Consider the following 57,671-nt stretch of genomic DNA (forward strand, 5'->3'; position numbering starts at 1 on the left):
AAGAAGGAATGGTAGATTCAGACCTGTATAAGTTTCAGACCAAAAAATCAACAAAAGGAGTAAGTTAAACCATTGTCGCTTAAGGTTACTATTCGTAAAAAATCCTACGAAAATCTGCCTAATTTAATTCCGCGCTTGACAGTACCAACACTACTTTTCATAGTCTTTGAAGATTTGCCATTTTTACGATTATTAATCTCTGTAGATAAATGAGATTCAATTTCAGCTTCGAGAACTGCTTCAGTAAGTTGTTTAATCAGTGGAGCAAGTACTCCATCTTTGCCATCAATTCTGGCACCTTGTTTGACGAGTTCAAGTGCCTCGTCCATATTGAACTGTTGTTTCATAAGTCAATCCTTTAGAATTTAATATTCTATCGGTCTGACACAAAGTTTTGAACACTTCCTTCTATTTAGCTCCACTATTGATGTTAAATTTTTGTTTTACCTCTATCTACATTTGGTAATGGTTTATTCAAGGTATCGATTGTAATGCCTTTGGAATAAGCATTATACGCCCATCTAGCAAATTGTTCTAAGAGGTCTTGATTCTCTTTATATAACCTTTGATTTTCTGCTTCTGTTCGCTTTAGGGTTTGTATCATTATAGAAGTTTCTATTGATATAGGTTTAAAATCTTTTCTATCCCCGGATACCCTTTCTTTTGTTAAATTATACGCAGATTTAATTCTGTTGTGTTTAGCAAGTGCTTGTCGTGTATACTCATTATTTAACCTAATTTCAATTTCTTCTATCAATAAATTCCAGGTTAATTTTTCGGACCACCCATCAAGAATTTCAACAATTTTTTCAATCATGTCATCGCTTAGGTTGTCTGCTCTTTTATGTTGAGTGTTATTACTCATTTTCATCTTCCTTTTCAAGTAGTAGTTCTTTCAAATAATTAAATTCGCTAGAATCAGTATTAGATTCCCTTCTAAGTTTGGCTTGTGAAATTGGTGATACAACTGGAATATTAGAGAGCTGAATAAAAGAGCCCTCAGGTACAGATGGGTCATCCAGTAAGTCACATAGTTGACTAAACCTTTGAAAAGCAAGGTCATGATGTTCTACCCATCTATTCGCACCTGCTTTACTATCGCTTTGTGCTTTAATAGCTCTTTGTAAAAGCTCTCCTATTTTTATTTTTATTTTTTTAATGTTATCAGTTCTTTCTGTATCACCTTTCATGCATACTTGCTCTGTACAATTCATGCAGTCTCTATGAAGTTGACATGGTGACATCGTATAGTCATGTATACATATACCGAACTCTGTAAGATGAGCAGTAGGTACTTTTAGTTGAGCAAATTCATCTCGAGATATAATAACCTTTGCTTTAACATCATTGATTTTAGCTAGTGGTCCGATCATCTTATCTTCATCGCCTATTGAGTCTCTTATCATTAATAACATATCATCAGGACTTAGATGGTCATAGTCTTTATTTTGTTGTATATCAGCTCTCCCCGACCATTTGGCAATATCTAATTGACTTGCTCCACCTTTTTGAGCCAAAGTGTTTAAGAAGTGTCTAAATTGATGGGATGTGGCTTGTACTAAACTACCATTTTTCTCTTTGTAGTCAAATATTGTGAAAAGTGAAGATTTTGCTTCTCTTGCACCTAGTGCATCGGCAATAAAGGCATGAGTAAAAGACTGTATCGTTGGTATTATGACATCCCTCTGGTCATTATATTCATATTTTCTTTGTATGATTAATGTTTCAGAATATTTTAATCCTATTTCAGTGTTAACATAAGGAAATTCTTTTGGTAAAAGGCTTAAAATTGATTTTTCTACATCTTTGTAAGTAGCATATATTTTACCTTTAAGCTTCGTTGTTAATATAGAATGTTTTTTTAGCCAAACATGTATGGAGGATCTTTTTTTATCTAAGCTTTTATTTGTATTATCTACACCATACAATATAAAAGATATCTCTTTTATATTTAACAAATGAGTATTTCTAAGATATTCTAAATCTTGTAGAAGAAAAAGTTTACTGGGATTATTTTCATACCATAAAGCAACTTCTCTAGCAGATGCTGTTAATTTTTTAAGTTTACGAATCACTTCTTTAGCTGTATCTGCCATGGATGGGATGACCCACTTAATTGTTGGTTCAGCACCTTTTGCTGGAAACCATCTTAGTCCATAAGCTTCTTTATACTCATTGCTATTTGTATCTGTAGAATCATCAAAATCTTTATTCTTAATTTTTTCAAATACTTCTATATCAAAAGGTGCTAAAAATACTTCATTAATCCGATTTGGTGCGCAAAAAAGTAAAGCGATTATTGAACTTGATATAATTTCATAAGGAGTTTTTGCTATATTGAAAATTTCTGGTATTGCATCTAAAGCTGCTTGAGAAGGCATTCTTTCATTTCTATTTTTATCAGCCTCTTTACCAACTCCAGATTTGTCATTAGGTCTTTTTATTGAGTTGAGCCAATCAATTGAAATATTTACTAAATTTTTTTTAGTTAAAAAATTAGCTATCTCTTCTAATTTTTGTCCAATTCCATAGCCAGTAGATTGCGCATAATTTTCTTTTGTTATTTCTACTGCTTTATTTAAAATATCATTATCTATATTTATTGGGTTAATATTATTACCCATCTCATGTAATGCTTTTTCTATAACTCTTAGTGCAACTATTATATTAGTAATGGACTTTGTAGGATTATTTGAAAATCTATTAACAAAATAGGCCTTAGCAAAATCTAAATACGGATTTTGCATAAATACGATTTCTCTGCCACCTTCTTTTGTCTCATCTTCAGTCATTTTTACCTGAGATATTTTTGCATAGTCAAATGTTGAGAATATAGCACGTGTAATAGTTTTAGAAGCTTTTTTTTCAATCTCTAGGTCCCAGGTATTATCATTAAATTTAATATCTGAATTTAAGAAGATTGATTCAGATTTGCTGGATTCAATAAAACTATCGAGGTTAACTTGAGCATGGGTGGACTTTATTAAGCTCATGTAATTAACTCCTGTTGATTTGTATTAGTGTATTTTTTACATTCAATAACAACTTGAGCTACTGCGAGTATAGTTCTATCGTTGATACTTGCAATTCTATAATCAGTGGTTTTTAGCAGTTTTTTACGTTCTTGAAGTAAGCTCTCTAGAACCTTTTCATGTGGTCCATCTGACCATGCTTGGAAGCTATTACATGTATAGCATGCTATTGGAGATAGAAGGCCACAGAAACTATATGTACCACATTTACCCATAGCCTTGCATGAGCTGTCAACTTTTGGATCTATAATATCGGCAGATGGATCATGAGAACGTTTTGCAGTTGATTTGTCTTTAACTAGTTTTCCTGCAAATGCTTGAGCTATTGGAGCAAAATATAGAGCTATAGCCTTATCTATTCTTTCCATCATTTCTGGTCTAGATTGAACGTATACGCCTACGTTTTGAGTATCAGTGTGATCAAGTAGTTCAGCTATAATTAATTCACCGTGCCCTTCTGAAGCCGCTCTTGTTCCAATAGTACGTCTAAAGCGAGTAGGAAATATATTTAATTTTTTATTTGTGCGTTCTGAGATTAAATCAAATTTTGAAATTATACTTTTAATTTTACTTCTAATATCAGGAGAATTTTTGTGATAAGTTAGTACTCCGGAAAGTTTGTTTGATTGAGATGGAAAAAGTGGTGTTTGTTCCGTATCTTTTAATATGTCGTGAAAGTGGTTCTTTAATTTGTTTGTATACTCCAATAGGATTTCTCCTAATTGTGGGGGTATTGAACGAACTTTAAATTCTGAACGAATTTGCTTTCTATTTTTTGCTCTAGGCATACGAATCATATATTCATGAGAGGCATCTTCTTTTGTTAATTTTAATATATCACATACTTTAAGTTGCGCGATTTGGATAGGACGTGAGCCATAAATCATAACTAACTTTATTAGTAAGTATTCTTCCTCTAGAATTTCATTATTTGCGTATTTATTATTTAAAGAGTCTTCTATAGATTTATATTCTAAATCTGTAAAAGGACCTTTATATGGACACATTGTTAATACTGCAGTACCTTTCTTATTGCCTTTTAATTTTTTTTCATTTAAATAGTCATAAGCCTTCTCAGAGAATCCTATATAGCCCATTTCATACCATTTTTTTAAAAAATTCGATAAAGAAGAAAGGTGCCATATATGTAAATTATCTAAAGAATTTTCAAAGTTTTTTATATCTATTAGTTTAATTTTAGAAATATTTTTTTTATCTAATCTATATATATAATTTAGGAGTTTTTCAAATAAATTAAACATATTTGCTGCATGCGAAATTGAACGATTCTCTAAATACCATATAAATGTACGTTTCAAGCCGTATAATAGATTTTCTTCAAGATGAAGTTTAGTAAAATTAAAAGAATGATTTTTAGATATATCATTTAATTTCCATATATTAGCATTTGGGTTAAATAAAATACCTACTGAAGTTTTAACTTTATCTGGAAGTTGATTTATAGGTTGATGGATATTCTCATGTAAAGGTATAGTTTCCATTATTATTCTCCTAATTTGTTTTACCTGCCATTTCTAGTATAACTTTATTAGCTTCTTCTTCCCTATGTCTTCTAGTATATGAAGATGCAGCGTTTGATGTATCAGACCAGCCCATTGCATATGAACGTATTTTCTTTTCTTTATCTTCAGGAATATTTTTTTTGTCCATAATAGCGGAAAAGTTATCATTCCAGGAGTGTCTAAGTGTGTGTGGTGAAAAATTATTTGGTAAGTTGTCATTTGAATCTTTTAATTTAATAAACATTTTATTAAGAGCGCTAAGGCTCATTGGAGCACCACTCTTATCTGCAACAAATAAATATTCATGATATTGTGCTTCTGGTAGAAGCCCACGAACTCCGATTATGTATTCCCTAGTTAGGTTGAGTGTATTTGTAGGGATTGCTAGTTTTCTTTCTTTAGTTTTTACAAGTGGTTGGTTGCTTCTTGGGTCATTTTCATCATCTGGTCTTCGTAAAACTAAAAAAGTTTCTGATTGAAAGTCTATATCAGATATTTTAAGATTTAAGAGTTCACCTCTTCTTAAACCAAACTCATACAACCATAGGATAATTAGTTCATTTCTGATTTTAGTAAAGTTACTTATCCATGGATTAGTAACTGAATTACTATCTACTAAGGAGAATAGTATATTTAACTCATTTGTACTTAAACCTTTTTTAGCATTGATTGGAGAGATACCAGTAGTCTTTGGAATTCTAGATGTAAAGGCAGATTCAACTAATTTAATAGCATCATTAAGTGAAAGGGTATTTAATCCAAGGTCAGGATTTCTGGATAGAAAGTTTTTAGAAAGCCAAATAATATAGTCGCGTATCGCTCTTATACGATGTGAAGTAGTTTTCGAATCAGTAGTGAGAATAGTATCAGAACTATTAGCAGCCCTGAATTTTTCTAAAGATCTTAAGTTTAGATTGCTTTCTGATAAACCTAGATTGTTCTCTTTAAAAATATCTTTGTAGTGAAGTTTACAAATATCACATAGAGTTTCTATTTCATGTAGCTCTAAAATCTTTCCTACTGCTAAACGGCTATCAAGGTTGACTTCTTCATTGTAGTTGTTCTTCAAAAAGAACATTAATAACATTAAATGTCTCAGTGTTTGTTCAATGGTATTTACCGCTAACCCTCTTGATCTTAATTGAGTCATTGAATAAATTGTAATCCAATAATGAGGAATATTAGTTTTAGATTCCACTAACATTGGAAATCTTTCACCATTTGAAAAAAGAACTTTTTGGATGTTATATCTAGTCATATTTGTTTCCATTTTTTATGTTACACATTATAACATAGTTTGGAAGAAGTTGGAGAATTTATGTATACAGGCTTTAAAGACCATATATAAGGACTTTAAAGTAGTTTATTTGAAGAGTTATTTACAGATTATATTTGGTATAAATTAAAATGGAATTTCATCTTCATCGATGTCGATCACAGGAACAGAATCGCTACTTGGCATCTGACGACTTTGAGTAGAAGCCTGTTGCTGATAACTTTGTGCTTGTTGTTGCTGCTGAGGCTCGTTATTACCATAGCTTGGCTGTTGATAACTTTGAGTTGACTGACCTTGAGGTTGGTTGTAGCTTTGTGCACCGTTATTTTGTGCAGGAGCTTGATAACCGCCGCTTTGGTTGTCGCCCTTAGAGTCTAGCATCTGCATAGTTTCAACTGTTACAGAGTGTTTTGAGCGTTTTTGTCCGTTTTGATCTGCCCATTGTTCAAAAGTAAGTCTTCCCTCAACTAGGATTTTACTCCCTTTACGAAGGTATTGGTTAGCAACTTCTGCACTTCTAGCAAAGAAAGTAATATCTACAAAACATACTTCTTCTTTTTTCTCACCGTTAACAGTGAATTTACGGCTAGTAGCAATAGCAGTTTTAGCAATCGCCATCCCACCTTGAGTGTATCTAAGTTCGATATCTCTAGTTAAGTTTCCAACTAATATGACTTTGTTAAACATGAGCTTTCCTTAATTTATTAGGCTTTGCTGATTATTCAGCTGCCGCTTCCTCTGCTGCTGGTGCTTCAGTAACTGGAGCTTCTTCAACTGCCGGTGTTTCAGCTACAGGAGCTTCTTCTTTAGCTGGTGCTGCTGCTTTTTTCTGAGCTTTTTCAACTAATTGATTCCATGCAGCTACTTCACGGTTTGTATCATATTTGATTGTTACAAAACGAAGAAGGTCTTCATTGATACGGAAACGTCTTTCAATCTCACTAATTGCAGATGGAGCAATAGAGTAATAGATAACATGGTAGTAACCACGTTCGTTTTTGTTGATTGGGTATGCTAGTTTTCTCATTCCCATAGAGTCTGTAGTAGCGATTTCGCCACCGTTAGAAGTAATTGTTTCTTCAATAGCATTGATGCTACTTTGAATTTCTTCGGCTGTAAATGTTGGTTTAACGATAACTAAGTTTTCGTAGTTTCTCATAGAGTATAATCTCCTTTTGGTATTTGCCGTGTAGGCATTGTTTCCCTTTCGGATGTGTACATATCGCCAATTTCTAGTGATACAAAGAGAAAGGAACGCGGGATTATACATAAAGTATGCTTAAAAAGAACTCTGTGTATTAGAAGTATGTCTATTTGCAATATGAATGCCTTTTTTTTACTTTTTTTGATATAGTTATAAAAATTTTTGAAAGAACTGTATAAATGGCAAAAAGAAAAAGAAAAAAATCAAGTAGTAATTTTTTAACATATATAGCATGGGGTCTTGCAGTAATAGCAATCAGTTTAGGCTCTTTGGTTGGAGGCTATTATATCGGCTATGAAGCTGCAAAAAATGATATATCTAAAAAAGTTAAAGCTGATAAGAAAAAAAGACTTACAATGCTTCAAAAGCTTGAAGATGCGAGTGCTAAAAAAGCTAAAACAAGCGTAAATACAAGATTAAAAGACGTCCTTAAAAAAGAGAGTAAGATAAATGCAGGTGCAGCAGCACACGAGTATGGAGATGCAACTCTTCCCGAGCCGCCGGCACCGCCAAGAAGGGATTTTAAAAAAATTGTTTCAAAGCCCATGTTGGCAATTATTATTGATGATGTGAGTGTCAGATCACATATAAATGCCATTAAAAGTTTGGGTATTCCTTTGACAATGTCTTTTTTACCTCCTAGTAAATTTCGTCCAAATTCTGCAAGACTTGCAGCTAAAGAAAAGTTCTATATGGTTCACCTGCCAATGGAGGCACAAAATTTTAGTGCAGAAGAACCTATGACCTTGAGAATCAGTGATTCAGATGATAAAATAGCCTCTAGAATTCAAGAAATTAAGAAAGATTTTCCCAGAGTTTCTTATATAAATAATCATACCGGTAGTAAGTTTACTGCAGATGAACTTTCAATGAATAGGCTTATATACGCACTTAAAGCGCAAAATATTAACTTTATAGACAGTAGAACAACCGTAGATACCAAAGCACCAAAGGTTATGAAAAATTTTGGTTTAAACTATGTTGCAAGAGATGTGTTTTTAGATCATGCAATGGATAAAGGGTCGATAAAAGCTCAGATAAAAAGAGCTGTCAAAATAGCAAAGTTGCATGGAACAGCTATAGCTATAGGACATCCACACGCGAATACTCTTATGGCTCTTCATGAATCAAAAAAACTATTTAAAGATGTTGAACTGGTCTATATAAACAGGCTCTATTGATGAATTTGGTTCAGGAAAATATCAGTGAATTACAACTGATGAAAAACTATCCTAAAGAACTTTTTTATAGTGGCAACCTTGAGCTACTGCAAAAAACTAAAATATCCATTGTTGGAAGCAGAAAACCGTCAAAATACTCCCGCTCACTTACGCATCAACTCTCTTCACAACTCTCAAAAAATGCTGTTTGTGTTGTCAGTGGAGGAGCGATGGGAATAGATGCCATTGCTCATAAAGGGGCAGGAGAATCAAACACTATATCTGTACTACCCTGCGGTATAAACGTTAAATATCCGGCTATTAATAAAAATCTACTGAGTGATATAGAGAAAAAAGGACTTTTACTCAGTCAGTTTAGTTCTGATTTTATAGCAACTCCATGGAGTTTTGTTGTAAGAAATGAACTTGTAGTAGCACTTGGAGAAGTTTTAGTGGTCGCAGAAGCAGAGTTAGAGAGCGGAAGCATGAGAAGTATAGAATTTGCTCTAAAGATGAATAAAGAGATATATGTTTTCGCTCATAGAATAGGGGAGAGCACAGCGACAAATGAGCTTTTAAAATCGGGCAAAGCAAAAGCTATATATGATATAGATGAGTTTGTTAAAAAGTTTTCAAAAACCCTGGTAGAAGTGCCCAAAACAGTTGATGATTTTATAGACTTTTGTAAAAGTAATCCAACGTATGATGAGGCTCTAAAGAAATATCCAGGTAGAGTATTTGAAGCAGAACTAAGCGGAGAGATAACTATAGAAAACGGAAAAGTGTTCTCTAATCTATAGGATTAGCATCGCATCTCCGTATGAGTAAAACCTATAGTTGTTTTTTATAGCCTCTGCATAAAGTTCTTGAGTTTTTTCCAGACCGACAAAAGAAGCTACCAGCATCAAAAGAGTTGATTTTGGCAGGTGAAAATTTGTAAGCAGGTAGTTTACTCTTATTGGTTTGTTGTTTGGATGTAAAAACAGATTTGCCTCGCCCCTTTGCATTTTTTTATGTCTTGCATAAAACTCAATAGTCCTTGTCGATGTAGTTCCAACGCTTAGTATTGGTTTGTCTGAATCAAGCAGTTTTTTTGCTTTATCTGAGATATCATAATACTCCGAGTGCATTGGATGATCGGTAATAGTATCCGTTTCAACAGGTTTAAACGTTCCACTTCCGACATGTAGAGTTACAAAGGCATGTTCATGATTTTTACAAATTCTTTTGTGTTGTTCCCCAGTGAAGTGAAGCGAAGCAGTAGGAGCTGCTACTGCCCCTTCTTCTTTGGCAAAAACACTTTGGTACTCTGTAGCATCTTGGGCATTATCTTCTCTTTGTATGTATGGAGGAAGAGGAATATGACCTATTTTGTCTATGATAGGAAGAAGTTCTTCAAATCTTAGTAGTTCGTTTTTTTGAAAAAAGTTTACAATTCTACTTCCGTCATCTTTTAACTCTTTTACAACTACTTCAAGCCCTTCATCAAAAATGATTTTCGTTTGTGCTTTTACTTTACCTCTGATATAAACGTTGATGTTATTGGCATCCAGCGGTCTGTTGATTAAAAGCTCAATCTTTCCTCCACTTGGTTTATGCCCGTAAAGCCTTGCTTTGATGACTTTAGTATCATTAAAAATAAGTGCACACTCTTTGGGAATATATTTTTCAAAATCATAAAAGTGGCAGTGGGTTACTTCATCAGTTTGGCGGTTGTAAACTAAAAGTTTTGCTCTGTCTCTTGGGTGTGCAGGGTGGGTTGCTATGAGGTTATCAGGAAGGATAAAATCATAGCTGGAAGTAAGTAACTCTGGGTTATTCACTCTTTTTCTCTAGCGCAAGTGCTACTTCTTCTTCGTCCTCGTCCTCATCTTCATCCTCTTCTAACGGGGGAGCAGGATTTACAAGTCTAACGATTAGGATTGATAATCCATAAAGAACTACCAGCGGACCGGCCATTAGTAATTGAGTAAGTACATCAGGCGGAGTCAAGAGTGCTGCTACAACGAAGATAATAATAATTGCATATTTAAAGAAATCTCTCATCATTCTGTCATCGATCATGCCAAGGAGTGCCAGAAAATACGCAAAGATAGGCAGCTCAAACGCTATACCAAATCCGAACATTATTTTTGTAAAAAATCCTACATAATCTTCTATATTTATCAGAGGAGTGAACTTGAAACTACCAAAGGTTATAAGGAAATCAAATCCAAAAGGAGTAACGATATAGTAGGCAAAAAGTACACCGACTAAGAACATCGTTGTTCCACCGATTATAAAAGGGATAATCATTTTTTTCTCATTAGCATATAAACCGGGAGCAACAAATAACCAGATTTGAGCAAGGATTATAGGTAGTGCACCTACTATTGCTGCAAAAAATGAAACTTTCAATGCAACAAAAAATGCACCTCCGACTTGAGAAGTTGTTATCATACCATCAGCTGCATGAACTGATTTTTTACCTACTTCTAAAAGAGCAACATTCAAGGGCTCTACCATCCAGTTTAAGATTGGTTCATGGAAGTAAAACATAATAAAAAACATAACTATTAAGCTGCCGGCTGATATACCTAGCCTTTTTCTTAGTTCAACTAAATGTGGTCTTAAATCATCAAACATCTGCACTGTCTTCTTTTTCTATTTTTCTATTTTTATTTTTTTTCTCAAAAGTTACTTTTTCAGGTTTAACCGGTTCTTTTTTCTCTGTTGGTTCTGAATAATCATCCAAGAAATCATCATTTAAGTTTGTTAGAGAAGCTTGTACATCATTTATACCAGTCGACTTTTTAAGCTCATCACCTGCACTTAAAAGTTCCTTTTTATATGCCAGTGCCTCTTCCTTTATGTCCGCAACATTCATTTCTTCTTCTAAAGAATCCTTAACTGTGCCTATAGTCTTTTTAACGCTTCTAAAAAATTTAGCTACTTCTACCATTGTACTAGGAAGTTTATCGGGACCTAGAAACAAAATGGCGATAACAGCAATGATGAGTATCTCTGTAAAGCCCATTCCAAACATATTTAACCTTCAAAATTATTATTAAGTCCAAGAGTTTAGCTAAAGAATGATTAAATTTTCTTCAACTGCTCAAGAAAAGTGTAATCTCATCAGCTAAAAGATACTCATGGTTATATAATGTATCATTTTTAAGTGTGAGTTTTTTTTCATCAACTAAAATATCAGCTCTTTTTTGTTCATCATTGTTAAGAATTGCGTACTTTACTCCTACACAAGAACGAAGACCTAAAAATATTTGTTCAATTTTTTTATCTTCAAGACTTAACTCTTCAACTCTGATATTTACAGGATTGATTATGTAATCTTCAACAATTGTAGTTGGATAAAATCTTTTAAGCCCAAGTTTTCCAACTGCACCGCTTCCTAGACCAATATAATCTTTATATTCCCAGTATCCCAGATTATGAGTGCTTTGGTATGATCCGAAGTTACTTATTTCATACTGCTTAAATCCAGAGTTTTGTACTGTTTTAAAGAGCCAGTTTGTTAGATTTAGAGTCTCTTTTGACATATGAGGCTTTGACTCAAAAGGTGTACCCTCTTCTATGGTTAAGGCATAAGCACTTAGGTGATTTATAGGTAAACTAAATGCCGTTTTTAAATCATGATTTAACAATTCTTTTGTATCACCCAAAGTGGCATATATCAAATCAAGTGAAATGTTTTTAAAGCCTATTTCCTTTGCATCTAGGATGGCTTTTTTTGCATCTGTTGCATCATGAGCACGATTTAGAAGTTTTAATTTCTCTTTGTTAAAACTCTGCACGCCAAAACTTATACGGTTGACCCCCAAGTCAAACATTCCCTGCAACCAAGCTTTTGTGGCGCTGTTTGGGTTTGCTTCGCTTGTTATTTCAATGTTGTTTTTTAGGTACGGTCTTATTGATTCAAATATCGGTTTATATAATTCAGGAGCAACGGTAGATGGTGTTCCTCCACCTATAAAAACCGACTCTATAGTCTGTTTTTTCGCTTCAAACCTTTTAAGCTCAAAATCCAGCTGAATTAAAAGGGCTTGCATATATTTTTCTTTTAGATGAAACTTGTCAACATAAGAGTTAAATGAACAATATGAACATTTTGAATCGCAAAACGGGATATGGATGTAGAGTAGCATGCTTAATAGTCCTTGTTAAGGATGAAAGTATAGCAAAAGTTTATTTTTTTAAAAGAAAAGAAGAATATAATATAGTCATTGTATATTGTGATAAAACAACTAAGAGCGTGGTCTATGAGCAAAGATATAAAGTTCACGAAAAATATAAAACTTTTATACGTTGAAGACAACGATGAGCTTAGAGAAGCAGTGCTTGAGATTTTAAAATATTATTTTAATAATATTACAACAGCCGAAAATGGAAAAGAGGGTCTTGAGTTTTACGAAAATCATCACAGCTCAAAAAAAACATATTTTGACATAGTCATCAGTGACATCAAAATGCCACATATGGATGGCGTTGAGATGTGTAAAAAAATCAAAGATATAAATTCAAATCAAATAATTGTACTCCTCACTGCGCATGATTCTAATGAATATCTAATGGATGCAATAAATATCGGCGTTGACAAATTTATTATAAAACCCATTGTTGACGCAAATGAGTTTATATCTTCACTTATAAAATTATCAAAAAAAATATTATATGAACTTGAGTTCAAAAAGAAAGAATTTTTATTAAAACAAAAAAATAAGATTATTGATGAAAATATTTTTATGACAGTTTCTGATTTAAGTGGAAAAATTGTTGAAATATCACAGGCATATCTTAATTTTACTGGTTATACGAGAGATGAAGTAATCGGTCAAAATCACAGCATATTTAGAGATGAAGGCGCTAACCCTGAGATTATAAAAAATCTTTGGGAAACGATTTTAGCGGACAAAGAGTGGTTTGGTGAACTCAAAAATAACAAATACAGCGGTGAAGAGTATTGGATAAGTTCAACTATCAGCCCTTTGTATAACATTAAAAATAAAAAGATAGGCTATACCGCAATAGTAGAAGATATAACAAATACTAAAAGATTGGAAGCTCTGTCTATTACCGATTCCCTGACAAATATTCATAACAGGCGCTATTTTGACTACTCTTTAAAAAGAGAGTTTAAAAGTGCGACATGGAGAAAAGAAAATTTTGGACTTTTAATAATCGATGTTGATTTTTTCAAAGAGTATAATGATATCTACGGTCATGTAAAGGGTGATAAAATCTTAAAGACAATAGCATCTGAGATAAAAAAATATGTAAATAACTCTATAGAAGACGTTTTTAGAATCGGCGGGGAAGAATTTGCCGTATTTATCTCGAACAAATCTGAACGCACTGTACAAAGAATAGCCCTAGAATTAGTCACAAATATAGAGTTGTTGGAGATAAAACACGAAAAAAGTGCAGTCTCAGACTTTGTGACTATATCGATTGGTGCCGTTAATATAGACGGTTCAAAAAACCCTGTCTCAAATGAGGACCTTTATAATCTTGCAGATAACAATCTCTATAAAGCAAAACAAAGCGGCAGAAACAGAGTCGTATTTGATATAGACATATCTTCTATGGAAACACTGAAAAATTTAGACGTAATAACAAAGCTGCCAAATAGACAATCTCTGATTCAGGATTTATCCATTTTACAAGAAGAAGCGATGCTTATACTGCTTCATATAAATCAAATCAATTCTATAAAAGATTTGTACGGCATTGAAGCAGTTGAAGATATCGTCTCACAAAAAGCAAAACAATTAAGTCAGATAATAATAGACAACGGTGCTACTCTCTATAGTCTAAATATGCAAGAGTTCGCGATTTTAGTTACTTCAAGACCTATGTTTGAAAAATATATGGCGCTGTTAAAATATTCTATATTAACAAACAGTGATGAAAATGTTTATTATGCCGATGATGATAATTATTTTATATCCGAGTTCACTGCGGGTGTGTCCTATGGAATGTTAAATATATTTAACCAAGCGGATATCGTTCTTCAAGAAGCCATAATATCTAAAAAGAATATGCTGATATATAAAAACAACCAAACCACTCTTGAACTTCAAAAAGCTACATTAAACAGGTTGAGAGTTTATAAAAAAGCACTTCATAGCGGAAATATAATCCCATATTTTCAACCTATCATAGATGCAAAAGATAACTCTGTGATGAAATATGAAGCCTTGGCGAGGCTCATGACTGATACAGGGGAAATTGTAACTCCTTATTATTTTCTCGATTCTGCAAAACAGGATAATACATTTGAATTTTTTACAAGACAGATGATGCAAAAAGTCTTTAACATCTATGCAAAAAGAAAAGCAGATATATCCATAAATATAACCTATGAAAACATAAACTCTCCGAGTATGCAGGATTATATAAAAAACAGACTGGATAAGTATGGTGGGGATGGTATAACATTTGAAATTGTCGAATCTGAAGATATTGAAAACTATGCGTTGATTGAAGATTTTATATTGATGCTTAAAAAGTACAACTGTAAAGTTTCCATAGATGATTTTGGTTCAGGTTATTCTAATTTCACAAATATAATTAAATTAAATATTGATTATATAAAACTTGACGGTTCTTTAATAGAAAAACTCAATATTGATAAAAATGTAGAGCATATGATTAAAGCACTTTTAGACTTTGCAAAAAATGCGAATATAAAGACAATAGCCGAGTTTGTAAGTACAAAAGAGTTAGACGATAAAGTCAGAGAACTTGGAGTAGACTATATTCAAGGTTATTTATACGGCGAACCAAACACAGCAGAAAGTTACGGACTGATATAGAACAGGTTTTCTTTTTTTGAAATTATCTTGTTTTAATAGCAGATTTAGTATAATCGCGATTATTATAATACAGAGTAAATAAATGAAAAAAGATTTATATCGTCCTAATGTGGCAATGATTATTGTATCAAATAATTATCCGCTGAAAAAAGAGATCTTTATAGCACAGCGAAATGACCTTACTGACGTATGGCAGTTTCCTCAGGGTGGCATTGATGAGGGTGAAGAGGTGCATGAAGCACTTTTTCGTGAGCTAGAAGAAGAGATAGGTACTGATGAGGTTAAAATCGTGGCTGAATATCCTGAGTGGATAACATATGATTTTCCTTCTAAAATAGCTGTGAAAATGAAACCTTACAAGGGACAAAAGCAGAAATATTTTTTAGTAAAATTAAAAAAAAGTGCAAAGATAGATATAAACACTGCTCATCCTGAATTTAGTGATTATAAATTTGTTGGAGTAGATGAGGCTTTAGGTTTAAGCGCCTCTTTTAAACAGGTAGTCTATAAGACTGTGATTGGACATTTTAAAAATGAAGGTTATCTTTAGATGTTAATAGTACAAAAATTTGGTGGAACGAGCGTTGGTGATTTGGAGCGTATTCAAAATGTGGCAAATCGTGTGGCTGAAACTAAAAAGGCCGGTAACGACGTAGTTGTAGTTGTTTCGGCAATGAGCGGAGAGACTAACAAACTAGTGGAATATGCAGAGCACTTTTCTGCTACTCCTGCAAGAGCTGAAATGGATATGTTGCTTAGTTCAGGGGAAAGGGTAACCGCATCTCTTTTATCTATTGCCTTAAATGAGATGGGATATGAAGCAGTTTCTATGACTGGTAGAAAAGCAGGGATAGTTACGGATTCGCTTCACACAAAAGCACGCATAGAAGAGATAGACCCTACAACTATGAACACTGCTCTTAAAAATGGCAGAATTGTTGTTGTAGCTGGTTTTCAAGGTGTCTCTTTAGAAGGAAATGTGACAACTCTCGGTCGTGGTGGAAGTGATTTGAGTGCTGTTGCCATTGCCGGGGCCGTAAAAGCTGATCTTTGTGAGATTTACACGGATGTCAGCGGTATTTACACAACTGATCCTCGTATTGAGCCAAAAGCAAAAAAACTTAATCAAATATCTTATGATGAGATGCTGGAGTTGGCATCTCTTGGTGCAAAAGTACTCCAAAACCGCTCTGTAGAGTTGGCAAAAAAATTAAATGTAAATCTAGTAACCAGAACAAGTTTCTCAAATGAAGAAGGAACATTAATAACAAAGGAAGAAAATATCATGGAAAAACCATTAGTAAGCGGAATAGCATTAGATAAGAATCAAGCTCGCATCTCTTTAATGGGAGTGATTGACAGACCTGGAATAGCATCTGATATCTTCGGTAAACTAGCTGCCAGTGATGTAAATATTGACATGATTATTCAAAATAAAGCGCATGATGGAACAACAAACATAGATTTTACCGTAGCAAAAGGTGATTTGTATGATGCAAAAAGTGTTGTGGACGATTTCGTAAAAAGCGGTGATATAAAAGATGATTCATATAATGAGAAAATTTGTAAGGTTTCCATTGTCGGTGTAGGTATGAAATCTCATACCGGTGTCGCTGCAAAGGCTTTTGCTACTATGGCTGATAATAACATAAATATAAATATGATATCAACATCGGAGATAAAAGTCTCTATGGTTATAGATGAAAAATATGCAGAGCTGGCTGTCAGAAGCCTGCATGATGCGTATGAGTTAGATAAGTAACAGTATATGCAGGATTTTGCACAATGGAGTTTGGATATTATTAGAGAAGAGGGGGCAAGTCTTAGTTGGCTCGAAGAGCAGCGCTTTGACTGGACAAATCCTCTTTCTCTGGCATTAGAGCAGATATTAAACGGTAAAACAATCATTCTCATCACTGATGAGAAACGAAAATGGTTAGAGACCTATATTTTGTGCTCAATAAACTCTATGAATTTAGATAGACCTCTTTTGCCTATTGTCAGTATGGACAGTCTCTATCAACATTATAGAAATGTAAGCGGCGGAGAGATGATAGACGTAGTCGAAGATATGATATCTCTTTCATACAAAGATGACTACTTTTTTTGGTATATAGGTAAAGGTGACGATAAACGCGCTGATATAGCAAAAAGAAAAGATACCAGTTATTTTTGGATTTTTGATGAAGAGTTCCATAATGGTTTTACGCTAAAGTCATATGACCCTATTATAGATATAAAACTTTTACAATTATATAAACTATTTGACGCTTCACTCAATGCTACAATATTTGGAGAAGTGGATGTTAACTCGTGAAGAAGTAAAAAGTCATATTTTAATATCTAGCGATATTGAAGCAGAAGTAGAAAAATTAAAATCTTTATTGCAACCAAACAGAGTTGTTACTTTTATTGAAGAAAAATTTCTTATTGAACACGCAAAAGCAGTCGTTGCGGAAGCTTATATAAGCGAATCCCAAACAAAATACATTATTCTTGGAGCATTGGAGTTTAATGCTGTCTCTCAAAACTCTTTGTTAAAAGTTTTGGAAGAACCGCCAAGAAATATAGAATTTATAATTATTTCTCCTACAAAATCAAATCTTCTTCCGACTGTACGCTCAAGACTCCCAATCCTAAAAGGTGAAACTTTTCATACTGCGCATGAGTGTGAACTTAATCTTGCAAAACTGGATTACTCAGACGTGTTTACGTTCTTAAAGACAAATGCAAGAATAAAGAAAAATGAAGCAAAAGCTATAGTCGAAGCTCTTTACTACAGAGCAACGGTCGTAGATATGCTAATACTGTCTCAAAATCAATTAGACAATTTTGACAAAGCATACAGACTCTTGGAGTTAAACTCAAGACCACAAAGTGTTTTAGCACTTATTTTAATGGGGTTCATAGATGCAAATTGAAAAACTCTCAAACAACATAGATGTTTCGCATTATTTAAAAGAGCTGGGAGTAGATAGCGGCGGTATTGGCATCTTGGCTTCAAAAATGACTCATCATATTATCTACATAAGAGACCTGCATGTCGGTGCTGCAAATATTTTAAAGCAAGATGCACTTTCTATAGGAGCTGATTTGGCTGTACCTCGTGGAACGGTTGTCGCAGCAACTTCTCAAGTAGACTGCATTTTGTGTGCTACAACCAAACAGTTGAATCTTCTTAGTAAAAAAGAGCTTGCACAGCCGTTTGGACTTAAAGAGTTGGCAAAAAAGTTAGCACAGATAGCAAAAACCAAAAAACCAAAATCCACACAAATTATGGGTGTTTTAAATGCGAATGAAGATAGTTTTTTTTCCGGAAGCAGGTTTGTAGACAGAGATGCTATCTTTGCAATAGAGAAGATGATAGAAGATGGTGCTGACATAATAGACATAGGCGGAGTCTCTTCTGCTCCAAATGCAAAGTCTGTAGATGCCAAAGAAGAACTTGAACGAGTTAAGCCGATATTGGATGTTATCAAAGAACAAAAGCTTAATGAAAACGTAAACTTCAGCATAGACAGCTATGAACCTACGGTTGTAGATTATGCTCTTAAGAGCGGTTTTAAGATAGTTAACGATATAACGGGATTAGGCAATGATGAAATCTGTAAACTATGTGCGAGTTACGATGCAAAAGCGGTAATTATGCATATGCAGGGAACACCATCAACCATGCAAACAGCACCTAAATACAATAATCTTTTAAGTGATATATATTCGTTTTTTCAAGAGAGAATTGAAAAAGCTGAGAGTTTTGGTGTAAAAGACATAGTTTTAGATGTAGGTATAGGATTTGGAAAAACACTTGAGCATAATCTGAAACTGATTAAGCACTTAGAACATTTTTTGACTTTAAACAAAGAATTATTAGTAGGTGCTTCAAGAAAGTCAATGATAGATAAAATATACCCTTCTCTGCCGCAAGACAGATTGGCAGGAACACTTGCCTTGCACCTAGAAGCTATGAAAAACGGTGCATCTATTATCCGTGCACATGATGTTATGGAACATCTGCAGGCCATAAAAATTCAAAAAGTCTTGAACGAAATATAAAGGAGTTTTATGAAGTTTCCAAATATATATGAAATCGCAACCACATCAGTAGTCTCAATAGATATAAACAGCACCTTTGCTCAGGCAATGGAAAAAATGCTTGCTAATAATCACAGAAATATTGTTATTGTGGATATAAATGACTTTTATATTTTAAGCATTATAGATATTTTAAATATTCAAGCCAACTCAATTGATTTTAATACACCGCTTCGTGATTTGCAACTTTTAAAAATACCCATAATAAAAAAAGATAAAAACATTTTAGAAACCTTAGAATATTTAAACAACTCGATAGAGTATATTTGCGTAGTAAATGATGACCACTCACTATATGGACTTGTCACTCATACAGATATAACTACAAATATAGACCCTGATACATTAATGGAAAACTACCGCCTACAAGACTTTTTGAAACTTGGACGTAGAATGAAATGGGTAAGAAGAGATGAAAAAATATCTACCTTGATTAAAGATATGATTGATAACTCTTACGACAATGTAGTAGTCGTAGAGGATTTAAAGCCTATCGGTATTTTTACAACAAAAGATATTATGAGATTAATGAAAAATAAAACCAATTTGGATGTAGAGATACAAGAACATATGACGACACCTGTTGAGTCAGTGCATAAAAATGCTTCAATAAAAGAAGCATTAGAGTTTATAAAAGAGAGACACTACAAAAGAGTTATAGTCGTGGATGATAATGGTTCGTTATCTGGAATTATTTCACAAAAAGAGTTGATATCTCTGACTTATTCTAAATGGTCGACTTTGATGAAAGAGTATCAAGCAGAGTTACATGAAATAAACTTAATGCTTCAAAATAAAAATATTGAGTATGAAAATATTGCATCAACAGATTCTTTAACAGGACTATACAACAGACACAAATTTTCTCAACTCTATCTATCGGCATATACATCAATGGTTCAAAGACATAATGATATGTCACTTATACTTTTAGACATAGATCACTTTAAAAAGGTAAATGATGATTTTGGACATAATGTAGGTGATAAAGCTCTTGTTCAAGTCTCACATGCTCTTTTAAAAAACCTTAGAAATATTGATATAGTGTGTAGATGGGGCGGAGAAGAATTTTTGATATTATTACCGACAGTAGATTTGGAGCATGCTATGCATATTGCTCAAAAAATAAGACAAGCAATAGAAATATTAGACATAGACATTATTGGTAACGCTACTGCAAGTTTTGGAATAGCTCAGGTTATTGAAGGTGAAGAGATGAAAGAGGTTATAAATAGAGCCGATAAGGCTCTATATCTGGCAAAAGATTGTGGAAGAAATTGTGTAAAGAGTGAGATAGATATTTAAAGCATAATACCTTTGATCATAAAAAACAAAACAGCGGCAAGCACTGCAGCGGCCGGTACAGTTACAATCCATGCCGTGATAATTTTTTTGATTGCATCTCTTTTTACAAATTCAACTTTTTTAGATCTTTTAATACTTTTTTTAGCTGATTTAATCTGTTTTTCTTCATATGCAATCTGCTTATAGAGCTCAACAACTCTTTCATAATCAGCCTGTGTCTTTTCATCTTTTGCTTCTAAAGTTTTTAGTTCTTCAGTATAGGCATGAAGATTCTCTTTCTCATCAATAATAGTCTGTTTGTCATCTTCTATTGTTCTGCCCATGTCATTCAGGTGTAACCATTCTCTTAAGAAACCAACACCAAATACACCACCGATAGCGATGTGAGTCGAACTTACAGGAAGACCAAGTTGAGAAGCTATAATTACTGTAATAGCAGCAGCCATGGCAATAGAGAATGCTCTTATTTGGTCAAGTTCTGTAATTTCACTACCTACAGTTTTGATTAGATTCGGTCCATATAGAGCAAGACCAAGAGCTATACCAAGAGCACCGATTGCCATTACCCAGAATGGAATAGAAGCTTTGGAAGAGATACCGCCGTTTACTACCGCATCGTTGATGGCAGCTAATGGTCCGATAGCATTTGCAACATCGTTTGCACCGTGAGCAAAACTTAAAAGTGCTGCAGCAAAAATAAGAGGGATAGTAAAGAGAGTATTTACGGAGGCTTTATTGTTTTCAAGCATTGTTGTGTTTGAACTTACTTTACTTTTAACAAAAAAGTAAACTATTACGGCAGTAATCAGGCCAAAAGTAATAGCAGTCATAAGGCTTGGTTTTTTAGTCATTTCTATAGCTACAAACGGTAGCATGTTTAATAGCTCAACAACTTGTGGCCAAATCTTTTTAAGACCTTTTAGTGTTAGATATGTAATAAATGCCCATGACATTATTGCAACAAAAATAGGAACATATTTTTTGGCAGCTTCAACTTTATCATCTTTAAAAACAATTGATTTTTTAATCGCAAAAAGAAAAGCAGCAGCAATAACCCCACCTAATACAGGAGAAATAACCCACGAAGCGGCAATTTTACCCATTGTGCTCCAAGAGACTATGCTAAACCCTGCAGCGGCAATACCTGCACCCATGACACCACCGACTATTGAGTGAGTTGTTGAAACGGGAGCACGCATCATCGTAGCAAAATTAAGCCACAATGCGGCTGCAAGAAGTGCTGCCATCATAGCCCAGATAAAAGGATCTGCATTTCCGCCAAAAGCAGAGATGTCAATAATACCTTTTTTAATGGTTTTAACAACTTCTCCACCCGCAATAAGAGCACCTGCAGCTTCAAATATAGCGGCTATGATGATAGCAGTGGTAAGAGTAAGTGCTTTTGAACCAACGGCAGGACCAACGTTATTGGCAACGTCATTAGCACCAATATTCATAGCCATATATGCACCAATTAGCGCAGCAACTGCTAGGAACATATTGTTTGAAATTCCACCATTGCTTAAAAAGCTAAAAGTCAAAACACCTATCATAAAAAATAGTGCGAAACCTAATCTAGTAAAATCTGTTCCGCTCTTTTTAAGCGCCTCTTTTTCAAGCTTTTTTATAGTCTGAATTTCCATACTTCCCTCTTGTAATCGTATTGTAATAATTTTGCGAATTATATCTTCATTAAGGTTACAAGAATATTACAGACATCTAAAGTACCATTTAACAGCAGTTTGGTTTGTATGGTTGATATCCTAGTTTTTAATATATGCTTTTATTATTTCTTGTCTCTCTTGAGGTCTGTCCGCACCGCTTCTGCCAAATGTAGCTACATTGTTAAGCTTCATAATCGTTATCATCGAATCTTTTGTAGCTTCACCAAAAATAGTATGTCTGCCGTTAAGCCAGGGAGTTTTATTGGTAGTAATGAAAAATTGGCTTCCATTCGTGTGAGGTCCTCTGTTAGCCATTGCCAAAATGCCTGCTTTATCAAAAGTTTTGCCTTTAAACTCATCTTTAAAATCTTTGTTCCAGATGCTATTGCCGCCTCTGCCGCTCTCAGTCGGATCACCGCCTTGAATCATAAAGTCTTTTATGATTCTGTGAAAAGCAACACCGTTATAGTAACCTTTTTTTACATGTGTAGTGAAGTTCTCCACTGCAAGCGGGGCTACTTCTGAAAAGAGTACAAGTTCTATATTTCCCTGCGTAGTCTCTAGTAGCACATGGGGATTTTTATCGTTAGCCTCTAAATTAACAGAGATAAATAATAAAAGTGTGAGTAGTGTTTTAATCATATTTTTCCTTTAATGTTTTTATATTTTTGGATTCTTCTTCATAAAGAACATAAGCTTTTTCTTCAGCCAGATTTATTGCATGTTCTATTTCGTTTAGTGAAGTGTCTGCAATGTCCATTAATATGACAAATTTTGAGTTCATCGAACTGATTTGTGAGTATGAACATAGCAGTAAATTGTCTAAATCTTGAGATAGTAAATTATTGGAACTATCTAATAAAACGGTCTTATCCTTAATAAAAAATTCTAAGTCATCATGTAATTGTCTTTTACTTATATTGTCACTTACGACTAAAATATCTTGAGAAGAGTTTTCTTTGAGCAAATTAGAAATAATCTGCAGTGCTTTTGCATGCTGATTTGCTTGTTTGAAAATAATTTTTAATTTTTTTGGTTTAAAACTTTTTTCAAATCTGTAGGTCGCATCTTCATCGCCATACTCATTAACTAAAATGAGAGAAGATTTTTTTTGTATATGCTTTAAATAATCTATAAACTCAATAGGGAGTAGGTTGGCATTATCACAAATAATTAGGTCAGCGATATCAAAACTTTTGCGCATAAGCTTTTCATCAATATTTAGAACAACTTCTAATGGTGGTTTTTTTAACTTGTTCAGGTGCCTGTTCACCAGCTCAATAGGGGTTATTATCTCAATAGAACTGAAATCAACTTCAATAATAGCGTATTCTATGATATCAAGTAATTTCTGTTTTAAAATATCGCAAGACAGAGTTGTAGGCTCAATAATAACAATATCTATTTCAGGATTTCGCAGAGTCTCTAAAATGGCTTTTAAAATAATTGAGTTGGTCTTACCCGAATGTGCACTACCGCTTAAAGTCTCAACTCCATCAGTAGTAGATTCAATAAACTCAATCTGTTCGTCAGTGGCTAGATTCATGCTCCCATCTTTTGAAAAGATAAGATACTGAACAAGTAAGTTCCCCATTATATGAACTTCATCAGGCATTCTTGATGTAGGCAGCGGCAAATTTTTTAGTTTTTGTAATATTTCTGATTCTAAAGAGTCATTAAACATAATTTTTTGATAAGGGAGTAACTCTTTTATAGAATCATTTAAATGTTGGTATTCATCACTATTTAAATTTTCCATCAAAAGGTAGTTATATATTGGTACTCCGTCATTGTGCGTAAGCTCATTAAACTTTTGTTTTATAAATTCATGTGTTTTTTCAAAAGCAAGACTTTTTTCACTGGAGTCCTGATTTGTTGCTTTTGATATTGTTGAATTTTTTAAATCATCATATGACCACTCTTTATATTCAAATAAGCAGATTCCTCTGTTGGGATTTAAGATTAAAAGAGGAATAAAAAAGTTTTGAGTATGATGATATATAGTTATATTTTCGTAGATGCTAAAGGAGTTTTTTTTACAAACTTCTTTTAATTTTTTGATTAATAATGAATCTGGAAGACTTAGAGTTTTTGGTTTTTTTCTGAAAATTGAGAAGAATGAAAATATATTCATAAAAAGAAAAAATCCATTGCCTTAAAATGCAATGGATTTTTGAGATTATTTGCCAGCAGCAACGCGGTCTTTAAGACCTTTACCAGCTTTAAATTTAGGAACCATCTTGTCCTGAGTAGTATAAGTTTTACTTGTACCTGGAACTTTACCACTTTTGCCTTTTTGAAGGTTTGCAGAAAAACTACCAAAACCAACTAAAGAAACATCTTCTTTTTTTACTAGAGCTGCCGTTACAGCTTCTGTAAATGCTTTAATTGCAGCTTCTGCTTCAACTTTAGTTTTGTACTCACCACTTGCTTGTACTAATTCAACGAATTGAGCTTTGTTCATATATTTACCCTTAGATTCATAAAGATTTCCGAGATTATTCAGCATAAGCACCAGACAGCCTTGTGCTAAAATAATTCAGCTACGGATACTTTATAATTTATTTGCTTAAATTTTTCTTCTTTTTGATGAAAAGTGTGATAAATTGCGATAATTTTGACTCTTTAAGTCCTATTTTAGCCATTTTCAAGAACTTAGAAGTGTTTAAACTAATATTCTTAGACATTAGTAAAGATGAAAATTCTTTCATTTTTTCATATTTAGTATTGTCTGTGCTAATAGATAAAAATATATCTTCTAAACCATCTCTTTCTTGTTTAGTCAGTGCGCTCATTTACTATACCTCTTCAAGTCTGTTGATTTTTCTTACAGCTCTAATAATCTCATCATCATCTAATTTACCCAACATTTTCATTACCACAGAAGCAGCTTGAGGTTTAGCTCTAGCTAGTTTCCAGTCCTGATATGTACGCATAGAGATCCCAAGAGAATTAGCCATATCTTTAAGGGATATTTTTTTTCCATTGTTTTGAGACTCTAACGAGTTATGAAGAATATTAAACAGATCATCAATTTGCATAAGGAGAAGTATACGGATTTAATACTTAAATATACATTTAATATTAGAAATTAAGATATTTATATACTTAATAGCACCAATTAGTTTGTTTTATATATTTAAAATATACTTTTTAGATATAATTATTTTATATTAAATACGGAATACCGTGTATTAAATATATAAAAATATCACTAAAAATAAGAAGTTGAAAAAAAATTATTTAATATTTAATTTTTACGATTAGAGAGAGATTGATTTATTTACAGGTAGCAGAGTTATTTTATCTTCAGATATTTTTAGGTGGAATGGCTCATAGCTTTGTGCATCTGTCTTGTAAATGATTTCATTATCATTATCAAGTGTGAATACTATGTTGTTTAAACCTTTGAGCGGTTTTTCTATGCTTATTGTTGCTCTAAAAACAGAACTCTTGATGTCATCTACTAGATTTTTTAATTTTTTTAGCTCATTTTTTATATTTTCTACTTCGGATTTATTGTGTCTCTGTGCTTCTTCAAGAGAAAATTTTAAATCTTCCATATCTTCTTTTATAAAATCTATTTTAGAGTTCAAAACAGGGATATCTTTATAGTTGATTTTAAAGAGATTATCTTCACCGCTTACAAGCCTTATGCTAATAGATTCACTGGCGTAAACTTTCAGGTTGCTCTTTACATGTCCGATTTTTGCATTTTGAGCATATACAACTCCGCCAAGACAAGCTTCAATTTCTACATTTGTAGCGTGAACGGTACCACCTTCAAGAAGTGCTATTTTTGCATTGTGGCATCTGAGTGTACCTTTGTGTCTGTTTATTTTTGCTATTCTTGCAAATTGTGCAGAATCTTGATGTGTCGCTCCATCTATTTGCATGTTTACAGCTTCTAAGATGCTGTTTGCACCAATATGACCGTTGACATGTATTGTCTCACTCTTTAACTCAACTCCTTCACCGATACTGTCTTTAGTGGTATCATTTTGAGAGATGTGCACTTCTATATTGTTGTTTTGTTCTTTTGCCAAAGAGTCTTCTACTCTCGATATCTTGGCTACTTTTAGTTTATTGTTGACACTGAGTTTAGTTTTACTAAAGTTGACAAAGCCCTTGACTTTACTTTTGTAGAGTTTTTTGTCATCATTCTCTTCTATATAGATGCTGTCTGTATCTATTTGTGTTTGAAGATCATCAGCATTATGAGCATAGTCTTTGTCTAATTGCTTTCCATGAGAGTTAAAGCCGCTTTTTCCGTAAACAGGTTTTTTATACTCTACTAAAATTTCATCTTTTTCAACTTCCGTAATCTGATGCTTATGTTGAGACTCTTTGTGTTTAAACCATAGTATTAATTTTCCGGCTCTGGTTATTTTGGGTTCTATTCCTTCAAAAAGTGGAATTCTAATCTTTTTTTTGAACTTGCCTTCATAGAGATGTTTTGTAAAAGCTTTTAGGCTCTTGATCATTTTTTCATCAAATAAGTCTATTAGAATCCCATTTTTGGCTTTTATCTTATTTACCTCCCGAAGTAGAAGTTTGTATGTTTCTATCGGCTTATGTGTTTTGTAAAGTATGTGTGAATCAGGATGTAATATCAATTTTGGATTACATTCAAATTCATCCATTTCCAAGGAGTAGTTGAGTTTAATCTCTACATTTACAGGCTTAACCGCCAATATAGTGTATATTTGTTGAAATTCTACATGTCTGTTTATAATATCGTTTTCATTTTTATAATGTTCATTGAGTTTTTCATTAAACTGTATAAATTCATCGTCTGAATTTGTTTTTACGTAAGTCACTGTATTTAAAATAGTGAAGTCACACTCATTTAAAGGTGTAAAGTTGTCAGATGCAAAGTTAATCATTGCATTTTTAATATTTTTAGTTTTAATGGTTGTGTCTTGAATTTCAGCCACTATAATAAGCCTCTTTAATTAATATGAAAGTAAGTCACTGTAATCATATTTTGAAAAATCTAAATATAATTTGCCGTCTTTGTGCAGGACTCTTATATCATTGTCATAAACAGATAAAAATCTTCTTTTAATAACTTTTCTTTGATATGATTTTAAATTCAATGTCTTAAGATAATCTTTTAGTTCTACTATTCCTGGTTCTGGAACATTTTTTTGTTTATCTTCTTCTATTGTTTCTACTTCGTGTATAGTCTGCCCTTGATGTTCTAGCATCATCTTTGTGTTTACAAGTTCCAGTATATTTTTTAACTGCTCATCTTTTTTACTATAGAGTTGCTCAATTTTATCACGTTCATCACGGAGCATCTGCTCTTTATCACCTATTAGTTTATCTATTTTCAACTCGAGCTGCATGATCTTTTCTTTGAGCTGTGTATTTTCTCTTTGGTATAAAGCTATGACAGTTGCAACTGTTGTCTTTGGTTTGAGTATTGCTTTTTTCTCAGTAACCGCTTCCTTTTTTATATCAGTGTCAATAGGATTCTCTTTTACCATTATGTATGTTATGGAATCTTCAATTATATAGTCTAGTTTTTTTGATTTTAGTTTTGAGCTGATCATCTCTTTTGACATTTTAAACTGTTTTGAGTATTCGTCTATTGTTAGTCTCATATTATGTCCTTATAAGCATAGAATTAAAATTTGTATTTGGCGGGTTTATTATACCAGCCTTTCGTAGCCACACAAGGCGACCTTCTTTTTTATTACCGTGTTTATCTTCAAAAATATAGGGTGATGAATATTTAAACTCTCTTTCTATTAAAAGTGAATTAAAGTTTTTGTATCTATCTAAAAAAACTTTTAAACTTTCATATGCGGTATCTGAAACCATTATTGTAGATATTGTATAATCTTTTATCTCCAAATATCTGGCACAATCATTTAAACCGTCCCCTATGTAGTTTTTATGTCCCAATATATCTATAAACTCATATATTTTGCCTGTATGAACAGCAATCCTAATACCTTGAAAATATGAATATTTTTTAGAAATATATTCTGACATATAGTTAAAACTAAGTCCTAAAATGGTTCCGTAACCTTTTAGCTTAGGGTTTAATATGCAGTAAAAACCGTCACCTGTCGAGATATATCCTAGTATCAAACTACTCAAGGGCATCTTTGAGCTTTCTAACATCTTCTCTATCATGTTTGTATATGTCTTAGTCAAGAAGTTGATAATCTCCAATTGATATTTTACTTCAAGTTTAGAAAAATTGATGATATCAATGAGGACAATATCAGTTGTCCACTCACTATTTTTTTTTCTAGTCATGCAAACTCTATGTTTTTTAACCATTTTAACATAAAAAGTTTATAAAAAAGTTATTTCAAATAAAGCTTGTAATATAATCACGAATATAATAAAAAATATAGGAAGAGTAATGAGCAAAGGCATATTAGATATTGTAAAACCGGGTGTCCTTTTTGGAGATGATGTACAAAAAGTTTACAACATGGCAAAGGAGGTTGGTTTTGCTATTCCTGCAGTTAATGTTGTATCAACTGATTCTATAAATGCAGTGTTGGAAGCTGCAGCAAAAGTGAAATCTCCTGTAATTATTCAGTTTAGTAATGGCGGAGCTTCATATTATGCAGGTAAAGGTTTAAGTAACGAGAATGAAAAAGCTGCAATTATCGGTGCAGTATCCGGTGCTAAACATGTTCACATGATGGCAGAGGCTTACGGGGTTGCTGTAATACTTCACACAGACCACGCGGCTAAAAAACTACTTCCTTGGATAGATGCGCTTTTAGAAGCAGGTGAGAAGCATTTTGCTCACACGGGTAAAGCACTTTATTCTTCACATATGTTAGACCTTTCAGAAGAACCGTTGGAAGAAAATATCTCAATATGTAAAGCATATTTAGAGCGCATGAGTAAAATAGGCATGAGCATAGAGATAGAACTCGGGGTAACAGGCGGAGAAGAAGACGGTGTTGACAATACTAACATCGATAATGCTCTTTTATATACTCAGCCAGAAGAAGTCGCTTATGCATATGAGGAGTTAAGTAAAGTATCTCCAGATTTTACAATCGCTGCTTCATTTGGAAATGTACATGGCGTTTATAAGCCGGGTAATGTAATGCTTACACCTAAAATATTGGATAATTCTCAAAAATATATTCAAGAAAAATTCAATACAGAAGCTAAGCCTGTAAACTTCGTATTTCACGGTGGTTCTGGTTCACTTCCAAGTGAAATAAGTGAAGCAATCAGTTATGGTGTTATTAAAATGAATATAGATACTGATACTCAGTGGGCTACCTGGGTCGGGACAAAAGAATATATTGAAAAATACAATGCTTACCTACAAGGTCAAATCGGTAACCCTGAAGGTGAGGATAAACCAAATAAGAAATATTATGACCCTAGAAAGTGGTTAAGAGCAGGACAAGAGACTCTGGTTGCTCGTGTAGAGGAAGCCTTCGCTGACTTAAACGCACTAAACAGAAACTAAGATTTGAAGGCTTTTAGGCCTTTAAATCGTGATATATATCTTTTATACAGCTTGTATGAGAATTTTCTAAATGATAATAATTTATAAGTTGGTTTAGCCTGTTTTGGTTAAATCTCCAAAATCTTTTCCCATCAAAATTTTCGTCACTCTTTACCTTTTCAAAAAGCTCGCTATGACTTAACTCTCCTTTATTCTCTTTTATTACCTTTAGTATTACTTTTAAAAGTTCTTCCTGTGATTCTTTTGTTGTGTCATCATCTGCCAACGGTTTATTTGGTAAAAAGGCATAAATTTTCCAGACGCTTATTATGAAGAGCAGAACAAAAAATATCAGCATCCATGTAGAAGTAGTCATTGTGTATTCTCTCATTACTTATTTATTAATTGGCAACATTTTAGCTAAAATACGATTATGAATGATAAAGTTTTTACAAAACCAATAAAAAAACAATTTGAGTTTGATGAAGAGGTCGCTGCAGTATTTGACGATATGCTTGAGAGAAGTGTGCCCTTTTATAAAGAGTCGCAGAAGATTACGGAATTTTTTGCATTAAAACATCTTAAAGAGGAATCTGTTCTTTATGACCTAGGCTCATCGACAGCATCTCTTCTTATTAATATCAGCAGAAAACTCAGCTGTGATGCAAGACTTGTAGGCTTAGACAACTCAGAAGCCATGCTGGAACAAGCCAGAAAAAAATGTGTTGCATTTGGTGCTGATATAGAGTTACAAAATGCTGACATACTTGAATATGATTATAAAGAAGCGGATGTTTTTATAAGCAACTATACTTTGCAGTTCATTCGTCCGCTTGTTAGAGAAGAACTGGTTAAAAAGATAAACGCGTCACTAAAAAAAGATGGTGTCTTTATCTTCAGTGAAAAGGTTATAAGTCATCACTCAAAACTAAATAAAGACCTTATAGAATGCTACTATGATTTTAAAAAAGAGCAGGGCTACTCAGAATATGAGATAATGCAAAAAAGAGAAGCTCTGGAAAATGTTCTGGTTCCATACAGTGAAGATGAGAATATTAAGATGGCTAAAAATTGTGGTTTTTCACACTGTGAGGTAGTCTTTCGCTGGGCAAATTTCGCCACATTCATAGCTATAAAGTAAACTTACTTCATATTTCTGCATTAGTTTATTTCAATTGGCTACAGCCAATCTTCAATAAACTGCCTTGAACTATTTTGTAATTTTAATTTCTAGCAACAAATGGCACTTCCTTTACCAGACATTGCCTTTTGGTTTTTCTTTTTTACCTGTCCAAACATCTACAATTTTTCCACCGGCTTCACCTATCTCTTTGTAAGTGATTATATCGTCCTGACCGCACTCTTTATGGTAGTAGCCTTGCAGGTCGTAGTACTCTTTGCAGTCGCTGTAGTATTTTGCTGATATTCCGTGTTTATTCACACATCCGCTGAGTACAAGTGTAGTTGAGATAATGCTTAGAATAAGTAGTATAGTTTTTATCATAATCTTATTCAAGCATTTTTTATGCCTAAACTTTGAAAGTCTCTTTAGTTTTGCAAAATTCTGTTAAAAAACACTCATCACACTTTGGGTTTTTGGCAGTACAAACATATCTGCCAAAAAGAACCATTCCCTGATGCAGAGCGTGAAGGTCGTTTTTAAATTTTTTTACAAGCGTTGCTTCTGTTTTTATGGCAGTTTTGTCATCACTTAGTCCAAGTCTGTGAGAAACTCTAAACACATGCGTGTCAACAGCCATAAGGTTAGCTCCCGTGTATTCTATCATCACGACATTTGCCGTCTTTTGTCCTACACCTGCAAGTGTTATCAGCTCTTTTTCACTCATAGGTATTTCACCATCATAGACTTCAACTACTCTTTTGGCCATTGCTATAATGTTTTTAGCCTTGTTGTTGAAAAATGAACAACTGTTAATTAGTGCTTTTACTTCATCTATATCCGCAACTGCCAGTTCTTTGGGACTTGGATATTTGGTAAATAGCTCAGGTGTAAGCATATTTACTCTTTTATCAGTGCATTGTGCCGATAGCGCAACAGCGACTACCAGCTCATAAGCGTTCTTGTATTCCAGCTCCGTTACAGCATCGCTGTATCTCTCAATAAAGCGTTTATGGATTTCTAAAATCTCTTTTTTTGTTGCTTTTTTCATGGACGGTATTTTAGCAACTTATATGATATAATCAAAACAATTATTTTAAAGGTGCGCAGGATGGGCATATTTTCGTTTTTCAAAAAACCGCAAGAAGAGATGGAAGAAAAGTACTATTATGGTGATTATTTTACAAAAGAATTAATTTGGGATATTGTAGATTCAAACAGTTCGATGATGCTGTTTTTTACAAAAAAAGATGGATGGATTGGGGCAAACAAGCTTTTTTTCAGAACTTTCGGTTTTAAAAATATAGAAGAATTCCGTCATAGGTATGAGAGTGTAAGAGAACTTTTTCTAAATGAAAGCGAAGAGATATTTACAGAGGATGATAGAAGTTGGCTCGATTATATAAAAAAATATAAACGTGATGGTTATCACATTTCTGTTTCAACGATTGATGATGTGATGCTGACAATAAATGCCAAGTGCCATACAGTGCCTAGAGCAAAAGGTTTTTATATCTTAGAGTTAGAAGATATTACAAAACTCCACTTAGCAGAGTTAAAGATTAAAGAGGTTGAAAAACTAAAATCAAAATTTTTGTCAAATATCGGTCATGAATTTAGAACACCTATGAATGGAATACTGGGATTTGTCGAACTGCTGCAAGAAACAAATCTAGATGCACAACAGGCAGAATATTTGCAGATGATTAGCCGTTCTTCTAAAAACCTTATGTCAAATATAGAGTCACTTTTAGATCTCTCTCAAATGCAAGGTGGAAGATTAAAGCTTAATCCTTCTGTCTTTTCTATTTCTGCTGAGATGGAAAAAATAGCTTATAACTACTGTATAGTAGGAAGAGATAAGGGTGTCAGTGTTCTCTCTTTTATAGATCCAAAGCTTCCGAGTGAGTTGAATGCAGATTTTAGAAAAATCAAACAGGTAATGAACTCACTTATTCAAAATGCCATAAAATTTACTCCAAGAGGCGGCAGAATAGTTGTTGAGGTAAAATTGTTAAAAAGACAGCCTAATGGAGATTGCAGTATAAGTTTTAGTGTAAAAGATAACGGCAGAGGAATAGCAAATGAGCAAATAGCACTTATTACTGAGCCGTTTATTGCAGGCAGTCAAGCGGATGAGAGACTTGGTGTAGGGTTGAGCCTTTCTCATGGTTTAGTAAGTTTACTTGGCTCTGAACTCAAGATTCATAGTGAGGAAGGTTATGGAAGTTATTTTAATTTTACGCTTAATTTTAAAGCTTCAAAAGGTCAATCGTATAAGATGATGCCTAAAAAAAGAGTCAAAATTCTACTTCTTGATCCAGCTAGAGTTGACGAAGCGAATTTTCTGACTATATATCTTCGCTCTTTTGCCATAGATGTTGTAAAATCAAATATTTTAGATGAGGATGTTTACAGCGGGATTGAGACACTTTATATTGTAGCGGATCAAAAAGATTCGTCATGGATGCTAAAACTTGGAACATATGCTAAAAAAGCACCTGTGATACTTTTGCTTGATGAGAATGAAAAACTTCAAACAAAACTTACTCATATTGTCGATGGTGTGTTTAGAAAACCTCTGCTTCCAAGTTCTGTTGCAAGACAGTTAAATGAAATATATAAGAATAAATTGGAGATAAAAAGAGAAAAAAAAGATGTCTTGAGAAATAACACATATGCATTGGTCGTTGAAGATAATTTGATAAATCAAAGATTGATTCAAATACTTCTTCAAGAGTATAATATTTCAGTCTCAACGGCATTAAATGGAAATGAAGCAGTAAGTATGTGTGAAAAAAACAAGTATGATATTGTCTTTATGGATATAGATATGCCTGAAAAAAACGGAATCATTGCCACAAAAGAGATAAAAGAACAGATAGACCTGAACGGTAAAACACCTATAGTCGCTCTGACCGCAATGGCAATGCAAGGTGACAAAGAAATGTTGTTAAATGAAGGTCTGGATGATTACATATCTAAGCCTCTTACACGTGAAAAATTGGAAAATATACTAAATAAATACCTCAAAAGTGTATCTGTTTAATAATGGTTAGTATAAAGCCACTAAAATTTTTTAACTATAAAGGAATATATATGATGAAAATGACTAAAATCGTTGCTACATTTCTATTGACGAGTACGTTAGTAAGTGCTGCGACGTTGATTACCGTAAATGGGACAAAAATCACTCAGCAAGATGTTGATACTGCACTTATGAATGCAACACAAGGCAGATTCAATCAAGTTCCGGCCGATAAACAAGCAGAGTTTAGAAAACAAGTGTTAGAGCAGCTAATAGCAAAAGAGTTGGTCTTTGGCGATGCAAAAGATACAGGCGTATTAAAGACTAAAGAGTTTAAAGATGAATTTGTAAAAGTACAAGAGAGAGTTAAAAAAGAACTAGCTATTCAAGTTTGGCAAAAACAACAACTTGATAAAGTGAAAGTTTCAAACAAAGAGCTAAAAAATTATTATGACAAAAATAAAGAAGAGTTTAACGAAAAGGCCAGTGTTCACGCTCGTCATATTCTAGTTAAAACGGAAGATGAGGCTAAGAGTATTTTAAAAGATTTAAAATCTTTAAAGGGTGATGCACTTAAAAACAAGTTTATTGAGCTGGCAAAATCAAAATCAACTGGACCTAGCGGACCAAAAGGTGGAGATTTAGGATATTTTGCTAAAGGTCAAATGGTACCTGAATTTAATGATAAAGTATTCAGTATGAAAGTTGGAGAAGTATCAGAGCCGGTTAAAACACAATTTGGTTACCATGTCATTTATTTAGAAGATAAAAAAGCTAAAAAAACTTTGGCATTTACGGAAGTTAAATCTTTTATCGAACAAAGACTTAAAATGGAAAAATTTAAAGTTGTAATGCAAGGTAAAATGTTAGAACTTAAAAACAAAGCAAAAATCGAACAATAAAATATGATTAACTCTCCTATCTCTAAGATTAGATTAGAGGGGAGAGACTTTTATGTTAAAAGAGATGATCTCATAGATCCTTTTTTAGCAGGAAACAAGTACAGAAAACTATACACTCTTTTAAAAACACCATCAAATAAACTCAGTAAAATAATCTCTTACGGCGGAACTCAGTCCAATGCTATGCTTGCAATCGCAGCTATGTGCAAAAGAAAAGGATGGAAGTTTGAATATTACACAAAACCTCTAAGTATTACGCAGAAAACTTCTAACGTAGGAAATTATTATCACTCCATAAATCTGGGAATGAAGCATATAGAAATAGAGGAAGCTTTATATAGAGATTTTATATCTTCACTGTCATTAACGATAGACACCCAAACATTTATAATAGATCAGGGCGGGGCAGTTGAAGAGGCACAAAAAGGGTTGGAAGTTCTGGCACAAGAGATTACACAAGCAAACGTCAATGTCAAATCTTTAGCAACACCGTCCGGTACAGGAACAACAGCCCTTTTTTTGGCTCTGTCGCTTCCTGAGTTTAAAGTTTATACAACACCATGTGTAGGAGATGTAAAATATCTAAAAGAGCAGATGCAGGCTCTTCATAAGATACCGGATAATTTAGTCATACTGCAGCCTTCAAAAAAGCACCATTTTGCAAAACCGTATCCGGAGTTTTTAGAGATTTATAAAAAACTTTTGGCAAGCGGAATTGAATTTGATTTATTATATGCACCGGGCATGTGGGAAGCTCTTTTGGCTCAAACTGATGAGGAAGTACTATATATTCACAGCGGCGGTGTAAGCGGAAATGAGAGTATGCTAATAAGGTATGAGCAAAAAGGTTTTAAATAAAAATTATATTATCTTCTAAGGGTACTCTTGAAGGCTGATATGAGTTTATTTTTGCATTCTCATCTGCATAACCTATAACTACGCTGTATAACAGTGCGAGGTTCTCTGGAATATTTAAAACATCTGCAACAACTTTTCCATACTCGGTAGTCGAACCTTGCGGACAAGTGTCTAGTCCAAACTCTTTGGCACTCAGCATAAGACTTTGCATATATGCTCCGCAATCTATTAGCGCACCTTGAGCATTGTCTATGAGATCCTTATCTGTAAATACAAAAAATACAGTTGAAGCTCCGAACCATCTAAAATTATCATGCCACATCTGTCTTCTTTTTTCTACGTCTTTTCTATCTACTTCCATTAGGGTATAGAGTCCGACACCGGTTTCGATGCGACGTTTTTTATAAGGGTTTTTCCATTTTAAAGGGTAGTATTGTATAAACTGGTCGTGTTCTACTCCGGAATTCATTTTCTCAATTATGGCATCTCCAATGTTTTGAAGAACATCTTTATCGCTGATGGCATATACAACCCAAGGCTGCATATTTGCCCCGCTTGGTGTCATAGCAGCCGCATTTAGGATTTTTTCTTGAATCTCTTTAGGTACAGGTTTTGGAAGATATGCTCTCTTTGACGACCGATTTGTAATAGCTTCTAAAATACTTGGCATAATGACATTCCTAAGATTTTTTTAGATTATATGATAAATTAACTAATTTAGATATAAATTGTCTTCTAATGATGAATGACTAAACTAACTTGACACAGGTCGACTCAATTAGATATAATAACTACATATTAACTAAGGATATTTTATGAATAACATTTTTGAAAAATTAACACACAATATGACAGAGGCGATAGAGTCTTCTGTCTCTTTAGCATTACACAATGAAAATCAAGAGGTGGTTAGCGTACACTTTTTATGGGCACTTTTAACAAACTCAAATTCGGTGCTAAATCAGATGTTTAACAAAATGAACATCGATAAGGTGGCTATCGAGTTAGATGTAAAAAGTATGAGCGAAAAACTACCAAAGTCTTCTACAGTTTCAAAAGAAAATGTGAAACTCTCCAGAGAGTTTGTGCAGACACTTGAAAATGGTGTAGGGCTTATGACAAAAAACGGGGATTCGTTTTTAGCAGTAGACACTTACATTCTTGCAAATCTAAAGAATGAACCGTATGCCGGTATACTTAAAAAATATATTGACGTATCAGAGTTGGCTAAAAACTTAGAAGCTTCACGCGGTGGAGCTAAGATAGACTCACAAAGTTCTGATGAGACTTTGGAATCGCTGGCTAAGTATGGTATAGATTTGACTGCTGAGGCGGCTGAGGGGAAACTTTCACCTGTTATCGGGAGAGATGAAGAGATTACCCGTATGATGCAGATACTTATACGTAAAACAAAAAACAATCCAATGCTCTTAGGTGAACCGGGAGTCGGTAAAACGGCTTTGGTTGAAGGTTTGGCACAGCGTATCAGCGATAATAAAGTACCTACTTCTCTTCAAAACAAAAGAGTTGTGGCTCTTGACATGAGCGCACTAATAGCTGGTGCTAAATATAGAGGTGAGTTTGAAGACAGACTTAAGGCTGTAATAGATGAAGTAAAACAAAGCGGGAATATAATCCTTTTTATAGATGAGATTCATACTATCGTCGGTGCCGGGGCTAGTGAAGGAAGTATGGATGCTGCAAATATTTTAAAGCCGGCGCTTGCTCGTGGTGAGCTTCATACAATCGGTGCTACAACTCTAAAAGAGTATAGAAAGTATTTTGAAAAAGATATGGCACTTCAAAGAAGGTTCTTGCCGATTAACCTGGATGAGCCGACGGTAAATCAGTCATTACAGATTTTACGCGGGATTAAAGAGCGTTTGGAGACACACCACAATGTAACTATCACTGACAGTGCTCTTGTGGCTGCGGCAAAACTCTCTGACAGATATATCGCAGATAGATTTTTACCGGATAAAGCAATCGACCTTATTGATGAAGCTGCGGCAGAACTTAAGATGCAGATAGAGTCAGAACCGAATGCTCTTGGCTCTGCAAAAAGAAAAAGCTCTGAGCTTCATGTTGAGAGAGAAGCTCTAAAGATGGAAAAAACACCTGCAAATGAAAAAAGACTCGGTGAAATAGAAAAAGAACTGGCAGATGTTGATGAAGAAGTCAGAGCTCTCGAATCACAATTTGCTACTGAAAAAGAGGTTTTTGAGAGAATATCAGGCATTAAAAATGATATTGAGAAAAAAAGAAAAGAAGCTCATACTGCTAAATCAAATTCAGAATTTAATCGTGCAGCGGAGATAGAGTACGGTGAGATACCTGCTCTTTTAGAAGAAGAAAAAAAGATAAATGAACAATGGACTAAGTTACAAGAAGCGGGAACACTGCTAAAAAACAGTGTTGATGAAGAAGCTATCGCATCTATTATTTCAAGATGGACAAAGATTCCTGTAAACAAGATGCTCCAAGGAGATAAAGAGAAGATTTTAAATGTTGAAGATGAACTAAACCGTGATGTAGTCGGACAGACAAAAGCAACTCATGCAGTCTCTCGTGCCATCAAAAGAAACAAAGCAGGACTCTCGGATGCTAACACTCCTATAGGAAGCTTTCTCTTTTTAGGACCAACAGGAGTCGGTAAAACACAAACTGCCAAAACATTGGCAAAGTTCTTGTTTGACAGTGAAGATGCGATGATTCGTATAGACATGAGTGAGTATATGGAGAAACATGCGGTTTCGCGTTTAGTAGGTGCTGCTCCCGGGTATGTCGGTTATGAAGAGGGTGGACAGCTCACAGAAGCCGTAAGAAGAAAACCTTACAGTGTAATACTTTTTGACGAAGTAGAAAAAGCACATCCGGATGTTTTTAATATATTACTTCAAGTTCTTGATGATGGAAGACTTACTGACAACAAAGGTGTCACGGTTGATTTTAGCAATACGATTATAATTTTAACATCTAACATCGCAAGTGATAAAATTATAAATAACCAGGCATCTGATGAGCTAAATGAGATGGTAATGGGTGAATTGAGACAGGCATTTAAACCTGAATTTTTAAATAGACTTGATGACATAGTTATCTTTAATGCTCTTGGTCGTGAACAAATAATAGGTATAGTTGATATCTTCTTCAAAGAAATAAGCAAAAAAGTTGAGCAAAGGGATATTGAACTAACTTTAAGCAAAGATGCAAAAGCTTACATAGCAGAAGCAGGGTTTGATCCTGTTTACGGAGCAAGACCGCTTAAACGTGCATTGTATGAGATTGTTGAGGATAGACTTGCGGAGTTGATTTTAGAAGGTAAGGTAGTTGAAGGTTCAAAAGTTTTATTTGATATTAAAGACGGTGAGATAGAAGTTAGCGTGAAGTAAATAAAACAGAGGTTATAATTTTGCCATGAAATATTTTACGCTAATACTACTTTTGTCATACTCTCTTTTAGCTTGTACGGGTGACTGTTTAACATGTCACCCGAAGCTTGTCCCTACGATAAATGAAGATTTAAGACATAAACCGATGCTTGGCTGTATAAAGTGTCACTCGGCAGAACCGAATAAGATGGCGGAGTGTGGAGATGACTGTTTTTCATGTCATCCGATCTCAAAAATCAATAAAGCAAATGTAAGAGAACATGATGTTATTCAAGGGTGTCGTGATTGTCACGTTGGAGCAGATGAGAAGATATTTGACAACTCAATCTCGTTTGAGCAATCAACAAAAGAGTCATTGAAAGATTTTTTAACTAAATAGATATGGAATGTGTCTCTCTATGTCTTCCGGCTTTCCAATATAGTAACCTTGAGCATAATCCACATTTAATCTTTTAACCACATCTAAAATCTCTTTAGATGAAACAAACTCTGCTATAGTCTGAATATTCAGCTTATGAGCTAATCCGACGATAGTCTCAACCATAATTTGTGAATTTGTATCTCTGTCAATATTTGATATGAGTGAAGAATCTATCTTAATATAATCAATAGGCAGGTTTAGTGCATGTGAAAAGTTTGAATAACCGGACCCAAAGTCATCAAGAGCTATTTTAATACCATATGAGCGGACTTTTATACAAAAGTCGTATACACGTTTATAATCTTTAAAATGTTCAGTTTCAAGAAGCTCGATTGTTAGGTGGTGATTGTATTCAAACTCATCAAATAATGAATAGAGCATCTGAATTGTTCTGTCATTTTCAATATCTTCCATAGATACGTTAAAAGAACAAGGAATGTCATACTTTGCAATAGTGTTTAGTGTATTGTTCACAACTGCTTGAGTAAGTTTATGATAGACACGGTTTTGTTTTGCAACCTCAATAAATTTAAGCGGTGATATAACATTACCGTCATCTTCTATTAGTCTTGCAAGAGATTCATACTTAATACTTAGTGAAGAGTCTTGTATAGGAGCTATAGGTTGAAAGTGTGATGTAATTTTTTTATGCTCAAATGCATGCATTAATTTTTTATGACACTCTATATCTTCTTTGTGAAGTTTTTCAAGCTCTTTATCGTCGTTAAATATGGATAATTGGACATTTCTTTTTTTAGCATCTTTTAATGCCATGTCGGCATAAGCTAACATTTTTCTCGATCCGCTAAAAGCTAAACCGGCACTCATCATGAAGTTAAATGTTTTATCTTCATATATAAAAGTCTCTCTTCTGTATATCTTTAAAATATCTTCTATTTTTTCCACAAAGTAGGTATTGTTGAGTCTGGTCGAGTCTTTTACGGCAATAACAAATTCATCGCCGCCTATATGGTAAAGAAGAGTGTTGTTATCATCGATTTGCGAAGCCAAAAAATCTGCAGTGAGTTTTAATGCGATATTACCGACTTCTTCTCCATAGACATCATTGAACTTTTGAAACTTATCCATATTTAGCAAAGCCATTTGTTTGAAATGGTAAATGTATGAGTCTTCGATAAGCTTATTTCTGTTTGGCAACCCGCTTAAAAAATGCGTATAGATTTTTTGATGCAGCTCTTTTGATTTTTTAGCTATTTCTTCTTCTAAATCATCATTATATTTTAGAAGTTGAGACTGGAGTTTCTGCTGTTCTTTTTCTGCTTTTTCCGCACGAACAAGCTCTTTTTTAGATATGTTATGCAGCTCGAGCAGTTTATATACAGAAAACAGTATTAAAAGTGTAGCAAGTAAAAATGTATACAATGTGTCTTTTTGACTATCGTTATTTGTATTTTTTAGTATCTGTATGTTTTGTTTTAAGTTGTCATCGACAAGTTTTACGAGTTTGCTCATATCATCAGAGAATTTAAGCGTAATAGCATTAAATCCTACCAATGCATCTTGTATATCTTCATTCTCTTTGGTTCTTATAGCTTCTATTAATGACTCTTCAACTGCTTTATATCCTACCATTCTTCTTTTGATGATATCAATTACTTTGTCGATGCCTTTTACTTTGATTTTGTCATCTAATATAAAATTTTCCAGGTCATCAAGCGTTTCTTGGAGTTTGTTAAATGAAGTATATATATTATTAACTGAGTTGGTGTTTTTTAGTATTATAGCTTGAAGAATATTAGATTGATTTTTTTCTACTTCATGGTCAAGTTTAAAAGTCAATTTTGAGAGTCTTAACTGTTTATTCTCAATTTGATCAATCATAGCACTTGTTGAGTTAATACTTTTAGAACTAATATATAAAGAGAAAAATAAAAGAGCAAAGCTTATTATTAATGTAATATATATTTTGTTTTTAAAATGCATTAATACCTCTTTAAAACTTTGCGTCTATACTTAGATAACTGACGCTTTGTGTCGCATCTTTACTGGCTGGTTCGGCAAAATGCCATCCGCTGCCGGTATAGTTTTCATGCATGTTGATAAAACCGAGTTTACTTTGCAAGTTTTTATGAAATTTCCAGATAGCGTAAATCTCTTCTGCATGACCTCGAACAGCTAATTTGTTGTACATATCTTCTGCTCCCTGCGTCGCTGAGAACCAGTATTTACTTCCGTAGTTAAACTCTGCACCTACATTTAGAGTGTTTGTTATATCATATTTAGTACCTAGGTATACGGAGTGGCCATTACTGCTTAGCATCTCTCCTCTTGCATAGTCAGCTTCTGAAAAACCTGTTTTTCCACCGGCAGTTAATCCGGAACTGTAAGGAGCCGCAATCTGATAATCATCTATCTCCCCGTTACCATGAGGATTTGAGAGAGCAGTATGAATAAATATGGTTGCATCGCTCTGTGCCACATTTTGTATATCTAAGCCAATGCCAAATGTTACCATATTTCCGAGAATATGTGCATCTTCGGAGCTAACATCAGGACCTAGATATGGATGGGCTTTTAAATCAAGAAGGACATTCACACCAAATGATAGTAGTGATTTTCCAAGAAAGTTGAATTTTGTATCTCCGTATAAGCCGACTATGTTAGCATTGTCAATATTTTCTCTGTTACATTGATAAGGATAGAAATTTGGTCTCATTGTATAAGCTTTTGCAAAGATTGCTCTTAAATACGTGTCCTTTGCAAGTTTTTGGGTTCCTATGATTCCATAGCTGTTCATATCAAATACTAAAGCTGGGAACATAGAATTTCTTTGTCTGTTTTGTGCAAACTGCATCGGTGTTCCGCCCGCTGTAGGAAGTAGACCGAATGAGAAAGTAAAGGCATAATCTGAACCTTTGTTTGGACTATAGTCTATATATGCACGATCAACATCAAATGCACTTGAAGATTCAGCAGATTTGATATCACGGCTTAAGATGCAGAGTCTTTGATTAGATTGAGTTGAATTCATATAAACCAGTCTACCATGAAAGTTTACACTCTTGTCAACTTGATAATCCATGTTTAATCTAAAACGAATAGAAGCTGCAGCGTCGAAATCTTTTGTGTACTCATCTCTTCTTTGTAGACCATTAAGCGATGCATCTGCATTGTTGTATATTTTTGTGTTTTCTCCCGCTATCTCACCTGTTGTGTAGTTCATCTTATCGAAGCGAAGAGTTAATTCAGGAGAAAAATTGATCTTGTCTAAGATGCTTTTTTTCTCTACTGCCTCCAAGATAGGGGAACTTTCTTCAATATCAGCAGAGTTCATCTTAACTTGTTCTTTTAAAAGTTTAAGTTCATTTTCAAGAGAGTTTATTTTATCTTCAATAGAATCTGAAGAAGCAAATATAATCATGGGAATCATTAGTAGTAGAGTCTTTTTCATTATCATAGTCCTGGTACCATTGGTTGTTCTGAATCAGCTGCATGTTTAATTAGGTAACTCTTTAAATCATTTCTAAGTTCTTTAGAGAGTTTGTCAAGATTGTATTTTTGCATTCTTCGTTGTGATGAAAAAATTCTTTCCCATTGTATACTTGCTTTGGTTCCTGCATATAAGTCCAGCTCAATTGCAAGTATTGCCATATCTTTAGCAAATAAAGTGGTAAACAAAGTAGAGGAGATTAAAACAGATAATATAAATTGAATGGTTTTTCTCCCCTGAATGTTATACAAGTCCGGTGATTATAATATTAAGAGTGTTAAATTGCCTTTAAATCATTTCAATATAAACCTTAACCGCACTTTAAGTAATTTTTCTGTAACATTGCGGACTTAATTTTAAATAAGGATATGTCGTGAAAAGAACATACCAGCCTCATAATACACCGAGAAAAAGAACTCATGGTTTTAGAGCTAGAATGGCTACAAAGAATGGTCGTAACGTAATAAACCGTCGTCGTGCTAAAGGTCGTAAAAGATTGACAGTTTAGGCGGTTTCTCTACACTGAAACAACACAAAGAGTTTCAGTACATATACAAAAAAGGAAAGAACATTCACACTCAAAGTGTGGTGCTTTTCTCTCTCCCAAAGCAAACAATTCACAAAGTTGGTTTTACTGCTACTAAGAAGATTGGTAACGCAGTAAAAAGAAATAGAGCTAAAAGAAGACTCAGAGCTCTATTTTGTGAATACTCTGCATCACTACAAGACGGCACATATATTTTTGTCGCAAAACAATCAATCAATGAAGTTACACATAAACAGCTAAAAGATGACTTTGAAAAAATTCTTAGCAAGTCTAAAAGTTTTAAGGCAGATTCTCAATGATAAGAAAGTTTTTACTTAAGCTTTTATGGTTATATCAGAAGTTTTTTACGTTAATAGGCTTTGGAAGTTGTAGATACTACCCCACTTGTAGCGAATTTGCAAGAATAAACTTTGAAAATAATTCCATTTCAAGTGCTTTTTACCACACTTTGATTAGAATACTTCGTTGTAATCAATTATTCGACGGTGGCATAGAGTATCCATTACTCGATAAACTGTCTGTAAAGCCCGCAAAACTGGGGGTTGATTCTATAAAATATTGGTTGGTTCCAAATAAAAAAAACCGTTTTCATATAATAAAAAATTTTTCTTTTAAAGGGTAATCGTGTTAGATAAATTGACACCAAATCAGAGACTAATGTTAGCAGTAGCATTGTCAGTAATTTTTTTCGTAGCATATACAGCTATTTTTCCACCGGTTGAGCCAGAAAATACAACGGCCAAAAAAACACAACAAGTACAAGATGTTGCTCTAAAGCAAGAGACAAAAGCACAAACTTCTACCAATATTTCAAATGTAGAACAGACTACGGGACATGCAATTTCTGAAGTAGAAAAATATGGTGCAAGTGATGTAAATACTATTTTAACTGTAACAAACAAAGATTTTATTTTAAAGATTGATACACTTGGTCGTATTAGTTCAAAAGAATTATTGCAGGCAAAATTTAACACTAAAGAAAATGGACATGCACAGCTAATACCTTCTACAGGGATGAAACCACTGTTTGTCAGATTTTTAGATGAGGTTTTAAATAATGAAGCTACAAGAGTTGCTTATACTGCAAGTGTTGATAAGATAGCCTTAGACGGACAACCTCAAAAAGTAACACTGACTCAAAAACTCTCTTCGTTAGTTGTTACAAAAGAACTTACTTTTTATTCTGATGGACATTATGACGCAAAGATTTCACTTTCACAAGATAAAAGATATTTTGTATATTTAGGACAAAGACCAAAAGTAAATGAAACAGAGCAGATGATGGCTGCAACGGGTGCTCTGGTCTATACCGATGATGAATTAGTGACTATTATAGAAGATGGAGATGCGGAAGGTAGAAAAACTTTTACGGGCGTTGAGCTGATTTCGGCATTTGATCAATATAATGCTTCTGTTATGTATGGATTTAAAAAAGATTCCAATATCATAATTGAGAGAGACAGAGATGATAATCCGGTAGTCTATTTTGATGGTACGCAAAATATGGTGTTTAACGGTTATGTAGGTCCAAAAGAGTATAAAGTACTTAAAAATATTAAACCTGTACTTACTAATGTTATAGAGTATGGCTGGTTTACTTTTGCTTCTAAGCCGCTTTTTCAACTTTTATCTTGGTTACATGGCATCTTTGGAAACTGGGGTTGGTCAATTATTGCACTTACTCTTATGATTAGAGCAGTACTTTATCCTTTGACTTACAAAGGTATGGTCTCTATGCAAAAAATCAAAGAGATCTCTCCTAAGATTAAAGAGCTTCAAGCAAAATACAAAGGCGATCCGCAACGTATGAATGCTGCCGTCATGGATATGTATAAAAAGCACAATGCAAACCCGCTTGGCGGATGTCTGCCTATGATACTGCAAATACCTGTTTTCTTTGCCATTTATCGTGTACTTTTAAATGCGGTTGAGCTTCAAGGTGCTCCGTGGATGTTATGGATTACAGACCTTTCTCGTATGGATGATTACTATATTCTTCCTATTTTGATGGGTGCTTCGATGTATTTCCAACAGAGACTTACACCAAACAACTTTACTGACCCGATGCAAGAAAAAGTGTTTAAATACTTACCGGTAATTTTTACATTTTTCTTTTTAACTTTTCCATCAGGTTTAGTTCTTTACTGGTTCGTAAATAACCTTTTCTCAATTGCTCAACAATTTATAGTAAACCAGCAATTTAAAAATGCTAAAGAAGCTGAAATAGCTGTTAGTGACCATGCACATAAGATGGAGCATAAAGAGATGGAAAAAGATAAACTAGAAAAGAAAAATTCAAAAAAATCTACTGGAAGAAAAGATGATTAAGATAGAGTCTGCAACGTTAGAGGGAGCATATAAAGATGCTGCTTCTACGTTGGATTGTTCTGTAACACAGCTTAAGATAGAAGTTGTTCAATACCCAAGTAGCGGATTTTTGGGACTATTTAAAAAATCTGCAATAATTGTAGCGATTAAAGAAGCTGATTCTGAGAGTTCGGCCAAAGAAGAAAAAACTACAGAAGCATATAAATCTGAAAAATTATCAGACGAAAAACAAAAGACACAAGAAGCTAAAAAAGCAAAGTCTCAAAAGCAAAAAAAAGAAGAAAAAAAGAGTAATAAAGCAGAAGTTAAAAAAGAAACAATTAAAGAAGAAACTCACAAGCATACAATTTTAAACGATACAATCATGCCTCAATCTTTTGTCAGTACACAAGATGAGGAAGATGAAGAAGATGATGATATCACCTCTTATCTTGCTGATTATGATGATGAGTTTGATAATCCAGATAGTGAAGATTTAAAATCAACTGCAGAAATAGCAAAGATTGTTCAAGAAGACATAAATAAACTCTTCAGCTTTATATGTTTTGACATAGATAACATAGAAGTCAGTGTTTATGATGAGAACACACTTCTAATAGAATTTAAAGGTGAAGATGCAGCACTTCTTATCGGGAAAGAAGGTTATAGATACAAAGCACTTTCATACATGATCTTTAACTGGATAAACACAAAGTACCAGCTGCAGCTTCGTCTTGAGATAGCAGAGTTCTTGAAAAATCAAGAAGAATCGGTTTCAAGATACTTAAGCGGTGTTAAAGAGAGCGTAGATAGAGACGGCAGAGCGCAGACCAAAGTACTCGACGGTGTGCTTGTACAGATTGCTCTGAGAGAGCTTCGTGAGATTTACCCTGATAAATATGTTGCTATCCGCTCAACTCGTGATGGGCTAAAATATATCATTATAAATGATTACCACTCAAATTAAATCATGGATAATGACACAATAAGCGCCATTGCCACAGCAAATGGCATAGGCTCTATCGCTATTATCCGCATAAGCGGAGATAGAGCTCTGGAAATTGCTAAAAAACTTACACAAAAAAAAGAATTTTCTCCCAGATATGCAACACTAACAACTATTCATGATAAAGAAAATGAACTTATTGATGAATCTATAGTCATTTATTTTAAATCTCCGTATTCATTTACCGCCGAAGATGTAGTTGAGATTCAATGTCACGGCGGTTTTATTGTTGCGCAAAGCATACTTAAAGCTACTATAGACGCAGGAGCAAGACTTGCAAACGCAGGCGAGTTTTCAAAGCGGGCTTTTTTCAACGGCCGTATCGACTTGAGTGAAGCAGAGGCAATTGCCCAGTTGATAGAAGCTAAAAGCGAAGATGCAGCTAAGATATTGGCGCTTCAAATGAAGGGTTCACTAAAAGAATATATAGAGCAGATCAGAGATGAGATAATTCATATACTTGCATACTCTGAAGTAAGTATTGATTATGCAGAAGAAGATTTACCGGAGGACTTGGTTAAACAGATAGAAGCAAAGCTAAGCGAATTGAACACTTCCCTGCAATCAACTCTTATGGCATCTAAAGCCAGAGAAGGTTTGATGCAGGGCTTTAAAGTTGCTATTGTCGGAAAACCTAATGTTGGAAAAAGTTCTTTGCTTAACTCTCTTCTTAACTACAATCGTGCAATTGTGAGTGATATAGCCGGAACAACAAGAGACACGATTGAAGAGCAGGTTAAGATAGGAACGCATCTTATTCGTATAGTTGATACTGCGGGCATAAGAGAAGCAAATGATGAGATAGAGCGAATCGGGATAGAACGTTCTTTAGAAGCTATCCAAGAGTCAGACATAGTCGTAGCGCTGTTTGACAGCTCAAGAGCTATAGATGCAGAAGATGAGCAAATACTCTCGTTGATAGATGAGCATGCTAAAAATAAGCATGTGATATATGTAAAAAACAAAATAGACTTAGAAGAGAAGTTTTTATCAAAAGATATAGATTTTGATTTGGAATTAAACTCAAAAGAGAGTGTAAACTCACTTATAAATGCCTTGCAAAATATCATGGACAGAAGTAACAGTTCTGATGAGATAATGCTGATATCTCAAAGACAGATAATGGCAGTGCAAAATACTTTAAATAATATCGAAGAGGCACTTCTTCCACTGCAAGACCAAGAGCTTGAGATATTTTCCTTTCATCTCAATGAAGCTGTAAAAGAGATGGCATCTATAACTAGACCATTTGAAAATGATGAGATGCTAGACAAGATGTTCGGCTCTTTTTGTTTAGGAAAATAACTGTTGAAATATATTGCAATAGATTTGGGTTTAAAGAGAATAGGTCTTGCATATTCTGCCCATAAAGATATAGTAACTCCATTACCTGCAGTTCAAAGAAAAAACAGAAACCAGGCATCTGCCGAAGTAAAAAAAGTTCTTGATGAGTGGGAAGTAGATGCTGTAGTCATCGGTATTCCATTAGGTGGAAGTTCTGAAGATGAGATGCAAAGACGAATAGAACACTTTATGAATCTTGTTGATTTTAAAGGCGATATTTTTTATCAGGATGAGGCACAATCATCACTTGAGGCTGAAAATATGATGAAGGGTGAGATAAAGTATATTCGCGACGGGCGGATAGACTCTATCTCAGCTATGATTATTTTACAGAGGTATCTACTTACTATTAAAAATAGATAAATTACACAATCTTAAAAAATTTTGCAGCTTCTTCTTCGTCATCTGTCAGCTCTTCTCTTTTAAAGTCAGGATCATTCTCAATCATATCTTTTACTTTAGACTGACAGAATTCAAACAGAACTTTTTTAGCTGACTCATTATCGCTTAAAAAACCAAGACCGCTAAACTGATAAGGTTCTTCTTGTTCGATGCAGAGTAAAGTTCCTGCGCATTTTTCTTCTAAAAGTTCAACTAAAGTTCTGTAGCTAATATTAAACTCAGTTGCATGCCAACCAATATCTTCAAGCTCTGAGTTTGAAAACTCAGCTACACCGTCTGCCGTAGTGTCATCATAAGAAGCTCTTGGAGTATTTACAGCGATAAGCTCCTGCCAGTTTGAGAAAGCTTTAATAAGAACTCTTTCTCCGTCTTCAACAAGTTGATAGTTTTTACCAAGTACTGTTTTGAAATCTTCTACTATTTCTGGTTTGCCTTTATAAATAAGAATATCACTACTCTCAAATGGTTCGTATCTGATATTTCCGTTTATATCAATTCCAAATATTTTTGACGTGTTTATAGCTTGTAGTAAAGTTGCTTTTTCTGTTATGATTATCTCATTAAAAAGATTGAATTTTTTCATGGTTTCCCCGCATATTTATAAATATTTGTCACATTATAAAAGTTTTTGCTTTATTTTAGTATAATGCGGAAAATTTTTTAAGCACTTAAGCTTAATATTATGCAAGGAAAAAATAATGGCACTAAACGTTTACTATGACAAAGATACTAGCTTAGACCTAATCAAAAGCAAAAAGGTTGCGATGATTGGTTTTGGTTCTCAGGGACACGCTCACGCTGAAAACCTAAGAGATTCAGGTGTTGAAGTATGTATCGGTTTAAGAAAAAATGGTTCATCTTGGGCTAAAGCTGAAGCTAAAAACTTTGAAGTTTTAACAGTTGCAGAGGCATCAGCATGTTCAGATGTTGTAATGATTCTTTTACCGGATGAAAACCAAGCTGAAATCTATAAAAACGAAATTGAGCCAAACTTAAAAGAGGGTGCTACTATTGCCTTTGGTCATGGTTTTAACATTCACTATGGTCGTATCATTCCAAGAGCTGATATCAATGTTACTATGATTGCACCAAAAGCTCCGGGCCATACTGTACGCTCTGAGTTTGTTCGCGGCGGGGGTATTCCGGATTTAATCGCTGTTGGACAAAATCCATCTGGAGAAACTAAAGAGTTAGCACTTTCATATGCATCTGCAATAGGTGGTGGTAGAACTGCAATTATTGAGACTACTTTCAAAGATGAGACTGAAACTGACTTATTTGGTGAGCAAGCTGTTCTTTGTGGTGGTGCTGCTTCTTTAGTTCAAGCTGGTTTTGAGACTTTAACTGAAGCTGGTTATGCTCCTGAACTTGCATACTTCGAGTGTTTACACGAACTTAAGTTAATCGTTGACTTAATGTTTGAAGGTGGAATCGCTGATATGAGATACTCTATCTCTAACACTGCTGAGTATGGTGATTATGTTTCTGGTAAACGTGTTATCAATGCAGAGTCTAAACAAGCGATGAGAGATATCCTTACAGAAATCCAAGACGGTAGATTTGCAAAAGACTTTATCCTTGAAGGTCAAGCAGGTTATCCTCGTATGAATGCTGAGCGTAACAACGATAAAACGAAACTAATTACTGTGACTGGTAATAAACTTCGTGAAATGATGCCGTGGATTGGATCAAACAAAATCGTTAACCAAGATAAAAACTAAAAAACATCAAAATAAGCGCGCATTTACTGCGTTGCTTATCTCGTCACATACTAATGTATGCTTCCTCAATAAGCGCCTTGTAACTACACACTTCTTTTAATTTTTATTTAATAGACCTAAATATCTCCAAAAAACAATTCTAAATTAGCACGAAATATATAGTTGGCATTGTAATCATATTGCTGAGAAAATTCTACTAACGGATGTAGCTCGTAAAATATATATTTTTTAAAGAACTGTTGTTTCCAAACTATTCCTGTATCATAATTGTAGATTCCCGGAGCTGGTGTAATATTGTATTTTGTATTTGCAGGCGTGCTTGTTTGAGTTTGTGTCTGCCCTTGAAACCCTGTGTATATTTGAAGACCTACAGAGTGTTTTATGGTGCTTAAATAAGATAGTTGTGCTGAATAATTCATGCCATCTAGATATGTCTGGGTATATCGACCGAGGGAAAGACGTATTAGCTCTTTTTTATTTTTTAATCGATGGTCAAAATAAAGCTTTGTCTCTTCTTTAAACTCATCTTCATAAGAATACTCTACATACTGTATAGGTCGAAAGAGGAGATACTTAAAAGCTATCGGGTATTGCATACGTAATTTCATGAAAGGGTTGGTTATACCTTTAAAACCGCCAAATACACTCACGTTTAGAACGTCTAAATTATCAAGGACATACTTCACACCGACACTTGTAGATTTTTCTACATTGCCGTTATTTATTGTATTTGTCTCATCATCTTCATCATCACCGATAAAAAGATAAAGAGCATCTTCTGTTTTTGGGAGTCTTAAATTTACACGTATGTTGTTAAAATAATCAAATCCTTCCTTCTGATTTTGTTCAATACCCCATCTTAGCCTTATGTAACTTTTATTTGTAGTATTTAGATATGTCTCATCTTTGAAAAAATCATCGTATAGGCTTACCATTGAGAAAAGAGAATATGCTTCTTTTTCTTCTTCAATACATTTTTTTACTTCTTTTACGGAGGTGTTTGTGTCATCTTTTACCCAGTTCTTTACAGTATGGTCCAAATTGCTTGAAAAAATAAGAACTTTTTGCGAAATACTCTTTTGAATATAGTCTAAAGATAAAAGTCTCTCATATATAGATGGTTCTTTTTTTAAGGCGGCGTCTAAAACTTTAGGGTTTGTGGTACAACTGTTTTTTTGGGATTGAGCGAATAGACTTATTGAAAAAAACAAGGTAATTATAACAAGTCTGATCACTAAGCAACTCCCATACAAAAATAATTATTTCTTATTTTACAATAATTTCTGAATCCTGATGATGGTGGACAATAAAATTGCACCTTTATCAACACCTGAACTTTTCATCTTCAGTTCACTATCGAGTAATAGTTCATGCAGTTTGTAGTAAGTATTTGGTTTATATTTTAGAGATAGAGCAGCTTTTTCATCAACCACGAATTTTGGAGCAGGGTATCCGAGTATCTCAAGAGCGTTTGGTGCTCCATTTACTCTTATGTAGATGTTGAACATATAAAGTTGTGTTAAATATGCTGTGAGCGCCGTAATTATTCTTATCTCATCTTCACCATGTTCTAGTATGTTGTTCAAATCTTGAGTAAAATCTTTTTTTGAAAGTATCTTTTTAATCATGTCATCCATACTGATTTCTGCAAGACCGGATACCAGTTGCTCTATATCTTTAGTAGTAATAACTTTGTCATAAACTTTAAACTTATCTATCTCGTTATATGCAAGTGCCACATCACCGTTATGAATGGTTAAGAGATGCGCTATAGAGTATTTATCCATGTTAACGTTTTTTTCTTTTACCGCTTCAGATATGATATTTATAGATTCGTGTTGATTAGGATTGAAAAACCTTACACTCATAGTACTTTTTTTACTAAATGCTTTGTTATAAGTCTTATAATCACTTCCGTAGTAAGCGTAAATAAAAAGATTGTCTTGATTTTTTTCACACAAATCTATAAGGTCATCAAGTTCTTTTTTAGGGACCTTTTTTTCACTCTTTACAACTAAAATGTTTACCCCGCCAAAAAGTGAAGCCTGTGATAGATGCGCTTTTGCACTTTTAAAGTCATATTCATCATAGTAAAATGTAAGAGCTGAGGCATCTTCAATGTTACTGAGTTTTTTAGTGTAGTTATCGATAAGAAAACTACTCTCTCCAAAGAATACAAAGCTGTTTGAGATGCTGGAATTTTGTATATGCTTGTCTAGCTCAGCTTTATACATCTATATCCTTAATAACATGACCGAATATTTTAGCTTTAGGAATATCAACTTTATCTATAGAGATTATGACATCTTGAAAAAGCTGAGCATTCTCTGCTGAAGTAATAAGTACTCTTGCTCCCATAATCTCATCATGTATTTCGGCTTTGTATTCCGGTTCTGTCGCTGTTATTCTTGCTTTAAACTCTTTGTTTAGATTTTCATTAGCCCAGCGGGCAAATTTTCTATGTTGAAACTCAACTTCAATGCTGCTGGCTTCTCTCTCTTTTTCACTAATTGTCATACTAAGGGCTTCTATATTTCTAAGAACGTAAGAGCCTTCTTCGGTGTCATTGTTATTTATAGCTTTTAGAAGTCTATGGACGATAAGATCTGAGTAACGTCTAATAGGGGAAGTAAAGTGAGTATATGCTTCAAAGCCCAGTCCAAAGTGTCCTGAGTTAAGAGGAGCATATCTTGCTTGCATCTGTGAGCGGATAATCAGAGTATCGACTTCTGCTTCTAAACCCATATCTTTTGCTTGTCTCTGTATATCTGAAATAGTCTCTTTTATAGAGTTTTTTATATCGATTGACATGCCGATGCCTGCTAGTTCTTGGTACAATATCTGAAGTTTGGACTGATTTGGTTCTTCATGGATTCTAAAGATTCCTCTGCTGTACTGACTTGCAGCCTCTTTGTTTGCTAAGAGCATACAGTCTTCGATAAGAGCATGTGAAGGAGTCTCCTCGGCAAAAGAAGTTGAGACTATATTAGAGTTTTCATCAATTTCCATTTCCAATTCAGTTGAGCGGAAATCATAACCTACTTTTAATCTTTTTTCTTTTAGTGCATCGGTAATGGGTCGTAGTTTCTTTATCCAGGCAAATATCTTTTTTTCTGTATTATTCTTAGCGTCTAGTTTACTATCAAAAAAATCATCTATCTCTTCATAATTAAATCTTCTTTGAGAATGAATAATCGCTTCATATACTTTAGATTTGGTCACCTCAAGAGAGTCTAAATCAAGCTTCATCTCAAAGACATAAGAGAGTCTATCTACATGAGGCTGAAGTGAACATAGAGTCTCACTTAGTTGACGCGGAAGCATAGGAATAGAACGATGAGGAAGATATATAGAAAAACTTCTGTATATCGCTTCATTATCAATGGTACCAAAAGGTTTTACGTATTCACTAACATCTGCAATTGCTACGTAGAGAGTAGTGTTTTCATCATCCCAGTATATAGCATCATCATAATCTTTTGCAGTTATAGGATCTATCGTGCAAAACAATAATTTTCTTAGATCAACTCTATTTGGATACTTGGAAGCATCTACTTCTTCAAATGAGGTAGCCACTTTTAAAACTTCTTCATCAAATTCGTCATGTTTGTTAAATTGTGCAAGAACAATCTTTTCATCAACCAAAGGATCTTTTAAATTTCCAAGTTTTTCCATTATAAAATTTTCTTGATTGTTGATTTTGAAAACATCGTCTTCCTCGTAAGAGTCCAGTTCTTTTTGAGTAAGTTCAACTCCGGCAGGGTAATCAGTCTTTAAATCAACTAAAGCCTTTCTTCCATCCTTTAAGATAATATATCCTACGCTGTAAGTTTGTGCTCGACCTACTATTTCAGCAATTTTTGCACTAGGAGTTCCACGTTTACCAAGAAGTCTTTGGGCAATAATGAGATCACCCTCTTTGGCATCTCCTAAATCACCTTCACCTATAAACAAGTCTCGGACATTTTCACCGATGACATTTAAATATGCTGTGTCTTTTTGAACAAGGCCAAGTGTACCCGCACGATATTTAGAATTGAATTTATAGATATTACCTTTTTTGGTAATATATTTTTTTGTCAGAAAATTGTTTATGTGTTCTTGTTCATCAGGGCTTATGTCTTGCTCACTCAAACCGAGAGTGAGCCGAATTAGTAGAGATTTCAAAGAAGGGTTATCTAGCGTTTTCTATAGCTTTATCAAAGCTTTCCATATCAAGGTCATATTTTATAACCAACTCTTTAGCTGCTTGAACACTTTCGTCTGTAATAACTCCGTTAATCGGAACTACAGTACGAACAACATGTAAGATTTTTGCTGCTCTTTGATCTTCTTCATCTGCTTTTTCAGGGTTTAGACAGTTAGCAATAGTATCAACTAACCCTTCTTCAAATCTCCAATGTTTGAAGATTGTAGCACTGACTTCCGGTGTATCTGCGCCTACAACTTTTCTCTCGGCAGCTTCAACATCTTGAAGTTCTACAAGAGCATCTCTAAAAGCTTGCTGAGCGTTTTCTGCAATGATTTGTTGGGCAATTAGAACTTTGCCGATTTCAACAAGAAATGCAGCAGGAGATAAAACACCTAATAGTTTGTTTTCTTTTCTAATGCACCATGCAGTCATGATACCATGCTGTTTTTTGGACAATGCCGAAAACATGTCGTTGTCAATTCCGTAAGGAGAAAGGTCAAGCGCAAAACTCTTTTTTACAATACTAGCAAGCGCAAAACCACGAACCGTACCCATACCAAATAAACCAACAGCCTGAGAGATAGCATTTATTTCACGGGAAAAACCATAAAGCGGAGAATTTGCAGCTTTTAAAATATCGGCAGTCAAAAGAGGATCTTTTTCTAAAATTTTAACCATATCGTTAAAACTGCTGTCAGGGTCTTGATAAACAGCCTCAATTTGCATAGCAGATTCTGGAAGTGGCGGAAGTTGTTTGATTTTTTTTAGTATATCATCAGTCATAGTACTCTCTTTGTTTGATATTAAGTTATTCTCATAATTATAACTTAATATTTACAAAAAACTGTTATTATTTTCTCATAAATATGAAAAAGGACGAACATGCAAAGAGAAGCAATGCTCACACAATTAGGTTATGCACCAAATGGTGCTCTTGTTAACCAACTGGAAAGAATAGAAAAGAATACATCGGGGTATGAGAAGATTCAGAAACATATAATGGATTTGCATGATCATTTAAAAGTTGACGGTTCGTATGTGGCTTTATCAAACTCAAACGATTATTTTAAAATAAAAGTAGAAGCTCCAAGTGTAGAGATTGCTGAAGAAGCGCATGAAAAAATAAAGCACTTTAGCGATAAATTTAAAGTTACTTTGAATAAATTAGAAAATAAAGAGACTTACTATATTCTAGGTTTTCATCATTAAGGCTATTGCTTGAAAGAGCCGATGAGTATAGAAGGTTACGATCTTTTGGTGGAAGAGTTTAAGTTCTTGCTTGAAGTTGAGAAACCTAAGACTGCAGAAGAAAAACTTGTAGCGGCAGCGCAGGGTGATAGAAGTGAAAATGCTGACTATCATGCTGCTAAAGAAAAACTGCGTTTTATAGATAGAAGACTTTTTTATCTTAACTCTATGATTCAAAAATCACAAATCATAGACCCGTCGTCTTATGAACATACCAAAGTCAGTTTTGGAAGTACGGTTAAAATATTAAACATTGAAACAGACAAAGAAGAGGTGTATACCATTTGCGGTGTTTTGGAAAGTGAACCGGAAAATGGACTTATTTCCATACATTCTCCTATAGCAAAAGCTTTGATAGGAAAAGAAGTTGATGATGATTTTAAGATAAAGCTTCCAAAGGGTACAAAAGAGTATGAAATCCTTGAAATAGAGTATAAAAACATCTTTAGCCTGAAGAAAAATATACGCACAAAAGAAGACTTTGCCTTTCATTAAAATTCTTATTAGAACAAATTAGATATAATCCCCCTTTAAAAACCAAAAAATTTAATTTTTAGGATTCATCCGTGAGCCAACAACTAGAAAACATCGAAGAACAATTAGCAAATCATAAGCTTTCCTCAGAAGATTATGCACATATCAAAGAGATTTTAAAACGTGAACCAAATTTGGTAGAGCTAGGCATCTTCTCAGCAATGTGGAGTGAACATTGTAGTTACAAATCATCTAAGATTCACTTGAATGGTTTTCCGACTAAAGCTCCGTGGGTTATCCAAGGACCCGGTGAAAATGCCGGTGTAATTGATATTGGTGATGGATATGCAGCTGTATTTAAGATGGAGTCACACAATCATCCAAGTTTTATAGAACCTTATCAAGGTGCTGCTACAGGTGTTGGCGGAATAATGCGTGACGTATTTACTATGGGTGCCCGTCCGGTTGCAAACTTGAATGCTCTTAGATTCGGTAATGTTTTAAATGATGACAAGACTTCTGCTCATCAACGTTATTTGGTACGTGGTGTAACTGAGGGAATCGGTGGTTACGGAAACTGTATGGGTGTTCCTACTATTGGCGGTGAGACAAGTTTTGATGAGTGTTACAATGGAAATATCCTTGTAAATGCTTTTACACTAGGTATTGCAAAATCTGATGAGATCTTTTACGGAAAAGCTGAAGGTACAGGAAACCCCGTAATGTATGTCGGTGCAAAAACTGGTAGAGACGGACTTGGCGGAGCTGTGATGTCGTCTGATAGTTTTACAGAAGAGTCAAAATCTCTTCGTCCTACAGTTCAGGTGGGTGACCCGTTTACGGAAAAACTTTTACTAGAAGCTTGTTTGGAGCTTTTTAAAACTGACCATGTTATAGGTATTCAAGATATGGGAGCTGCCGGTCTTACTTCTTCTTCATTTGAGATGGCAGGTCGTTCAGGTTCAGGGATGATTATGCATCTGGATAAAGTTCCTGCTCGTGAAGAAAATATGACTCCTTATGACTTTATGCTTTCAGAGTCTCAAGAGCGTATGCTTCTTTGTGCTAAAAAAGGCTCAGAACAGGCAATTATAGATATTTTTGAAAAATGGGACTTAGATGCTGCAGTGGTAGGTGAAGTTACTGATACAGGAAATATGGAACTTTTCTGGCACGGTGAGAAGGTCGCTGAGGTTCCTGTTGACCCTGTCAGCGAAGAAGCCCCTGTATTAAACCGTCCTATGAGTAAACCTGCATACTTAGATGCACTGCAAAGCGTTACTATAAACGATTTTGACAAAGTCTCAAATCAAGAAGCATTTGAGACATTGACTAAGTCTATGGAAGTTGTGGATAAAGCCTGGATATATACTCAGTATGACTCAATGGTACAGACAAATACTATTAAAAACGGCGGTATGTTGGACGCATCTGTTATTCGTGTAAAAGAAAACGGAAAAGCTCTTGCTATGAGTGCTGATTGTAATGTTCGTTATTGTTACATAGACCCTAAAGGCGGCGGTGCTGCTGCTGTAATTGAGAGCGGTAGAAATGTTGCGATGAGTGGAGCAAGACCTTTAGCTATTACAGATTGTCTTAACTACGGTAATCCTGAAAACCCTGAAGTTATGTGGCAGTTTGGTCAAGGTTGTCTGGGTATCAAAGAAGCTTGTGCCGAACTTACGACTCCGGTTATCGGCGGTAACGTTTCACTTTACAATGAGACAAACGGCGTATCTGTTTTCCCGA

The 57,671-nt window shown here is 34.2% G+C and carries 58 protein-coding genes and 1 pseudogene (1 of these 59 running past the window's edge); 27 read left to right on the top strand and 32 right to left on the bottom strand.

Translation table 11 applies throughout. The annotated features are described in order from the left end of the window. Nucleotides 1-143 precede the first annotated feature (143 nt). From ABYK18_RS10275 to rpsF, 7 genes and pseudogenes are all read right to left on the bottom strand, one after another. Nucleotides 144-347 (bottom strand): annotated as a pseudogene (locus ABYK18_RS10275) (IS256 family transposase); the annotation flags it as partial. Between the two features lie 83 nt (nucleotides 348-430). Then, on the bottom strand, nucleotides 431-865 hold the full coding sequence (locus ABYK18_RS10280) for a hypothetical protein (RefSeq protein WP_373036581.1): 435 nt from the start codon (nucleotides 863-865) through the stop codon (nucleotides 431-433). Then, nucleotides 858-2,993: a hypothetical protein gene (locus tag ABYK18_RS10285; RefSeq protein ID WP_373036582.1), complete on the bottom strand. Its 2,136-nt coding sequence runs from the start codon at nucleotides 2,991-2,993 to the stop codon at nucleotides 858-860. The genes ABYK18_RS10280 and ABYK18_RS10285 overlap by 8 nt, the downstream gene beginning before the upstream one ends. Further along, nucleotides 2,990-4,534 carry a site-specific integrase gene (locus ABYK18_RS10290; protein WP_373036584.1) on the bottom strand — a complete coding sequence of 515 codons (1,545 nt, stop codon included), beginning with the start codon at nucleotides 4,532-4,534 and terminating at the stop codon, nucleotides 2,990-2,992. Before ABYK18_RS10290 ends, ABYK18_RS10285 begins: the two co-directional genes overlap by 4 nt. Nucleotides 4,535-4,544: 10 nt before the next feature. Further along, nucleotides 4,545-5,813 carry a tyrosine-type recombinase/integrase gene (locus tag ABYK18_RS10295; RefSeq protein WP_373036585.1) on the bottom strand — a complete coding sequence of 423 codons (1,269 nt, stop codon included), beginning with the start codon at nucleotides 5,811-5,813 and terminating at the stop codon, nucleotides 4,545-4,547. Between the two features lie 144 nt (nucleotides 5,814-5,957). Further along, the gene (locus tag ABYK18_RS10300; RefSeq protein ID WP_373036586.1) at nucleotides 5,958-6,518 is read right to left on the bottom strand and encodes a single-stranded DNA-binding protein; all 561 of its coding nucleotides are present in this window, start codon (nucleotides 6,516-6,518) and stop codon (nucleotides 5,958-5,960) included. A gap of 31 nt (nucleotides 6,519-6,549) precedes the next feature. Then, entirely contained in the window at nucleotides 6,550-6,990 is a 441-nt protein-coding gene (gene rpsF, locus ABYK18_RS10305; RefSeq protein ID WP_373036587.1) for a 30S ribosomal protein S6, read from the bottom strand. A 224-nt stretch (nucleotides 6,991-7,214) separates the two neighbouring features. Here rpsF and ABYK18_RS10310 point away from each other — a divergent pair, with 224 nt between their 5' ends. After that, on the top strand, nucleotides 7,215-8,216 hold the full coding sequence (locus tag ABYK18_RS10310) for a divergent polysaccharide deacetylase family protein (protein ID WP_373036588.1): 1,002 nt from the start codon (nucleotides 7,215-7,217) through the stop codon (nucleotides 8,214-8,216). Further along, entirely contained in the window at nucleotides 8,216-8,995 is a 780-nt protein-coding gene (locus tag ABYK18_RS10315; RefSeq protein ID WP_373036589.1) for a DNA-processing protein DprA, read from the top strand. Before ABYK18_RS10310 ends, ABYK18_RS10315 begins: the two co-directional genes overlap by 1 nt. On the opposite strand, the gene queA is transcribed toward ABYK18_RS10315, so the two are convergent. The 4 genes from queA to hemW form a co-directional block, all read right to left on the bottom strand. After that, a complete protein-coding gene (queA, locus tag ABYK18_RS10320; RefSeq protein ID WP_373036590.1) occupies nucleotides 8,990-10,018 on the bottom strand; it encodes a tRNA preQ1(34) S-adenosylmethionine ribosyltransferase-isomerase QueA in 1,029 nt (342 codons plus the stop codon). The two genes, ABYK18_RS10315 and queA, sit on opposite strands and share 6 nt — an antisense overlap. Continuing rightward, nucleotides 10,011-10,820, bottom strand: coding sequence for a twin-arginine translocase subunit TatC (gene tatC / locus ABYK18_RS10325; protein WP_373036592.1), 810 nt, complete (start codon nucleotides 10,818-10,820; stop codon nucleotides 10,011-10,013). Before tatC ends, queA begins: the two co-directional genes overlap by 8 nt. Continuing rightward, a complete protein-coding gene (gene tatB / locus ABYK18_RS10330) occupies nucleotides 10,813-11,220 on the bottom strand; it encodes a Sec-independent protein translocase protein TatB (RefSeq protein WP_373036593.1) in 408 nt (135 codons plus the stop codon). The genes tatC and tatB overlap by 8 nt, the downstream gene beginning before the upstream one ends. A gap of 61 nt (nucleotides 11,221-11,281) precedes the next feature. Then, nucleotides 11,282-12,337: a radical SAM family heme chaperone HemW gene (hemW, locus tag ABYK18_RS10335; RefSeq protein WP_373036594.1), complete on the bottom strand. Its 1,056-nt coding sequence runs from the start codon at nucleotides 12,335-12,337 to the stop codon at nucleotides 11,282-11,284. Between the two features lie 114 nt (nucleotides 12,338-12,451). Between hemW and ABYK18_RS10340 the strand changes: the two genes are divergently transcribed. From ABYK18_RS10340 to ABYK18_RS10370, 7 genes are all read left to right on the top strand, one after another. Continuing rightward, nucleotides 12,452-15,007, top strand: a complete 2,556-nt coding sequence (locus tag ABYK18_RS10340) for an EAL domain-containing protein (RefSeq protein WP_373036595.1) — start codon at nucleotides 12,452-12,454, stop codon at nucleotides 15,005-15,007. An 82-nt stretch (nucleotides 15,008-15,089) separates the two neighbouring features. Beyond that, nucleotides 15,090-15,557 carry an RNA pyrophosphohydrolase gene (locus ABYK18_RS10345; RefSeq protein WP_373036596.1) on the top strand — a complete coding sequence of 156 codons (468 nt, stop codon included), beginning with the start codon at nucleotides 15,090-15,092 and terminating at the stop codon, nucleotides 15,555-15,557. Next, complete coding sequence (locus ABYK18_RS10350; protein ID WP_373036597.1) at nucleotides 15,558-16,769, top strand: aspartate kinase; 1,212 nt, start codon at nucleotides 15,558-15,560, stop codon at nucleotides 16,767-16,769. 6 nt (nucleotides 16,770-16,775) lie between these two features. Next, the gene (locus ABYK18_RS10355; protein WP_373036598.1) at nucleotides 16,776-17,324 is read left to right on the top strand and encodes a HobA family DNA replication regulator; all 549 of its coding nucleotides are present in this window, start codon (nucleotides 16,776-16,778) and stop codon (nucleotides 17,322-17,324) included. After that, nucleotides 17,311-17,928 carry a DNA polymerase III subunit delta' gene (locus ABYK18_RS10360; RefSeq protein WP_373036599.1) on the top strand — a complete coding sequence of 206 codons (618 nt, stop codon included), beginning with the start codon at nucleotides 17,311-17,313 and terminating at the stop codon, nucleotides 17,926-17,928. Before ABYK18_RS10355 ends, ABYK18_RS10360 begins: the two co-directional genes overlap by 14 nt. Then, nucleotides 17,918-19,060, top strand: coding sequence for a dihydropteroate synthase (gene folP / locus ABYK18_RS10365; protein ID WP_373036600.1), 1,143 nt, complete (start codon nucleotides 17,918-17,920; stop codon nucleotides 19,058-19,060). Before ABYK18_RS10360 ends, folP begins: the two co-directional genes overlap by 11 nt. A 9-nt stretch (nucleotides 19,061-19,069) precedes the next feature. Further along, nucleotides 19,070-20,404: a diguanylate cyclase gene (locus tag ABYK18_RS10370; protein WP_373036601.1), complete on the top strand. Its 1,335-nt coding sequence runs from the start codon at nucleotides 19,070-19,072 to the stop codon at nucleotides 20,402-20,404. Here the strand turns inward: ABYK18_RS10370 and ABYK18_RS10375 are convergent. The 9 genes from ABYK18_RS10375 to ABYK18_RS10415 form a co-directional block, all read right to left on the bottom strand. Next, a complete protein-coding gene (locus ABYK18_RS10375; RefSeq protein ID WP_373036602.1) occupies nucleotides 20,401-22,047 on the bottom strand; it encodes an inorganic phosphate transporter in 1,647 nt (548 codons plus the stop codon). The two genes, ABYK18_RS10370 and ABYK18_RS10375, sit on opposite strands and share 4 nt — an antisense overlap. Before the next feature lie 120 nt (nucleotides 22,048-22,167). Then, nucleotides 22,168-22,710, bottom strand: coding sequence for a peptidylprolyl isomerase (locus ABYK18_RS10380; protein ID WP_373036603.1), 543 nt, complete (start codon nucleotides 22,708-22,710; stop codon nucleotides 22,168-22,170). Further along, a complete protein-coding gene (locus ABYK18_RS10385) occupies nucleotides 22,703-24,202 on the bottom strand; it encodes a hypothetical protein (protein ID WP_373036604.1) in 1,500 nt (499 codons plus the stop codon). The genes ABYK18_RS10380 and ABYK18_RS10385 overlap by 8 nt, the downstream gene beginning before the upstream one ends. A gap of 45 nt (nucleotides 24,203-24,247) precedes the next feature. Continuing rightward, on the bottom strand, nucleotides 24,248-24,532 hold the full coding sequence (locus ABYK18_RS10390) for an HU family DNA-binding protein (protein ID WP_373036605.1): 285 nt from the start codon (nucleotides 24,530-24,532) through the stop codon (nucleotides 24,248-24,250). Between the two features lie 97 nt (nucleotides 24,533-24,629). Continuing rightward, nucleotides 24,630-24,863, bottom strand: coding sequence for a hypothetical protein (locus ABYK18_RS10395; protein ID WP_373036606.1), 234 nt, complete (start codon nucleotides 24,861-24,863; stop codon nucleotides 24,630-24,632). Nucleotides 24,864-24,866: 3 nt separating this feature from the next. Then, entirely contained in the window at nucleotides 24,867-25,109 is a 243-nt protein-coding gene (locus tag ABYK18_RS10400; RefSeq protein ID WP_373036607.1) for an XRE family transcriptional regulator, read from the bottom strand. A 222-nt stretch (nucleotides 25,110-25,331) separates the two neighbouring features. Continuing rightward, nucleotides 25,332-27,005 (bottom strand): flagellar assembly protein A, encoded by a 1,674-nt coding sequence (locus ABYK18_RS10405; RefSeq protein ID WP_373036609.1) that lies wholly within the window; start codon nucleotides 27,003-27,005, stop codon nucleotides 25,332-25,334. 18 nt (nucleotides 27,006-27,023) lie between these two features. Then, nucleotides 27,024-27,677: a hypothetical protein gene (locus ABYK18_RS10410; protein WP_373036610.1), complete on the bottom strand. Its 654-nt coding sequence runs from the start codon at nucleotides 27,675-27,677 to the stop codon at nucleotides 27,024-27,026. 1 nt (nucleotide 27,678) lies between these two features. Continuing rightward, nucleotides 27,679-28,341 carry a hypothetical protein gene (locus ABYK18_RS10415; RefSeq protein WP_373036611.1) on the bottom strand — a complete coding sequence of 221 codons (663 nt, stop codon included), beginning with the start codon at nucleotides 28,339-28,341 and terminating at the stop codon, nucleotides 27,679-27,681. Nucleotides 28,342-28,450: 109 nt separating this feature from the next. Between ABYK18_RS10415 and fbaA the strand changes: the two genes are divergently transcribed. Next, complete coding sequence (gene fbaA / locus ABYK18_RS10420) at nucleotides 28,451-29,530, top strand: class II fructose-bisphosphate aldolase (RefSeq protein WP_373036612.1); 1,080 nt, start codon at nucleotides 28,451-28,453, stop codon at nucleotides 29,528-29,530. Nucleotides 29,531-29,543: 13 nt separating this feature from the next. Here the strand turns inward: fbaA and ABYK18_RS10425 are convergent, their stop codons facing one another. Further along, a complete protein-coding gene (locus ABYK18_RS10425) occupies nucleotides 29,544-29,900 on the bottom strand; it encodes a hypothetical protein (protein WP_373036613.1) in 357 nt (118 codons plus the stop codon). Between the two features lie 42 nt (nucleotides 29,901-29,942). Here ABYK18_RS10425 and cmoA point away from each other — a divergent pair, with 42 nt between their 5' ends. Beyond that, complete coding sequence (cmoA, locus tag ABYK18_RS10430; RefSeq protein WP_373036614.1) at nucleotides 29,943-30,650, top strand: carboxy-S-adenosyl-L-methionine synthase CmoA; 708 nt, start codon at nucleotides 29,943-29,945, stop codon at nucleotides 30,648-30,650. Between the two features lie 111 nt (nucleotides 30,651-30,761). On the opposite strand, the gene ABYK18_RS10435 is transcribed toward cmoA, so the two are convergent. Further along, the gene (locus tag ABYK18_RS10435; protein WP_373036615.1) at nucleotides 30,762-31,013 is read right to left on the bottom strand and encodes a hypothetical protein; all 252 of its coding nucleotides are present in this window, start codon (nucleotides 31,011-31,013) and stop codon (nucleotides 30,762-30,764) included. A gap of 25 nt (nucleotides 31,014-31,038) precedes the next feature. Further along, nucleotides 31,039-31,680, bottom strand: a complete 642-nt coding sequence (gene nth / locus ABYK18_RS10440) for an endonuclease III (protein ID WP_373036616.1) — start codon at nucleotides 31,678-31,680, stop codon at nucleotides 31,039-31,041. Between the two features lie 60 nt (nucleotides 31,681-31,740). On the opposite strand from nth, the gene ABYK18_RS10445 reads away from it, so the two are divergent. The 3 genes from ABYK18_RS10445 to ABYK18_RS10455 are packed head-to-tail and all read left to right on the top strand — an operon-like array spanning nucleotide 31,741 to nucleotide 35,417. Further along, the gene (locus tag ABYK18_RS10445) at nucleotides 31,741-33,678 is read left to right on the top strand and encodes a response regulator (RefSeq protein ID WP_373036617.1); all 1,938 of its coding nucleotides are present in this window, start codon (nucleotides 31,741-31,743) and stop codon (nucleotides 33,676-33,678) included. Between the two features lie 50 nt (nucleotides 33,679-33,728). Further along, on the top strand, nucleotides 33,729-34,559 hold the full coding sequence (locus ABYK18_RS10450) for a peptidylprolyl isomerase (RefSeq protein ID WP_373036618.1): 831 nt from the start codon (nucleotides 33,729-33,731) through the stop codon (nucleotides 34,557-34,559). A gap of 3 nt (nucleotides 34,560-34,562) precedes the next feature. Continuing rightward, complete coding sequence (locus ABYK18_RS10455; RefSeq protein ID WP_373036619.1) at nucleotides 34,563-35,417, top strand: 1-aminocyclopropane-1-carboxylate deaminase; 855 nt, start codon at nucleotides 34,563-34,565, stop codon at nucleotides 35,415-35,417. Here the strand turns inward: ABYK18_RS10455 and ABYK18_RS10460 are convergent. After that, nucleotides 35,410-36,087 (bottom strand): nitroreductase, encoded by a 678-nt coding sequence (locus ABYK18_RS10460; protein ID WP_373036620.1) that lies wholly within the window; start codon nucleotides 36,085-36,087, stop codon nucleotides 35,410-35,412. The genes ABYK18_RS10455 and ABYK18_RS10460 overlap by 8 nt on opposite strands. Nucleotides 36,088-36,232: 145 nt before the next feature. On the opposite strand from ABYK18_RS10460, the gene ABYK18_RS10465 reads away from it, so the two are divergent. Then, complete coding sequence (locus ABYK18_RS10465) at nucleotides 36,233-38,809, top strand: ATP-dependent Clp protease ATP-binding subunit (RefSeq protein WP_373036621.1); 2,577 nt, start codon at nucleotides 36,233-36,235, stop codon at nucleotides 38,807-38,809. A 25-nt stretch (nucleotides 38,810-38,834) separates the two neighbouring features. After that, the gene (locus ABYK18_RS10470) at nucleotides 38,835-39,188 is read left to right on the top strand and encodes a hypothetical protein (protein WP_373036622.1); all 354 of its coding nucleotides are present in this window, start codon (nucleotides 38,835-38,837) and stop codon (nucleotides 39,186-39,188) included. Here ABYK18_RS10470 and ABYK18_RS10475 read toward each other — a convergent pair. The 3 genes from ABYK18_RS10475 to ABYK18_RS10485 form a co-directional block, all read right to left on the bottom strand. Further along, nucleotides 39,177-41,072, bottom strand: coding sequence for an EAL domain-containing protein (locus tag ABYK18_RS10475; RefSeq protein ID WP_373036623.1), 1,896 nt, complete (start codon nucleotides 41,070-41,072; stop codon nucleotides 39,177-39,179). The genes ABYK18_RS10470 and ABYK18_RS10475 overlap by 12 nt on opposite strands. Before the next feature lie 112 nt (nucleotides 41,073-41,184). Beyond that, nucleotides 41,185-42,642 (bottom strand): DUF3373 family protein, encoded by a 1,458-nt coding sequence (locus ABYK18_RS10480; protein WP_373036624.1) that lies wholly within the window; start codon nucleotides 42,640-42,642, stop codon nucleotides 41,185-41,187. 2 nt (nucleotides 42,643-42,644) lie between these two features. Continuing rightward, nucleotides 42,645-42,842: a hypothetical protein gene (locus ABYK18_RS10485; protein WP_373036625.1), complete on the bottom strand. Its 198-nt coding sequence runs from the start codon at nucleotides 42,840-42,842 to the stop codon at nucleotides 42,645-42,647. Between the two features lie 212 nt (nucleotides 42,843-43,054). On the opposite strand from ABYK18_RS10485, the gene rpmH reads away from it, so the two are divergent. From rpmH to ruvX, 7 genes are read left to right on the top strand one after another with little or no spacing between them, the layout of a single operon-like run. After that, nucleotides 43,055-43,189 (top strand): 50S ribosomal protein L34, encoded by a 135-nt coding sequence (rpmH, locus tag ABYK18_RS10490; protein ID WP_294960986.1) that lies wholly within the window; start codon nucleotides 43,055-43,057, stop codon nucleotides 43,187-43,189. A 14-nt stretch (nucleotides 43,190-43,203) separates the two neighbouring features. Further along, nucleotides 43,204-43,527, top strand: a complete 324-nt coding sequence (rnpA, locus tag ABYK18_RS10495) for a ribonuclease P protein component (RefSeq protein WP_373036664.1) — start codon at nucleotides 43,204-43,206, stop codon at nucleotides 43,525-43,527. Further along, on the top strand, nucleotides 43,524-43,850 hold the full coding sequence (gene yidD / locus ABYK18_RS10500) for a membrane protein insertion efficiency factor YidD (protein ID WP_373036626.1): 327 nt from the start codon (nucleotides 43,524-43,526) through the stop codon (nucleotides 43,848-43,850). The genes rnpA and yidD overlap by 4 nt, the downstream gene beginning before the upstream one ends. A gap of 2 nt (nucleotides 43,851-43,852) precedes the next feature. After that, entirely contained in the window at nucleotides 43,853-45,556 is a 1,704-nt protein-coding gene (gene yidC / locus ABYK18_RS10505; protein WP_373036627.1) for a membrane protein insertase YidC, read from the top strand. After that, nucleotides 45,549-46,502 carry a Jag N-terminal domain-containing protein gene (locus ABYK18_RS10510; RefSeq protein WP_373036628.1) on the top strand — a complete coding sequence of 318 codons (954 nt, stop codon included), beginning with the start codon at nucleotides 45,549-45,551 and terminating at the stop codon, nucleotides 46,500-46,502. Before yidC ends, ABYK18_RS10510 begins: the two co-directional genes overlap by 8 nt. Continuing rightward, nucleotides 46,503-47,846, top strand: coding sequence for a tRNA uridine-5-carboxymethylaminomethyl(34) synthesis GTPase MnmE (gene mnmE / locus ABYK18_RS10515; RefSeq protein ID WP_373036665.1), 1,344 nt, complete (start codon nucleotides 46,503-46,505; stop codon nucleotides 47,844-47,846). It abuts the gene before it with no gap. Nucleotides 47,847-47,849: 3 nt separating this feature from the next. Further along, nucleotides 47,850-48,248, top strand: coding sequence for a Holliday junction resolvase RuvX (gene ruvX, locus ABYK18_RS10520; protein ID WP_373036629.1), 399 nt, complete (start codon nucleotides 47,850-47,852; stop codon nucleotides 48,246-48,248). Nucleotide 48,249: 1 nt separating this feature from the next. Here the strand turns inward: ruvX and ABYK18_RS10525 are convergent, their stop codons facing one another. Then, nucleotides 48,250-48,870 (bottom strand): hypothetical protein, encoded by a 621-nt coding sequence (locus ABYK18_RS10525; RefSeq protein WP_373036630.1) that lies wholly within the window; start codon nucleotides 48,868-48,870, stop codon nucleotides 48,250-48,252. A 115-nt stretch (nucleotides 48,871-48,985) separates the two neighbouring features. Between ABYK18_RS10525 and ilvC the strand changes: the two genes are divergently transcribed. Further along, nucleotides 48,986-50,008 (top strand): ketol-acid reductoisomerase, encoded by a 1,023-nt coding sequence (ilvC, locus tag ABYK18_RS10530; protein ID WP_373036631.1) that lies wholly within the window; start codon nucleotides 48,986-48,988, stop codon nucleotides 50,006-50,008. A gap of 116 nt (nucleotides 50,009-50,124) precedes the next feature. On the opposite strand, the gene ABYK18_RS10535 is transcribed toward ilvC, so the two are convergent. From ABYK18_RS10535 to ABYK18_RS10550, 4 genes are read right to left on the bottom strand one after another with little or no spacing between them, the layout of a single operon-like run. After that, a complete protein-coding gene (locus tag ABYK18_RS10535; RefSeq protein WP_373036632.1) occupies nucleotides 50,125-51,219 on the bottom strand; it encodes a hypothetical protein in 1,095 nt (364 codons plus the stop codon). A gap of 60 nt (nucleotides 51,220-51,279) precedes the next feature. Further along, complete coding sequence (holA, locus tag ABYK18_RS10540; RefSeq protein ID WP_373036633.1) at nucleotides 51,280-52,242, bottom strand: DNA polymerase III subunit delta; 963 nt, start codon at nucleotides 52,240-52,242, stop codon at nucleotides 51,280-51,282. After that, nucleotides 52,235-54,175: an RNB domain-containing ribonuclease gene (locus ABYK18_RS10545; protein ID WP_373036634.1), complete on the bottom strand. Its 1,941-nt coding sequence runs from the start codon at nucleotides 54,173-54,175 to the stop codon at nucleotides 52,235-52,237. Before ABYK18_RS10545 ends, holA begins: the two co-directional genes overlap by 8 nt. Before the next feature lie 7 nt (nucleotides 54,176-54,182). Then, a complete protein-coding gene (locus ABYK18_RS10550; protein WP_373036635.1) occupies nucleotides 54,183-54,983 on the bottom strand; it encodes an HDOD domain-containing protein in 801 nt (266 codons plus the stop codon). A 99-nt stretch (nucleotides 54,984-55,082) separates the two neighbouring features. Here ABYK18_RS10550 and ABYK18_RS10555 point away from each other — a divergent pair, with 99 nt between their 5' ends. The 3 genes from ABYK18_RS10555 to purL all read left to right on the top strand — a co-directional run. Beyond that, nucleotides 55,083-55,409: a hypothetical protein gene (locus ABYK18_RS10555; RefSeq protein ID WP_373036636.1), complete on the top strand. Its 327-nt coding sequence runs from the start codon at nucleotides 55,083-55,085 to the stop codon at nucleotides 55,407-55,409. A 21-nt stretch (nucleotides 55,410-55,430) separates the two neighbouring features. Then, nucleotides 55,431-55,943, top strand: coding sequence for a transcription elongation factor GreA (greA, locus tag ABYK18_RS10560; protein ID WP_373036666.1), 513 nt, complete (start codon nucleotides 55,431-55,433; stop codon nucleotides 55,941-55,943). Between the two features lie 71 nt (nucleotides 55,944-56,014). Next, nucleotides 56,015-57,671, top strand: partial view of a phosphoribosylformylglycinamidine synthase subunit PurL gene (gene purL, locus ABYK18_RS10565; RefSeq protein WP_373036637.1) — the 5' portion only. 560 nt of this gene lie beyond the right edge of the window; the window shows 1,657 of its 2,217 coding nt (coding positions 1-1,657); it begins with the start codon at nucleotides 56,015-56,017; its stop codon lies off the right edge, out of view.

Source organism: Sulfurimonas sp., from assembly GCF_041563495.1.
In the GTDB taxonomy this organism is placed as follows: domain Bacteria; phylum Campylobacterota; class Campylobacteria; order Campylobacterales; family Sulfurimonadaceae; genus Sulfurimonas.

Coding starts and splice junctions, on each gene's coding strand:
- ABYK18_RS10360 (WP_373036599.1), top strand. CDS start 17,311: ATGTTAACTCGTGAAGAAGTAAAAAGTCATATTTTAATATCTAGCGAT.
- ABYK18_RS10290 (WP_373036584.1), bottom strand. CDS start 4,534: ATGGAAACTATACCTTTACATGAGAATATCCATCAACCTATAAATCAA.
- tatC (WP_373036592.1), bottom strand. CDS start 10,820: ATGTTTGATGATTTAAGACCACATTTAGTTGAACTAAGAAAAAGGCTA.
- ABYK18_RS10410 (WP_373036610.1), bottom strand. CDS start 27,677: ATGAGACTAACAATAGACGAATACTCAAAACAGTTTAAAATGTCAAAA.
- fbaA (WP_373036612.1), top strand. CDS start 28,451: ATGAGCAAAGGCATATTAGATATTGTAAAACCGGGTGTCCTTTTTGGA.
- ABYK18_RS10470 (WP_373036622.1), top strand. CDS start 38,835: ATGAAATATTTTACGCTAATACTACTTTTGTCATACTCTCTTTTAGCT.
- ABYK18_RS10380 (WP_373036603.1), bottom strand. CDS start 22,710: ATGATTAAAACACTACTCACACTTTTATTATTTATCTCTGTTAATTTA.
- tatB (WP_373036593.1), bottom strand. CDS start 11,220: ATGTTTGGAATGGGCTTTACAGAGATACTCATCATTGCTGTTATCGCC.
- ABYK18_RS10445 (WP_373036617.1), top strand. CDS start 31,741: ATGGGCATATTTTCGTTTTTCAAAAAACCGCAAGAAGAGATGGAAGAA.
- ABYK18_RS10475 (WP_373036623.1), bottom strand. CDS start 41,072: ATGATTGATCAAATTGAGAATAAACAGTTAAGACTCTCAAAATTGACT.
- ABYK18_RS10450 (WP_373036618.1), top strand. CDS start 33,729: ATGATGAAAATGACTAAAATCGTTGCTACATTTCTATTGACGAGTACG.
- ABYK18_RS10280 (WP_373036581.1), bottom strand. CDS start 865: ATGAGTAATAACACTCAACATAAAAGAGCAGACAACCTAAGCGATGAC.
- ABYK18_RS10350 (WP_373036597.1), top strand. CDS start 15,558: ATGTTAATAGTACAAAAATTTGGTGGAACGAGCGTTGGTGATTTGGAG.
- ABYK18_RS10375 (WP_373036602.1), bottom strand. CDS start 22,047: ATGGAAATTCAGACTATAAAAAAGCTTGAAAAAGAGGCGCTTAAAAAG.
- cmoA (WP_373036614.1), top strand. CDS start 29,943: ATGAATGATAAAGTTTTTACAAAACCAATAAAAAAACAATTTGAGTTT.
- ABYK18_RS10300 (WP_373036586.1), bottom strand. CDS start 6,518: ATGTTTAACAAAGTCATATTAGTTGGAAACTTAACTAGAGATATCGAA.
- hemW (WP_373036594.1), bottom strand. CDS start 12,337: ATGCTACTCTACATCCATATCCCGTTTTGCGATTCAAAATGTTCATAT.
- ABYK18_RS10525 (WP_373036630.1), bottom strand. CDS start 48,870: ATGAAAAAATTCAATCTTTTTAATGAGATAATCATAACAGAAAAAGCA.
- ABYK18_RS10340 (WP_373036595.1), top strand. CDS start 12,452: ATGAGCAAAGATATAAAGTTCACGAAAAATATAAAACTTTTATACGTT.
- ABYK18_RS10455 (WP_373036619.1), top strand. CDS start 34,563: ATGATTAACTCTCCTATCTCTAAGATTAGATTAGAGGGGAGAGACTTT.
- ABYK18_RS10480 (WP_373036624.1), bottom strand. CDS start 42,642: ATGAAAAAGACTCTACTACTAATGATTCCCATGATTATATTTGCTTCT.
- ABYK18_RS10460 (WP_373036620.1), bottom strand. CDS start 36,087: ATGCCAAGTATTTTAGAAGCTATTACAAATCGGTCGTCAAAGAGAGCA.
- yidD (WP_373036626.1), top strand. CDS start 43,524: ATGATAAGAAAGTTTTTACTTAAGCTTTTATGGTTATATCAGAAGTTT.
- ABYK18_RS10310 (WP_373036588.1), top strand. CDS start 7,215: ATGGCAAAAAGAAAAAGAAAAAAATCAAGTAGTAATTTTTTAACATAT.
- ilvC (WP_373036631.1), top strand. CDS start 48,986: ATGGCACTAAACGTTTACTATGACAAAGATACTAGCTTAGACCTAATC.
- ABYK18_RS10395 (WP_373036606.1), bottom strand. CDS start 24,863: ATGAGCGCACTGACTAAACAAGAAAGAGATGGTTTAGAAGATATATTT.
- ABYK18_RS10345 (WP_373036596.1), top strand. CDS start 15,090: ATGAAAAAAGATTTATATCGTCCTAATGTGGCAATGATTATTGTATCA.
- greA (WP_373036666.1), top strand. CDS start 55,431: ATGAGTATAGAAGGTTACGATCTTTTGGTGGAAGAGTTTAAGTTCTTG.
- folP (WP_373036600.1), top strand. CDS start 17,918: ATGCAAATTGAAAAACTCTCAAACAACATAGATGTTTCGCATTATTTA.
- ABYK18_RS10370 (WP_373036601.1), top strand. CDS start 19,070: ATGAAGTTTCCAAATATATATGAAATCGCAACCACATCAGTAGTCTCA.
- ABYK18_RS10485 (WP_373036625.1), bottom strand. CDS start 42,842: ATGGCAATACTTGCAATTGAGCTGGACTTATATGCAGGAACCAAAGCA.
- ABYK18_RS10295 (WP_373036585.1), bottom strand. CDS start 5,813: ATGACTAGATATAACATCCAAAAAGTTCTTTTTTCAAATGGTGAAAGA.
- rpsF (WP_373036587.1), bottom strand. CDS start 6,990: ATGAGAAACTACGAAAACTTAGTTATCGTTAAACCAACATTTACAGCC.
- ABYK18_RS10425 (WP_373036613.1), bottom strand. CDS start 29,900: ATGAGAGAATACACAATGACTACTTCTACATGGATGCTGATATTTTTT.
- ABYK18_RS10435 (WP_373036615.1), bottom strand. CDS start 31,013: ATGATAAAAACTATACTACTTATTCTAAGCATTATCTCAACTACACTT.
- ABYK18_RS10415 (WP_373036611.1), bottom strand. CDS start 28,341: ATGACTAGAAAAAAAAATAGTGAGTGGACAACTGATATTGTCCTCATT.
- nth (WP_373036616.1), bottom strand. CDS start 31,680: ATGAAAAAAGCAACAAAAAAAGAGATTTTAGAAATCCATAAACGCTTT.
- ABYK18_RS10285 (WP_373036582.1), bottom strand. CDS start 2,993: ATGAGCTTAATAAAGTCCACCCATGCTCAAGTTAACCTCGATAGTTTT.
- ABYK18_RS10510 (WP_373036628.1), top strand. CDS start 45,549: ATGATTAAGATAGAGTCTGCAACGTTAGAGGGAGCATATAAAGATGCT.
- ABYK18_RS10550 (WP_373036635.1), bottom strand. CDS start 54,983: ATGACTGATGATATACTAAAAAAAATCAAACAACTTCCGCCACTTCCA.
- ABYK18_RS10390 (WP_373036605.1), bottom strand. CDS start 24,532: ATGAACAAAGCTCAATTCGTTGAATTAGTACAAGCAAGTGGTGAGTAC.
- ABYK18_RS10465 (WP_373036621.1), top strand. CDS start 36,233: ATGAATAACATTTTTGAAAAATTAACACACAATATGACAGAGGCGATA.
- ABYK18_RS10355 (WP_373036598.1), top strand. CDS start 16,776: ATGCAGGATTTTGCACAATGGAGTTTGGATATTATTAGAGAAGAGGGG.
- holA (WP_373036633.1), bottom strand. CDS start 52,242: ATGTATAAAGCTGAGCTAGACAAGCATATACAAAATTCCAGCATCTCA.
- ABYK18_RS10400 (WP_373036607.1), bottom strand. CDS start 25,109: ATGCAAATTGATGATCTGTTTAATATTCTTCATAACTCGTTAGAGTCT.
- ABYK18_RS10385 (WP_373036604.1), bottom strand. CDS start 24,202: ATGAATATATTTTCATTCTTCTCAATTTTCAGAAAAAAACCAAAAACT.
- ABYK18_RS10315 (WP_373036589.1), top strand. CDS start 8,216: ATGAATTTGGTTCAGGAAAATATCAGTGAATTACAACTGATGAAAAAC.
- ABYK18_RS10555 (WP_373036636.1), top strand. CDS start 55,083: ATGCAAAGAGAAGCAATGCTCACACAATTAGGTTATGCACCAAATGGT.